Source organism: Aurantimonas sp. 22II-16-19i (genome assembly GCF_002088275.1).
In the GTDB taxonomy this organism is placed as follows: Bacteria; Pseudomonadota; Alphaproteobacteria; order Rhizobiales; family Rhizobiaceae; genus Jiella.
Window position 1 is genome coordinate 171483 of sequence record NZ_AQQS01000003.1, and the last position, 46402, is coordinate 217884.

At 68.3% G+C, this 46402-nt stretch carries 43 protein-coding genes (1 of these 43 running past the window's edge); 24 read left to right on the plus strand and 19 right to left on the minus strand.

Annotated elements, in window-relative coordinates:
* On the plus strand, positions 1-490 hold the 3' portion of the coding sequence (locus ATO4_RS05055; protein WP_083590319.1) for an ATP-binding protein. Its footprint begins 443 nt before the window's first position; only the last 490 of its 933 coding nucleotides appear in the window; its start codon lies off the left edge, out of view; its stop codon occupies positions 488-490.
* Between the two features lie 1392 nt (positions 491-1882).
* On the opposite strand, the gene ATO4_RS05060 is transcribed toward ATO4_RS05055, so the two are convergent.
* Positions 1883-2515 carry a DsbA family protein gene (locus tag ATO4_RS05060; protein WP_083590320.1) on the minus strand — a complete coding sequence of 211 codons (633 nt, stop codon included), beginning with the start codon at positions 2513-2515 and terminating at the stop codon, positions 1883-1885.
* A gap of 248 nt (positions 2516-2763) precedes the next feature.
* Between ATO4_RS05060 and ATO4_RS05065 the strand changes: the two genes are divergently transcribed.
* Entirely contained in the window at positions 2764-3219 is a 456-nt protein-coding gene (locus tag ATO4_RS05065) for a BA14K family protein (protein ID WP_083590321.1), read from the plus strand.
* Between the two features lie 80 nt (positions 3220-3299).
* Here the strand turns inward: ATO4_RS05065 and ATO4_RS05070 are convergent, their stop codons facing one another.
* On the minus strand, positions 3300-5120 hold the full coding sequence (locus tag ATO4_RS05070; RefSeq protein ID WP_083590322.1) for an aminopeptidase P family protein: 1821 nt from the start codon (positions 5118-5120) through the stop codon (positions 3300-3302).
* Between the two features lie 281 nt (positions 5121-5401).
* Between ATO4_RS05070 and ATO4_RS05075 the strand changes: the two genes are divergently transcribed.
* A complete protein-coding gene (locus ATO4_RS05075) occupies positions 5402-5605 on the plus strand; it encodes a hypothetical protein (RefSeq protein ID WP_083590323.1) in 204 nt (67 codons plus the stop codon).
* 157 nt (positions 5606-5762) lie between these two features.
* Here the strand turns inward: ATO4_RS05075 and ATO4_RS05080 are convergent, their stop codons facing one another.
* Entirely contained in the window at positions 5763-6641 is an 879-nt protein-coding gene (locus ATO4_RS05080) for a 50S ribosomal protein L11 methyltransferase (RefSeq protein WP_083590324.1), read from the minus strand.
* Between the two features lie 2 nt (positions 6642-6643).
* Positions 6644-8557: a sodium:proton antiporter gene (locus ATO4_RS05085; RefSeq protein WP_083590325.1), complete on the minus strand. Its 1914-nt coding sequence runs from the start codon at positions 8555-8557 to the stop codon at positions 6644-6646.
* Between the two features lie 427 nt (positions 8558-8984).
* Between ATO4_RS05085 and ATO4_RS05090 the strand changes: the two genes are divergently transcribed.
* A complete protein-coding gene (locus ATO4_RS05090) occupies positions 8985-10268 on the plus strand; it encodes an MFS transporter (RefSeq protein ID WP_083590326.1) in 1284 nt (427 codons plus the stop codon).
* A 150-nt stretch (positions 10269-10418) separates the two neighbouring features.
* On the opposite strand, the gene ATO4_RS05095 is transcribed toward ATO4_RS05090, so the two are convergent.
* From ATO4_RS05095 to ATO4_RS27620, 4 genes are all read right to left on the minus strand, one after another.
* The gene (locus tag ATO4_RS05095; protein WP_083590327.1) at positions 10419-11048 is read right to left on the minus strand and encodes a Shedu anti-phage system protein SduA domain-containing protein; all 630 of its coding nucleotides are present in this window, start codon (positions 11046-11048) and stop codon (positions 10419-10421) included.
* Positions 11048-11326 (minus strand): hypothetical protein, encoded by a 279-nt coding sequence (locus ATO4_RS05100; RefSeq protein ID WP_139802261.1) that lies wholly within the window; start codon positions 11324-11326, stop codon positions 11048-11050. The genes ATO4_RS05095 and ATO4_RS05100 overlap by 1 nt, the downstream gene beginning before the upstream one ends.
* Before the next feature lie 284 nt (positions 11327-11610).
* The gene (locus ATO4_RS05105) at positions 11611-12201 is read right to left on the minus strand and encodes an SCO family protein (protein WP_083590329.1); all 591 of its coding nucleotides are present in this window, start codon (positions 12199-12201) and stop codon (positions 11611-11613) included.
* A 93-nt stretch (positions 12202-12294) separates the two neighbouring features.
* Entirely contained in the window at positions 12295-12477 is a 183-nt protein-coding gene (locus tag ATO4_RS27620; RefSeq protein ID WP_083590330.1) for a hypothetical protein, read from the minus strand.
* A gap of 118 nt (positions 12478-12595) precedes the next feature.
* Here ATO4_RS27620 and opgC point away from each other — a divergent pair, with 118 nt between their 5' ends.
* On the plus strand, positions 12596-13828 hold the full coding sequence (opgC, locus tag ATO4_RS05115) for an OpgC domain-containing protein (protein WP_176222863.1): 1233 nt from the start codon (positions 12596-12598) through the stop codon (positions 13826-13828).
* Complete coding sequence (locus ATO4_RS05120; RefSeq protein WP_083590331.1) at positions 13803-14486, plus strand: DapH/DapD/GlmU-related protein; 684 nt, start codon at positions 13803-13805, stop codon at positions 14484-14486. Before opgC ends, ATO4_RS05120 begins: the two co-directional genes overlap by 26 nt.
* Here the strand turns inward: ATO4_RS05120 and ATO4_RS05125 are convergent.
* Positions 14453-15655 (minus strand): MFS transporter, encoded by a 1203-nt coding sequence (locus tag ATO4_RS05125; RefSeq protein ID WP_083590332.1) that lies wholly within the window; start codon positions 15653-15655, stop codon positions 14453-14455. The genes ATO4_RS05120 and ATO4_RS05125 overlap by 34 nt on opposite strands.
* 348 nt (positions 15656-16003) lie before the next feature.
* On the opposite strand from ATO4_RS05125, the gene ATO4_RS05130 reads away from it, so the two are divergent.
* The 3 genes from ATO4_RS05130 to ATO4_RS05140 are packed head-to-tail and all read left to right on the plus strand — an operon-like array spanning position 16004 to position 17778.
* Complete coding sequence (locus ATO4_RS05130) at positions 16004-16840, plus strand: MoxR family ATPase (RefSeq protein WP_083590333.1); 837 nt, start codon at positions 16004-16006, stop codon at positions 16838-16840.
* A gap of 5 nt (positions 16841-16845) precedes the next feature.
* Positions 16846-17292: an NUDIX domain-containing protein gene (locus ATO4_RS05135; RefSeq protein WP_245308578.1), complete on the plus strand. Its 447-nt coding sequence runs from the start codon at positions 16846-16848 to the stop codon at positions 17290-17292.
* 27 nt (positions 17293-17319) lie between these two features.
* Positions 17320-17778, plus strand: a complete 459-nt coding sequence (locus ATO4_RS05140; protein WP_083590334.1) for a GNAT family N-acetyltransferase — start codon at positions 17320-17322, stop codon at positions 17776-17778.
* A 650-nt stretch (positions 17779-18428) separates the two neighbouring features.
* Here ATO4_RS05140 and ATO4_RS05145 read toward each other — a convergent pair.
* The 4 genes from ATO4_RS05145 to ATO4_RS05160 form a co-directional block, all read right to left on the minus strand.
* Entirely contained in the window at positions 18429-19433 is a 1005-nt protein-coding gene (locus ATO4_RS05145; protein ID WP_176222865.1) for a DUF4424 domain-containing protein, read from the minus strand.
* Positions 19434-19592: 159 nt separating this feature from the next.
* Entirely contained in the window at positions 19593-20552 is a 960-nt protein-coding gene (locus ATO4_RS05150) for an SH3 domain-containing protein (RefSeq protein WP_083590336.1), read from the minus strand.
* Positions 20553-20789: 237 nt separating this feature from the next.
* The gene (locus ATO4_RS05155; protein ID WP_083590337.1) at positions 20790-21140 is read right to left on the minus strand and encodes a hypothetical protein; all 351 of its coding nucleotides are present in this window, start codon (positions 21138-21140) and stop codon (positions 20790-20792) included.
* Between the two features lie 328 nt (positions 21141-21468).
* Positions 21469-21915 (minus strand): host attachment family protein, encoded by a 447-nt coding sequence (locus ATO4_RS05160; RefSeq protein WP_083590338.1) that lies wholly within the window; start codon positions 21913-21915, stop codon positions 21469-21471.
* 342 nt (positions 21916-22257) lie between these two features.
* Here ATO4_RS05160 and ATO4_RS05165 point away from each other — a divergent pair, with 342 nt between their 5' ends.
* A complete protein-coding gene (locus tag ATO4_RS05165; RefSeq protein WP_139802267.1) occupies positions 22258-22929 on the plus strand; it encodes a cell wall hydrolase in 672 nt (223 codons plus the stop codon).
* 57 nt (positions 22930-22986) lie between these two features.
* Here ATO4_RS05165 and ATO4_RS05170 read toward each other — a convergent pair whose 3' ends face one another.
* Positions 22987-23889 carry a LysR substrate-binding domain-containing protein gene (locus ATO4_RS05170; RefSeq protein ID WP_083590340.1) on the minus strand — a complete coding sequence of 301 codons (903 nt, stop codon included), beginning with the start codon at positions 23887-23889 and terminating at the stop codon, positions 22987-22989.
* A 142-nt stretch (positions 23890-24031) separates the two neighbouring features.
* Between ATO4_RS05170 and ATO4_RS05175 the strand changes: the two genes are divergently transcribed.
* The 4 genes from ATO4_RS05175 (at position 24032) to ATO4_RS05190 (ending at position 29247) form a co-directional block, all read left to right on the plus strand.
* Complete coding sequence (locus ATO4_RS05175; protein WP_083590341.1) at positions 24032-24370, plus strand: hypothetical protein; 339 nt, start codon at positions 24032-24034, stop codon at positions 24368-24370.
* A 616-nt stretch (positions 24371-24986) separates the two neighbouring features.
* Positions 24987-26777: a PAS domain-containing methyl-accepting chemotaxis protein gene (locus ATO4_RS05180; protein ID WP_083590386.1), complete on the plus strand. Its 1791-nt coding sequence runs from the start codon at positions 24987-24989 to the stop codon at positions 26775-26777.
* Positions 26777-27259: a chemotaxis protein CheW gene (locus tag ATO4_RS05185; protein ID WP_083590342.1), complete on the plus strand. Its 483-nt coding sequence runs from the start codon at positions 26777-26779 to the stop codon at positions 27257-27259. The genes ATO4_RS05180 and ATO4_RS05185 overlap by 1 nt, the downstream gene beginning before the upstream one ends.
* A gap of 206 nt (positions 27260-27465) precedes the next feature.
* A complete protein-coding gene (locus ATO4_RS05190) occupies positions 27466-29247 on the plus strand; it encodes an SLC13 family permease (protein ID WP_083590343.1) in 1782 nt (593 codons plus the stop codon).
* 44 nt (positions 29248-29291) lie between these two features.
* On the opposite strand, the gene ppdK is transcribed toward ATO4_RS05190, so the two are convergent.
* On the minus strand, positions 29292-31952 hold the full coding sequence (gene ppdK / locus ATO4_RS05195) for a pyruvate, phosphate dikinase (RefSeq protein ID WP_083590344.1): 2661 nt from the start codon (positions 31950-31952) through the stop codon (positions 29292-29294).
* Between the two features lie 404 nt (positions 31953-32356).
* Between ppdK and ATO4_RS05200 the strand changes: the two genes are divergently transcribed.
* From ATO4_RS05200 to ATO4_RS05210, 3 genes are all read left to right on the plus strand, one after another.
* A complete protein-coding gene (locus tag ATO4_RS05200) occupies positions 32357-32650 on the plus strand; it encodes a DUF433 domain-containing protein (RefSeq protein WP_083590345.1) in 294 nt (97 codons plus the stop codon).
* Between the two features lie 147 nt (positions 32651-32797).
* On the plus strand, positions 32798-33118 hold the full coding sequence (locus tag ATO4_RS05205) for a PIN domain-containing protein (RefSeq protein ID WP_210191024.1): 321 nt from the start codon (positions 32798-32800) through the stop codon (positions 33116-33118).
* Positions 33115-33384 (plus strand): hypothetical protein, encoded by a 270-nt coding sequence (locus tag ATO4_RS05210; protein ID WP_083590346.1) that lies wholly within the window; start codon positions 33115-33117, stop codon positions 33382-33384. The genes ATO4_RS05205 and ATO4_RS05210 overlap by 4 nt, the downstream gene beginning before the upstream one ends.
* Positions 33385-33724: 340 nt before the next feature.
* Here the strand turns inward: ATO4_RS05210 and ATO4_RS05215 are convergent, their stop codons facing one another.
* Together ATO4_RS05215 and ATO4_RS05220 are read right to left on the minus strand one after the other, a co-directional pair.
* Positions 33725-34516 carry a DsbA family protein gene (locus tag ATO4_RS05215; protein ID WP_083590347.1) on the minus strand — a complete coding sequence of 264 codons (792 nt, stop codon included), beginning with the start codon at positions 34514-34516 and terminating at the stop codon, positions 33725-33727.
* A gap of 163 nt (positions 34517-34679) precedes the next feature.
* Entirely contained in the window at positions 34680-35216 is a 537-nt protein-coding gene (locus ATO4_RS05220) for a DciA family protein (protein WP_083590348.1), read from the minus strand.
* A gap of 233 nt (positions 35217-35449) precedes the next feature.
* Here ATO4_RS05220 and mutY point away from each other — a divergent pair, with 233 nt between their 5' ends.
* Together mutY and ATO4_RS05230 are read left to right on the plus strand one after the other, a co-directional pair.
* Entirely contained in the window at positions 35450-36562 is a 1113-nt protein-coding gene (gene mutY / locus ATO4_RS05225) for an A/G-specific adenine glycosylase (protein ID WP_083590349.1), read from the plus strand.
* Entirely contained in the window at positions 36559-37179 is a 621-nt protein-coding gene (locus ATO4_RS05230) for an HAD family phosphatase (RefSeq protein WP_083590350.1), read from the plus strand. The genes mutY and ATO4_RS05230 overlap by 4 nt, the downstream gene beginning before the upstream one ends.
* 53 nt (positions 37180-37232) lie before the next feature.
* Here ATO4_RS05230 and ATO4_RS05235 read toward each other — a convergent pair whose 3' ends face one another.
* Positions 37233-38759, minus strand: a complete 1527-nt coding sequence (locus tag ATO4_RS05235; RefSeq protein WP_176222866.1) for a GAF domain-containing protein — start codon at positions 38757-38759, stop codon at positions 37233-37235.
* 248 nt (positions 38760-39007) lie between these two features.
* On the opposite strand from ATO4_RS05235, the gene ATO4_RS05240 reads away from it, so the two are divergent.
* The 4 genes from ATO4_RS05240 to ATO4_RS05255 all read left to right on the plus strand — a co-directional run bounded on the left by ATO4_RS05240 (position 39008) and on the right by ATO4_RS05255 (position 43557).
* Positions 39008-40501, plus strand: coding sequence for an ATPase domain-containing protein (locus tag ATO4_RS05240; protein WP_083590352.1), 1494 nt, complete (start codon positions 39008-39010; stop codon positions 40499-40501).
* Entirely contained in the window at positions 40501-40884 is a 384-nt protein-coding gene (locus ATO4_RS05245; protein WP_083590353.1) for a response regulator, read from the plus strand. Before ATO4_RS05240 ends, ATO4_RS05245 begins: the two co-directional genes overlap by 1 nt.
* A 316-nt stretch (positions 40885-41200) precedes the next feature.
* Complete coding sequence (locus tag ATO4_RS05250) at positions 41201-43108, plus strand: propionyl-CoA synthetase (protein ID WP_083590354.1); 1908 nt, start codon at positions 41201-41203, stop codon at positions 43106-43108.
* A 95-nt stretch (positions 43109-43203) separates the two neighbouring features.
* Complete coding sequence (locus ATO4_RS05255) at positions 43204-43557, plus strand: hypothetical protein (RefSeq protein ID WP_083590355.1); 354 nt, start codon at positions 43204-43206, stop codon at positions 43555-43557.
* A gap of 44 nt (positions 43558-43601) precedes the next feature.
* Here the strand turns inward: ATO4_RS05255 and ATO4_RS05260 are convergent, their stop codons facing one another.
* The gene (locus ATO4_RS05260; RefSeq protein WP_210191025.1) at positions 43602-44177 is read right to left on the minus strand and encodes a histidine phosphatase family protein; all 576 of its coding nucleotides are present in this window, start codon (positions 44175-44177) and stop codon (positions 43602-43604) included.
* A gap of 260 nt (positions 44178-44437) precedes the next feature.
* On the opposite strand from ATO4_RS05260, the gene argB reads away from it, so the two are divergent.
* Entirely contained in the window at positions 44438-45331 is an 894-nt protein-coding gene (gene argB, locus ATO4_RS05265; RefSeq protein WP_083590356.1) for an acetylglutamate kinase, read from the plus strand.
* Positions 45332-46402 lie beyond the last annotated feature (1071 nt).

The window sequence follows — 46402 nt, forward strand, 5'->3', positions numbered from 1 at the left end:
CCTGGTGACGGCGCCGGCGCCGATTCTGCTGTTCTGCGACGACCTCTCCTTCGATCACGACGACACGGCCTACAAGTCGCTGAAGGCGGCGCTGGAGGGCGGCGTCGAGGGGCGGCCGGCCAATGTCCTGTTCTACGCCACCTCAAACCGGCGCCATCTCCTGCCCCGCGACATGATCGAGAACGAGCGTTCGACGGCGATCAATCCCGGCGAGGCGGTGGAGGAGAAGGTGTCGCTGTCGGACCGGTTCGGCCTGTGGCTCGGCTTCCACAATTGCAGCCAGGATCAATTTCTCGCGATGATCGAAGGCTATGTGGAGGCCTACGGCCTCGCCGGCCTCGTGGCGCCCGAGGAGATCCGGCGGGAGGCGCTGGAATGGGCGACGACGCGGGGCAGCCGCTCCGGCCGCGTCGCCCACCAGTTCATCATGGACCTCGCCGGCCGCCTCGGCCGTCCCCTCGAGATCGTGGCGAACGCCGGGAAAGGCTGACCCGCCGCAGCGTTGCCCTGCGGCCCCATCCAGAGACGGGCCGCACCGCGCGGCGCTCCGACGCCCCGGGCCATTCGCGCTAATCCCTCCGAGCCGGTCGGCTCGCCGCGCCACCGTCTCGCCGGTCCGGCCAAACCGACGCGACTCACCAGAGTCTGATCCCGAAAAGTTCGAACCGGATTCCGGAAAAGATGACGCGGCAACAGGAGGACGGAGCGGGATAGCACCTCCCGATCCAGCCCGGCGAGCCACTCCCGGCAACCCGCGCCACCTTCCGAAACCACTGTCCGGCAAGCCCTCACCGCGCGGCAAGAATCGTGCCCCGGCCGCGGCGGTGCATTTCGAGCCGGCGCCCATACGCGCCCCGATCTGCACACCGGAAGGTATGGCCGGCGGGCGCCCCTTCCCGCCGGCTCACACCCTTCGGCTCACCGGAGATACGCCTCCGGCGCGTCGACCGAGTTGCCTCTGGCTCTCGGCATGCCCTGTTTGGCCGTCTTTCGGCGCGCTGATCCGGCGCGCGCGCCGCTCCACATGCCGCCTGATATGCCGGAGCCGGCGACGTCGCGCCGCCTCGCCCGCCCGATCGGCCGGGCGGTCCGCGACCCGGACCGTCCGTTGCCTGCGTGCCGTTGCCTGCGTGCCCGCAGACGCCACCGCCCGCATGGACCGCCTTTGTCACAACGCATCCCCGCCGATTTGGCTCCCGACCGTCGCCTTCCGGATCGTCGCGTTCCGGACCGTCGCCTGCCGGGTCCTTCCGGTCCCACGCCCTTCCGGCCGATGTCCTTCAGCCCCGCCTTCCGGCCGCCGACACGCGGTCCACGCCTTCCGTCTCCTCACGCTCTCGGAGGCGCGGTCCCGCGACTCCGGCACCCTCCGGCACCCCGACCACGCGATCCGCAGGTTCCCGAGCTTCGGCCACGGACGTCGATCGCCGAAAGGACAGGCTCGCACGGCATGCCGACCGGCGTGATCGGCTGACCTGAGGCTATGCCTGTGTGATTTGCCTGCCTGTGTGATTTGCCTGCCTGCATGATCTGGCAGCCTGCGTGATCTGGCTGCGACGGCCCGCAGAAAGCGCGGAGACCGGCACGCTCTGCCCCGCGGGCCGCAGGCTTCGACCCTGCCGGCCCGGCGGCGCGCCCGAGGATGCGCCCAGAGATCCGGTTGCTTCGATGGGGCTCGCAACGGCTCGAATCCGGCAGAAGCCGAAACTCAAGTCATGCGGACCAGAAGTCATTCTGAGAAAAACTCATTCGGGCCAACGGTAAAATGCTTGAGCTCTTCCGTAAGGAAAGCATGCTTCACCGGCGCTGTCGAGACGTATTTTCACCTGAAGCCGCATTTTGTGATTGCATGCCCGCAAGCTCGAAAACCGCAGATGTCCGCTCAGACCTCCGCGAGAAACCCATCGACGCGCGCAAGCACCTGATCGACCGGCAGAAAACCCATTGCGATGGCCTCGTAGCGCCCGCCGTGCCGATCGACGGGCCCGGCGACCAGCGTCGGAAAGCCGGTCACGCCCGACGCCTTCGAGACGGCGAAATCCGCCAGCGTCTCCTCGCGGGTCGCGGCATCTTCGAAGACCGCCGCAAATCGCTCGGCGTCGAGACCCTCCTCCTGCGCCAGAGCGGTCAGGACGGCGGCGTCGGTGACGTCGCGGTTCTCGGCGTAGAAGGCGTGGGCGATGCGCCGGTTGAGCGCGAAGGTGCGGCCGGGATCCAGCCGCCGCGCCGCCACCACGGCCCGCGCCGCCGGCTCGGTGTCGTAGACGAAGCCGGTGCGCTCGAAGAAGCCATAATCGAAGGGCTGGCCGCTCGCCGCCGCCACATGCTCCCAGTGCCGCCGGATCTCGGCCTTGGCCGCGGCGTCCATCGGCTTGTCGTTGAACGGGCGGAGCCCGCCGAGGACGAGCCGGATCGGCAGGTCGGGATGGCGCGTGGCGATCGCGTCGATGGCCGGGGCGAACCCCCAGCACCACGAGCACATGGGATCGGCGAAATAGACGAGATGCGGGATCATGGGTGGCCTCCAGCCTTCTTGTCGCATCGCCGCCCGGCCGTCGCAAGCCGCCGGCGGGCCACCGGCAGTTGCAATGGCGCGGAAGATGGGTAACACTACGTCAACACGCTCGTTTATAGTTGGTTCTTCAAGCTCTTGGGAATGCTGCTCCGCAAGTGCGACGGGCGATTCGAGGGGTAGAGGACGTTCGGGTCCCTGCCCTCCGGCAAGCTGTCATGCTCGTTCGCCATCCTGGGAGGAAAACACCGATGCCATTCGCCCCGAAGCCACGTTTTTCCCTGACACCCGTATGGGGCCGCCTGTCGCTGACGGCGGTGGTCCTCGTCGCCGCGCTGGCGGCGGCGCCGGTGACGCTGCCGGCCGGCATGCCGATCCTCGGCGTCACGCCCGCCGAGGCCGGCCACCGGCACCACCGCCGCTGGCATCGTCACCACCACGACGGCATCGGCATCGGCGCCGCAGCGGTGATCGGCGGCATTCTGGGCCTTGGCCTCGGCATCGCGATCGCCGAGCCGCGCTACTATCACGATCCCTATTACCACGGCCCGCGGCCGCTCTACCGCGTCTCCCCCAGGGCCTATCGCCACGGGCCGCGGCCGTGGTCCAGAGCCTGGTATCGATACTGCCACGCGCGCTACCGCTCCTTCGATGCCCGCTCCGGCACCTTCCAGCCCTATCACGGGCCACGCCAGATGTGCCGCTGAGCGGTTCGCGGCGAGACCCTGCGTGCCCAAGATAGCGGCGCGCGACGGGTGAAGCGGGTGAATGGAGGTGGCAGGGCCGGTCAGACCGGCCGCGTCGCCGCCTCCAGCCAGGTGGCATCCTCCGCCGCGAGGTCGGCCGCCAGGGTGTCGCGCACCCGGGCGTGATAGGCGTTCAGCCAGCCCAGTTCCTCGTCTGTCAGAAGCGTCCGGTCGATCAGCCGGCGGTCGATCGGCGCCAGCGTCAGCGTCTCGAAGCCGTGCATCGGCAGGTCGCCCCCCGCGATCGCCTCGGCCTCGGTGACGACGACGAGATTCTCGATGCGGATGCCGAAGGCGCCTTCCTTGTAGTAGCCGGGCTCATTGGAGACGATCATGCCCGGCTGCAGCACCGCCATGCCGCGCCGCGAGATCGACTGCGGGCCCTCATGCACGGCGAGGAACGCGCCGACGCCGTGGCCGGTGCCGTGGGCGTAGTCGCAGCCGGCCTTCCAGAGGGCAATCCGGGCGAGGACGTCGATGTCGACGCCGCGCGTCCCCTTCGGAAACCGGGCCAGCGAGATGCCGATCATCCCTTTCAGCACCTGGGTGAACCGCGTCTTCGCCAAAGGATCGGGCTCGCCGATCGGCACCGTGCGGGTGATGTCCGTCGTCCCGTCGAGATATTGCGCGCCGGAATCGATCAGGAAGAGTTCGCCCGCCCCGAGCCGCCGGTTGGTCTCACGATTCACCCGGTAGTGGACGATGGCGCCGTTCGGGCCGCTTCCCGAGATGGTGTCGAAGGAAATGTCCGCCAGAGCCACGCCGGCCGCCTCGCCGGCCTCGGCCCGGAACGCCTCGAGGCGCTCGGCGGCGGCGATCTCGTCCAGCGAGCCCGGCGCCTGCCGGTCGAGCCAGGCGAGGAAGCGCACCATGGCGAGGCCGTCGCGCCGGTGGGCGGCCCGGCTGCCGGCGAGTTCGCCGTCGTTCTTGATCGCCCGCGGCAGCCGCGCCGGGTCGGTCAGCTCGACCACCCTTCCGCCCGCCGCCTCGACGATCGTGGCGAGCCAGGATGCCGCCAGATGCGGGTCGAGCCCCGCCGCGTGCCCCTTCGCATGTTCGCCGAGCTCGCCTTCGAAGGCCTCCGGCGGCCGGATCTCGGCGAGCGACGACAGCTGCCCCGAAACGCCGTCGTCGAGCTTGTCCGGATCGACATAGAGGCGCGGGCGGCCCGTCGCCGGAACGATGGCGAAGGCCAGCATCAGCGGCGTGTGGGCGACGTCGGCGCCGCGGATGTTGAAGGTCCAGGCGATCGAGGACGGATCGGTGAGGACGGTCAGATCGGCCTTGGCCGCGGCGATCGCCGCCTGCACGTCGCCGATCTTTGCCGCGGCGCTCTTGCCGGCGAGATTGTCGCCATGCAGGAACGCCCGCCCCTTCGGCGGCGCCGGGCGATCCGTCCAGATGCGATCGACCGGGTTGGCCTCGAGCGCCACCAGCGCGCCGCCGGTCGCGGCCATGATCCGGCCCAGCGTCTCGACCTCAGAGATCGTGTGCAGCCAGGGATCGTAAGCGATCCTCAGCCCCGCCGCCTCGCTCTCCAGATAGGCCGGCAGCGGCGTCTCGATGGAGGAGAGCGGCGTCACCGCGCCGAGGTCGATCTGGTCGCGCACCTGCAGCGTATAGCGCCCGTCGACGAGGATCGCCGCCCGGTCGGAAAGGACGACCGCCACGCCGGCCGAGCCGGAAAACCCGGTCAGCCATTCCAGCCGCGCCGCCGAGGGCGGGATGTATTCGCCCTGGTGCTCGTCGGCCCGCGGCACGATGAAGCCGTCGACGCCGGCCTCCTTCAGCACCCCGCGCAACGCGTCGATCCGCGCCGCGCTCTGGGAAAAATCGCCGGGATTGTCGAAACTCTGGAACATGTCGGCCCTTTCGCTGCGCCTCGTCGCTGTGTCCGGCATTTTGCCGGCTGCCGCAAGAGTTCCCCGTCCTCCGATGCACGTCCGGCGACCCCTTCCCGGCTGCCGGAAACCGCGCATGCTGCCGCTCATCTGCCGCTTGTCTGCCCCTCATGCCGCCCCTCATGCTGCATTGCAGCAGGCGGGATGGACCTATGCGGCCGGCCGGCTACCGGCGCCCCGCGATCACGCGCATATTGCAATGCAACGGGAGGCCGGAACCAGTTTTCTCAAGGAGACGCACCATGGCCAACAACGAGACCACCACCGCACGTCCGCGCCAGCAGACCGCCGGCATCATGCGGACGGTCCTCAACCGGATGATGGAAGCCCGCGAGCGCGAAGCCCGCCGCTACATCGCCACCCATTACGGCAAGCGCTTTTCGCCGGACGTCTTCGGCGGCGAGACCACCTCGCATTTCGACGGCCGCGCCCCGCACCGCGGCTGAGCGGCCCGCCGGGCTCCGCCCGGCAGCTGAAGACCCCGTCGGGCTCCGCCCGGCAGCTTTGGACGCAGCCCCCATTCGATGATCAGGGCCCCGTCACCTCGCCCGAGGTGGCGGGGCCTTCCTTGTTCAGGCCGCCCTGCGGCGCAGGCTTTTGCGTTCAGGCCGCCATGCGCCGCAGATGCAGCGCCACCCATTCGCCCCTGACCAGCGTCCGGCAGTGGACGAAGCCCTGGGCCCGGAACGCCGCCCGCACCGCGGCCGCCTGACCGGTGAGGATGCCCGACAGGATGACGTCGGCGCGCGGCGCGGCATGGCGGCGAAACTCTCCCGACAGGCTGATCAGCGGCCCGGCGAGGATATTGGCGACGATGAGGTCGTAGGGTGCCCGCCGGCGCACCTGCGGCGAGGCAAAGCCCGTCGCCTGCGCCGTCTCGACCCTCGCCGCGACACCGTTGGCGCGCACGTTCTCCGCCGCGACCTTGACCGCCACCGGATCGATGTCGGTCGCCAGCACGTCGAGCCGGGCGAGCTTGGCCACCGCGATCGCCAGCACCGCGCTGCCGGTGCCGAGATCGAGCACCTGGCGGGGGCGGCGCAGCCGCACGACGTCGTCGATCAGCGTCAGGCAGCCGGCCGTCGTGCCGTGGTGGCCGGTGCCGAAGGCCATTCCCGCCTCGATCTCGATCGCCAGCTCGTGCGCCCCGACATTTGCCCGGTCATGGGCGCCGTGGACGACGAAGCGCCCGGCCCGCACGGGCTTCAGCCCGGCGAGCACCGAGGCCATCCAGTCCTGGTCCGGCAGGTCCTCGCGCCCGATCGCGACGTCGGGGCCGAGGCCGGCCGCCGCGGCATATTCGGCGGAGCGGTCTTCGCCGTCGCCGGCGTCGACATAGGCGCTGACCTCCCAGATCCCCTTCGCCTCGTCGATCTCGACGAGGGAGAGCGGCGCGCCCTCCTCCTCGAAGGCCGCCTCGATGCGGGCATAGGCGCTGTCGGCGGCGTGGCGCGGCGCGCTGAGGAAATATCGGACCTGCACTGTCAGTTCGTCCCCTCGGTCTGGCGGGTGACCTCTTCGGAGGTCTTGCGGGCCTTTTCCCTGCGCGCCTCGCGTTCGGTCAAGGTGCCGCGGACGATCTTTTCCTGGTCGCGCTCGGCGCGCGGCGGGCCGAAGGAGACGATGACGTCCCCGATGGCGGGCTCGCCCGCCCCTTCCGCGGACGTAAAGATGATCTCCTGCGACGGCTTGATCCAGAGGATCGGCAGCGTGCCGTCGGGCCGCGTCTCGTGGAACTGCCGGATGCCGAACTCCTCCGACAGCCGCGTCGCCTGAAAGGCCCAGCCGTCGATGATGTGGTCGCGCAGCTGGTTGTAGGTCCGCGGCGGCTTGAACAGCGGGATGCCGCCGAGGGAGACGTGCATCGAATGGCGGGCGGCGCCGCCGTTGTCCTGGGTGCCGGTGGTCGAGCCGATCTGGAACACCTCGGAGCGGCCGATCTCGGCGCCGAAGTCGGTGCAGACGAGGGCGTTGTAGGCGTCGTTGTCGGTGGCCGCGATCATGTGGTCGAAGCGCGACAGGTCGAGGGAGTGATGCGCCTCCTCCGACAGGATCTCGCCGAACCACACCTCCACCTCGGCGAGCCGCGCCTCGGAGATGTGCGACCAGTTCGAATCGGCGATCAGCACCGGCACGTTCTGGGCCTTCAGCCGCTGCGCCAGCGCGATCGAGAAGCGCGAGGCGCCGACGATGAGGATGCCCGGCCGGTTGGTGACGCGCAGGTCGAGGAAGCGGGCGAGCGGCTGCAGGGTGAAGCCGTGGAAGAGGATCGTCGCGGCGACCACGGCGAAGGTGTAGGCGACCATCCGGTCGGCGTCCGGCATCCCGAGCCGCGACAGCGTCGCGCCGAACAGCCCGGCCACCGCCACCGCCACGATGCCGCGCGGCGCGATCCAGGAGACCAGCAGCCGTTCCTTGACGCCCAGCCCCGCCCCGATGGTCGAGGTGAAGATCGCGATCGGGCGGATGACGAGGAGGACCAGCACCAGGAAGGCGACGACCCGCCATTCGAGGCTCAGGATGACCGAGCGCTGCAGCGAGGCGGTCAGGATGATGAACAGGCCGGAGACCAGGAGGACGGTGATCGTCTCCTTGAACTTCTGCAATTCGGCGAGGCTCGCAAGCCGCGCATTCGCCATGGTGACGCCCATGACGGTGACGGTCAGGAGCCCGGCCTCCTCGAGCAGGAGGTTGGTCAGGGCGTTCATGCCGACGACGACGGCGAAGAGGATCGGCGCCTTCAGATATTCCGGCGCGTGGCCCCGCGCGAAGAACCGGATCAGCCCCCGGCCGACGAGGATGCCGCCGGCGACCGCGACGACCAGCGCGGCGATGGTGGTCAGGATCAGGTGCTCGGCGTCGTGGGCGCCGCGCAGGACGAGATAGGCCTCGAAGGAGATCACCGCGAAGAGCGCGCCGACCGGATCGTTGAGGATCGCCTCCCAGCGCAGGATCGATGCCGGCCGCGCGCGCAGCCGGGCGTGGCGCAGCAGCGGCATGATGACGGTCGGGCCGGTGACGACGAGCAGCGCGCCGAGGATGATGGCTATCGGCCAGTCCATGCCGCCGACATAATGGGCGGCCAGCGCCGTCATCACCCAGACCATCGGGCCCGAGAACAAGACGACGCGGCGCACCGCCGTCGAGGTCTCGCGGATTTCCCTGAGATTCAGCGTCAGCCCGCCCTCGAAGAGGATGATGGCGACGGCGGTCGAGACCAGCGGGGTGTACAGCTCGCCGAAATCCTCGCGCGGGTTCATCAACCCGGTGACCGGGCCGAACAGCAACCCGACGCCCAGCAGCATGACGATGGCGGGGATCTGCAGCCGCCAGGCCACCCACTGCGAGGCGATGCCCGCGACACCGATCACGGCGAGTTGCATGGCGAGATCGTGCATCGGCAAGAATCCTGTCGGTTCGGGGCGCAAGAAACGCTCGCCCGGCAGCGTCGATGGGGAGCTTCGCTGGCTGGGACGTCGGTGGCTGTGACGAAGATATGGCGCGGCGCGGCAAGGCCCATGGGCCCGGAGGCGAGCCCGCCCAAAGATGGGGCGTTCGTCCGCCGGAACCGCGTCCGCGACGCCATAGCGCAGAGACCGGCGAGAGGTTCCCTCCCCGGCCGAAAGGGACAGGCCCGTCGGCATCGGCGCGAATGCCAGGATCGGCAGAGCGGCGGAAGATCCGGCGGGCGCGCCGGTCGCAGATCGGGCGGCGTCGCGTTTAGGTCACGCCCGTTTCGCAAACGGGATACCGAAAGGCCGTGCCGGTCCCTACTATCCTGCGGACGCCTGGCGTCGGGAGTCGGATCGGCGCTGGAGGCGGCCCATGTTCAAAGTCTTCTCCGGCATCTGGGCGCTCCTGCTCGGCATCGTCCTGATCATGCTCGGCAACGGCATGCACTTCACCCTCATCGGCCTGCGCGGCGGGCTGGAGGGCTTCTCGGCGACGGAACTCGCCATCGTGACCTCCGGCTATTTCGTCGGATTTCTCTCCGGCGCGCGGCTGACGCCGTCGCTGATCCGCAATGTCGGCCATGTGCGGGTCTTCGCCGCCCTCGGCAGCTTCATGTCGGCGGGCCTGATCGCCTTCCCCCTCCTCGTCGAGCCCTGGGCGTGGACGCTTTTGCGGGTGCTCGTCGGCTTCTGCATGTCGGGCGTCTACGTCACTGCGGAAAGCTGGCTCAACGACGCCTCCACCAACGCGACGCGCGGCAAGGTCCTGTCGGCCTACATGATCGCCCAGACGCTCGGCATCATCGGGGCGCAGGGGCTGCTGACGCTCGGCGACGCCCAGACCTCGGTCTTGTTCATCGGCGCCTCGATCCTCGTCTCGATCTCCTTCGCCCCGATCCTGTTGACCGTCGCGCCGGCCCCTAAGACGGAGGTCACGCGGCCGATGCCGCTGCGCGACCTGTTCGTCCGCTCGCCCCTCGGCACGGCCGGCATCTTCCTCCTCGGCACCGTCTATGCGACGCAGTCGGGCATGGGCCCGGTCTTCGGCACGCTGATCGGGATGACGGCGTCCCAGATTTCCCTGTTCATCGCCATGCTGTTCGCCGGCGCCCTCGTCTTCCAGTATCCGATCGGCTGGATCTCCGATCGCGTCGATCGCCGCCACCTGATCCTCGCGGCGTCCCTGATCGCCGGCGCCTCATGCCTCGGCGGCTTCATGGCGGGGGACGCGCTGTGGCCGCTGATGGCCTCGGCCTTCGTCGCCGGCGGCATGACGACGCCGCTCTACGCGCTGTTCCTCGCCCATACGAACGACTTCCTCGCCCCGGAAGACATGCCGGCCGCCTCCGGCGGCCTCGTCTTCACCTTCGGGCTCGGCGCGATCATCGGCCCGCTCGTCACCGGCTGGACGATGGAGGCGGCCGGCCCCTTCACCTTCTGGCTGGTCCTCGCCGTCACCTTCGGCGCGATCGCCCTCTACGCCCTCTACCGCATGACCCAGCGCCCCGGCGTTCCCGCCAGCCAGACCGACAGCTATCTCGGCGTCATCCCGACGGCCTCGCCGGTCGCCATCGAGGCCGCGAGCGCCTGGGCCGTCGAACAGGCCGAGACCGACCGCGAAGGCGAGCCTGCGCCGTCGGCACAGGCCGGGACGTGATGTCCGGAATGAGACCGGAATTCAACCGATGCCCCATCTGGCGTTCGGCGTCTGGTGCCGCCAGCAACGTCGAGCGGATGTCGGGTCACTGCTCTTTTGGTTCATGCTGAGATGACAGCTTCGGCTCCTTAGGCACATCCGCGCTCTTCATCACGGAGTTTTCCTCAGGCCGATCCACATCTCGAAGTCTCGGTAAAGCTCGTCGAACGTCACGAGAGTCAGCGTAAAGCTATCGGCCCTGACCTTGTTCCGCCGCCACTCCCATCGATCCATCCGGACTTTCGTCGAAAGTGAGGTGGAGCGCCCGATAGCAAGTACACCGACGATGTTGGGTCGCTCGCTGCCGAAGGCGTCCACGTAGTCGCCGGTCTTGCGGTAGTGATCGAGCGCCCAGGTCCAGTCGACGACCTGACTGAACCCCTTTTCGAACGGGCGGGCCCACCTGTCGACGCCGCGGTTGCTGTCTTCGAAAATATGCCTTTCGGACGCGCCCTCGAACTCGATCAGGCAGAGATTGTCCGTTCCATCACGCCGGACGGTGAGATCGGTTCTGAAATGGGGAAGAACCCGAAACTCCCGTTTGATCAAATCGCCAATGCCCAAGCGACTGTTATACTGCCCCATCATTGCGCAGAGATTGGGCCAATTGTCGAAGTTCTTCAGCACCTGATCGCGTTCATCAAGGTCGGCATTTGTGTCGAGGAGGGCCTTGAATTGGGCTAATTCGCCTTCCGCATGCCGCAAACTAAAAACGTGCGCATCGAAATAGGATTTCGCCATCAGTCCTTCGCGACCACCGACGTGATGACGATCGCTTCATCCTTTTTCGTGAAGACGACACGCAACTTGCCGGCGCGCGCGACGAAGGCATTATCGACGCCGACGATTTTGTTGATTTTCCCGGGGTCGAGAACGCTCGATTTGACCCTCTTCTCCACAGCGAGGGTTTTCGTTTTGTTGAATGGGTGCAGCGACGAGATCATGTTGGCAGCCGTACTGCTGATCAGCACTTGCCGATCATTAGGATCATCGTCTTTTACTTGCAGCGTGACCATCATTTGCTCTCCTGCCGCGCGACGGTGAATCCAATGTAAGAGGCGCCGTCATCACAGTCCATCATGCATGAGGGATGGCGCGAAACCGATGTCGTTGAGGGGATGCATGAATAGCTGCTTGCAACCCATCCCTCGCGCTCCGTGCTAACGCAATCTCATCGTCCTCTGCTCCACCGTTCGCCTCCTGCCTCACGCTCCGCCGCCGAGACCCGGCGCGCTCTCCTTGAGAAATCCGTCGGACTATCGCCGGGCCCTGCCCGCCCAGTTGTCAGCGCTGGAGCCCGCCCTCACGCCCCCGCCAGCCTCTCGAGCTTGGCGGTGACCGTCTTCGGATCCTCGCCATAGGCGATGGTGCCGGCGAGCCGGCCGTCGGCGTCGATGAGGAAGGTGGTGGCGGTGTGGTCCATCAAATAGTCCGCGCCCTCGCCCTGCCGGGCGAAATAGGCGCCCCAGCCCTTGGCCATCGCGGCGACGTCCTGCCTGTCTCCCGTCAGCGCGACGATCTTCGGCGACACCGCCTCGACATACTCCTTCAGCACCCCCGGCGTGTCCCGCTCCGGATCGACGGTAACGAAGACCACCTGGAAGTCGTGGCCCGCCTTCTCGATCGCGTCCTGGTGCGAGGCGAGTTCGTAGAGCGTCGTCGGGCAGACGTCGGGACAGTGGGTGTAGCCGAAGAACAGGGCATAGGGCTCGCCCGCAAGCTTGTCCGAGCTGAAGCTCTCGCCGTTCTGGTCGACGAGGGTGAAGGGCGTGCCATAGGGCGCGTCGCCGGCCGGGCCCTGGCGGGAGAGATTGAAATAGGTGAAGACGAGGGCGCCCGCGACGAGGGCGACGACGGCCCAAAGCCCCGTCTGGATGATCGTGCGCGTCTGCATGTTGGATACTCCGAGAAAAATCGCCGGCCGCGTGATCGCCGGATCGCCCTGACGGTCGCCTCGACGAGACGGTCTGCCGTTCTGCCACCGCCGTCAGAAGCAACTCGCCCAGGCGCTCGCCGCCAGCCTGACGAACAGCGCTTCGCCCTGATCGAGCCAGAGCGCAAGGCCCAGCCCCGCAACTCCGAGGATGGTCGCGATGCCCGCGAGCGCGAGGCGGAGGACGCCGTCGGCATTGCGAGGTTCCGTCGGCAGGGGTTCGGTCGGTGCGCTCATCGGCTGCTTCCTAGCCCATCGGCCCCGGCGGGGCGACGGCTTCGTTAATCCTGTCGCGAAAATTTGTCGCCGGCCCCATCCCCTCGGGCGAATTCTGCGCCGATCATGGTGGTATCTGATGGCGAAGATCAGGCGCTTCTTCCTGACGGAAACCACTCCCATGTCGCGCATCCGCGAAAACCGCATCGACCTCGTACGCGGCCTGTCGCTCCTCCTGATCTTCATCGACCACGCCAACGTCTCCTTCTCCGAGGCCCTGCAGCAGAGCCGGGGATTTTCGGACGCGGCGGAACTCTTCGTCATGATGGCCGGCATGTCGGCCGCCCTCGCCTATCATCCGCCCACCGGCAGGGCCGACCTGCGGTCCGTCGCCCGCCGCACGCTGCGCCGCTCGCTCGAGCTCTACCGCGTCCACCTGATGCTGTTCGCCGGCGTCGTTTCGGCGCTCGTCCTCCTGCCGCTGCCCCGCCACGAGACGATCCTCGCCTACTGGTCGCTGGATCTGATCGCCGCCGAACCGCTGCGTTATGCCGGCGAGGCGCTGCTGTTGCGCTATCTGCCGGCCGAGCTGGACATCCTGCCGCTCTACATCGTCCTCATCGCCGCCATCCCGCTGTTCTTCGCGGTGATCGACCGTTCGCTGCGGCTCGCCCTTGCCGCCTCCGCCGCGCTGTGGCTGGCGGCCGGGCTCCTGCATCTCAACCTCACCGACCTCGCGGCCCGGAAGGACGTCTGGTACTTCGGCCCCTTCTCCTGGCAGCTGGTCTTCGTCATCGGCCTCGTCGCCGGCTTGAGGGTCCGGCAGGGCCAGGCGGCGTTCCCCTATGTGCGGCCGCTGTTCCTCGCGGCGCTGACCGTCTGCGTCCTGGCGGTGCCGGCCAATCTCGTCGTCCATTTCACCTGGCTGAAGGACCAGCCGCTGCTGCATCTCCTCATGTCGAAGACCAGCGAGGGGCCGCTGCGCCTGATCAACGTGCTCGCCATCGTCTATGTCGTCTTCAACCTCGACGCCCTGAAGCGCCTGTCGCCGGAGGGCTGGCTGCGCCCGGTCTTCGCCGCCGGCCGCAACAGCCTGCCGATCTTCGTCCTCGGCGCGGTCCTCTCCGACGCGATCACCGTCCTCGTCATCGGCACCGGCGGCCTGCCGCTCTCCCTCGATCTCCTGGTCATCGGCGTCGGCGTCGCCCTCCAGCTCGCCTTCGCGCTTCACCGCGACCGGGCGAGGCGCGGTCCCTCCGGCCAGCCGAAGCGCTCGCTGCTGGTGGCGTCCGAGGCCGATCGCGACTACGGATACCGCAATGACACCGCAACGCCTGCGATCGACGATGCCGCCAGAAAGCCCGCGACCTGAGAATTTCGACGAGCTGCGCTTCCGCCCGAGCGAGCCGAGGATTTCGACGACGGCGGAGCTGAAGCGTTCCAAGCTCGGCCGCTACGCCGAGATCGGCCCGCGCGTCGTCCTGCGCGACGTCGAGGTCGGCGACTTCTCCTATTTCGAGCGCGGCGGCGAGGCGATCCACGCCACCATCGGCAGGTTCTGCTCGATCGCCGCCAATGTCCGCATCAACGCCCTCGCCCATCCGATGGAGCGCCTGACCACCCACAAGGTCAGCTACCGGCCGAACGAGTATTTCCGCTGGCTCGCCGTCGACCAGACCGTCGCCGAGGCCCGCAAGGCGCAGCGCGTCGTGATCGGCCACGACGTGTGGATCGGCCACGGCGCGATCCTCATGCCGGGGGTCGCGATCGGCGACGGCGCGGTGATCGGCGGCGGCGCGGTGGTGACGCGGGACGTCGCGCCCTACGCGGTCGTTGCCGGCGTGCCGGCCCGGCCGATCCGGATGCGCTTCGAGGCGCCCGTCGCCGCGCGCATCGCCGCGCTCGGCTGGTGGGACTGGCCGCTGGAAACCCTGTTCGACGCCATCCCGGACATGCAGGCCCTGCCGATCGAGGCCTTCCTCGACAAGTGGGAGGCTCAGTCCCCCGCGCCGTCGGCGACGGCGAAGTAGAGAAGCGCCGCCGCCGGCATGCCCATGCCGAGGACGCAGACGCCGATCCAGCCGAAGCCCTCCAGCACCGGGCTCGCCAGCGCCGAGCCGATCGCCCCGCCGACGAAGAAGGTGGTCATGTAGACGGCGTTGAGCCGGTTGCGGATGTTCGGCGCCAGCCGGTAGATCTCCCGCTGGCCGAAGACGAGGTTGGCCTGCACCCCGAGATCGACGACCACCGCGGCGAAGACCAGCGCGGCGAGCGACGCCGTGCCGAAGGTGGCGACGAGGAAGGCGGCAATCACCATCGACAGCGCCGCCACCGTGCCGATGCGCGAGAAGCCGCGGTCGGCGAGACGTCCGGCGACGGGCGCTGCGAACACGCCGAGGACGCCGGCGAGGGCGAACAGCGCGACGCCGCTCGGCGAGAAGCCGAACGGCTCGCGCATCAGGATGATCGGCGCCGCCGTCCAGAACAGCGAGAAGGCGGCGAACATCGCGGCATGGTAGAGGCCCCGGCGCCGCAGCACCGGCTCGCTCGCGAAGAGCTGCCCGAGCGAGCGGATGAGGCTCCAGTAGCCGCGTTCCCCGCCCGGCTCGCGCCGCGGCAGAAGCGCCAGCGAGGCGAGGCCGAGCAGCGTGATCGCCACGGCCGAGACGCCGAAGACGCCGCGCCAGCCGAGATAGTCGGCCAGGAAGCTCGACACCGGCCGCGCCAGAAGGATGCCGCCGAGAAGCCCGCTCATGACGTTGCCGACGACGGCGCCCCGTTCGGCCTCCGGCGCCAGATTGGCGGCGAGCGGCACCAGCATCTGCGCCGCGCAGGAGGTCGCGCCGACGAACAGCATGCCGGCGAACAGCGCGCCGAGCCCCGGCGCCAGTGCGAGACCCGCGAGGCCGACGACGTTCGCCGCCATGGTGACGAGGATGAGGCGGCGGTTTTCCAGGAGGTCGCCGAGCGGCACCAGGAAGACCAGGCCGATGGCATAGCCGATCTGGGCCACCGTCACGATCGAGCTCTCCGCCGCGACCGGCAGGCCGAGATCGGTGCCCATCAGCGAGACCAGCGGCTGGGCGTAATAGAGGTTGGCCGCCAGGGCGCCGCAGGACAGGGCGAAGAGGAAGGTCAGGGTCGGGCCGAGACCGGCACTGTCGCCGGCCGAAGCGGGCGTCGTCGCAGTGTGGCGCATGGCGGGTGCTTCTCGTTTTCGTGCCGGGGCTGGCTCATGGGGGTCGGTCCGCTCTCAGCCATGCCGTGGCGGAGCGGCAAGGCAGCGCCGGATCGGCGCCGGAACGAGCGAGACGAATCGATGGACTGCGGATGGCTTCGGCGGCTGCCGACCGGCCGCCGCTGCAGCTCTAGCTATTCGCAGCTGCGAAAGAATCCAGCCACCCGGGGCGCCAAAATCGGCGAACGCACAGTTCCCGCTTCGCAGACGCAGCGCTTGCAAGCCCGGCCGGGCCGCCTATGGTTGCGCCGACGCTTGTGGTGCGGGGCGATCCCTGCCGCCCGGCGGCGATGCCAGACGAGGACGACGATGCGCTTTTCCGGAACCACCACCTATGTCGCGGGCAAGGACCTGATGGTTGCCGTCAATGCGGCGATCACCCTGCAGCGGCCGCTGCTGGTCAAGGGCGAGCCCGGCACCGGCAAGACCGAGCTGGCCTTCCAGATCGCGCAGTCCCTGGGGCTGCGGCTGATCCAGTGGACGGTGAAGTCGACCACGCGGGCGGCGCAGGGCCTCTACGAATACGACGCCGTCTCGCGCCTGCGCGACAGCCAGCTCGGCGACGAGCGGGTCCGCGACATCCGCAACTACATCCGCCCCGGCAAGCTCTGGAATGCCTTTGCCTCGGACGAGCGCGTCGTCCTCCTGATCGACGAGATCGACAAGGCCGACATCGAGTTCCCCAACGATCTCCTGCAGGAGCTCGACAAGATGAGCTTCGACGTCACCGAGACCGGCGACACGATCGAGGCGAGGCACCGGCCGATCGTCGTCATCACCTCCAACAACGAGAAGGAGCTGCCGGACGCCTTCCTGCGCCGCTGCTTCTTCCACTACATCCAGTTTCCCGACGCCGAGACGCTGCAGAAGATCGTCGACGTGCATTATCCCGGCATCAAGCAGGATCTGGTGCGCGCCGCCCTCACCCAGTTCTACGAGATCCGCGAGCAGCCCGGCCTGAAGAAGAAGCCTTCCACCTCCGAGGCCCTCGACTGGATCCGGCTGCTCGTCGCCGAGGACGTCGAGGCGAGGGATTTGCGCGAAAGCCCGGCGAAGGTGCTGCCGAAGCTCCACGGCGCGCTGCTCAAGAACGAGCAGGACGTGCACCTGTTCGAGCGGCTGGCCTTCCTGGCGCGGCGCGGCTGAAGCCGATGATGCAGCTGCATTTCGACGAGACGAAAGTCCTCGTCTATGCCCGTCGCGGCGAGATGCTCCTCGTCTTCGACGAGCCCGACTGTCCGCAGGTATTGACGCAGGTTCCGGGCGGGACCGTCGAGCCCGGCGAGACGCCGCGCGAGGCGGCCTTCCGCGAGTTCGCCGAAGAGACCGGCTTTGCGATCGCCCCGCCGCTCCACGAACTCGGTGTGCAGCAGCATCGCTACGAGCATGACGGCCGCCTCATCCGCCATGAGCGGCATTGCTACGCCTTCGACGCGCCGGACGAGCTGCCGGCCGAATGGCACCATGTCGAGGGCCAGCCGAGCCAGGGCGAACCGGTCCTCTTCCGGCTGTTCTGGATCCCGCTCGCCGAAGCCCGCTTGCGGCTCGGCTACGCCATGAGCGAGATGCTGTCCGCCCCGTTCTTCCATCCGCGCTGACCTGCGCTTCTCGCGAGATCCCACCCGATGTCCCAGACCGACCTTCTCATCCGCCCCATCGTCGCCGGCGACGAGCCGGAATGGCGCAGGCTCTGGACCGGCTATCTCGAATTCTACAAGTCGCAGGTGCCGGAGGCGGTCTACGCCTCGACCTTCGCCCGGCTGCTCGGCGAGGCGCCCTACGATCCGAGCGGCTTCCTCGCCGTCGTCGACGGGCGGCCGGTCGGCCTCGTCCACTACTTCTTCCATCGCCACTGCTGGCGGGTGGAAAATGTCTGCTACCTGCAGGACCTCTTCGCCGACCCCGCCATCCGCGGCAAGGGCATCGGCCGCGCGCTGATCGAAGCCGTCTACGCCGCGGCCGACGCGGCGGGCTGCCCGAGCGTCTACTGGACGACCCAGGAATTCAACTATGCCGGCCGCATGCTCTACGACCGCATCGGCGAGAAGACGCCCTTCATCAAGTACCAGCGGCCGGAGGGGTGAGGCTGGTCTTCGTCGGCAGAGCGGGACTCGTCGAACCCGCCTTCTCCGGCCGGGTATCCCTCAGGAAACGCCAGCGCTGCACACCCACAGCCCACCCCCGACGCTTCGTCATCCCGGGCTTGACCCGGGACCCATTCCTCTGCCCGCGAAGTCGCCCAATCGCGTCAGAACATTCAACGACTTCAGATGGACTTCGATTGGATCCGTGGCGGCGGCTTGGATGATTTGGAATGGATCCCGGGTCAAGCCCGGGATGACGACGCGGTGAGGCTTCCGCCCCTTCGTGGACATCGCGGCCGGCAACATCGAGCCGCCCCCATGCTCAGGGACTCGCCCGCGCTCCAATGGCCGAGGCCCCGGTGGCCGAGCAGCAGACCGGCCTTCTCGGGTCGGGCATGCCTCAGGAAACGCCAGCGCTGCAGACCCACAGCCACCTCCGACGCTTCGTCATCCCGGGCTTGACCCGGGACCCATTCCTCCGCCCTCGAAGCACGCCAACCGTATCAGAAGATTCAACGACTTCGGATGGATCCGTGGCGGGGGCTGGGATGATTTGAGTGGATCCCGGGTCAAGCCCGGGATGACGAAGCGGTGAGGTTTTCGCCCCCTCGTCGCCCTCTCGCCCGGCCGGCAAGGGCCTGTCGGGGCCATCACCCCCCGGTCGGCACCAGGATCAAAACGTTCAGATCCTCCGTCGGCGTGAAATCCGTCTTGCGCATCTCGAACGTCGTCGGCCCGGTCTTCGTCACCCCCTCGGCGCAGAAGCTGACGAGGTGCTTCGGCGAGCCCTTGTCCACCGTCAGCCTGAAGTCGCCGATGGGCCTCGCCCAGTTGGCGCCGGTGACGAGCACGTAGTCGACGTGACGCTCGGCATAGGGGATCTGGCCGAACTCCGTCGTCTTCGTCGCCTTCGCCAGCGTCGCCATCAGCGCGTCGTCGATGCAGTAGGTCTTGCGCAGGGCGGCGGTCTCGGCCGCGAAATCCGCGTCGCCGAGCATCGTGCCGAGATTGGAATAGACCGAGGGCTCGTAGCGATGCTCGACCCTCACCTCCCGGCCTGCGGGAAAGGTCTGCGTCCAGTGATAGGTCGCCCGGAAGGTCCAGTGCGGGATGAGCGGCTGGTCCCAGGCGTCGCCCTCCTGGCCCTCCTCCGTCACCGCGAGCCCGGACCGCAGCGCGTCCTTCCTGGCCTCGACGCCGAGGGCGTTGAGCCTGGCATCAGCCGCCTCGCCGAACGGCTCCAGCGGCAGGCCGAGCGCGGTCAGCTTTTCGGTGACATCGATGTCGCCGACCACGGCCCGCTTCTCCCGGGCCATCTCGACGGGCTTGCCATCCACCAGGGTCGTGAAGGCGATCGGATCGTTGATGTCGCCCGACGGCACCGACCGGTCGCCCTCGTAGGGTTCGATCGTCACGTCGGGCATCGGGAACGCGACCGTCGAGGTCACGTCCGCCTCCGAGATGTTCCGGAAGACGTAGCGCACGACGATCTCCTTCTGCGAGATCGCCAGATCCTCGCTCACCATCGCGACGGCGTCGGTCGTCTCGAAGACGAGGCCGCCCGATGCCGTGTTGGCCATCGTGTCGTTGGCGAGCGCGGTGGCCTCGCCTGCGGCGAGGAAGAGGCCGGCTGCTGCCAGAATGCGAAGTGTCACGTGGCCTCTCCCGCTGGCGGCTTGTGGGCTCGGCGGCCGCTGTCGCCTCGTAATCATCTGGTCGGCCTGCGGCCCGGATCGCCCCGAGCCCGCGTGCGCGGTCCTGCCGCCCCGGGCCCGCTTGGGCGCCCCTGGCGGCCCGGGCCCGATTGCGCGGCCCTAGCCGCAGCGCAGCGAGCCGAGCGAGGGGCCCTGCCCCGGGGCCTCGATGTCGGAGACGAGCCAGTAGCCGGACGATCCGACGAGGGTCCAGACGACGTCCGTCCGCTGGCCGAAATTGCGGAACGTTGCCTCGACGAGCATCTGGCCGTTGGCGGCCCGCGATGCCCTCAGATCCAGCGTCCGGTCGATCTCGGCGCTGTCGTAGTCCTGGGCGGCGACGATCGGGCTGACGTCGATGCAGGAGCCGCCCGGCCGGTTGTTGGCGCGGATCGTCCGGACGGCGGGCTCCGTGAAGAAGCCCTCGTTCTCGGGGGACAGCGCGTCCGAGAGGAACGGCTCGGTGTAGAAGGCCCGCACGTAGCTCTCGGCATCGGCGGTCTCGTCGCCGGCCGGCGGGGGGCCGGCATCGGCGGGCATCGGGCCGCCTCCCGCGTCCGATGCGCAGCTCTGGAACACGCCCTCCGCCGCCTTGCCCTCGGTGCAGAAGATCCCGCCCCAGTGGTAGCCGACGCCCAGCGGCGTATCCACCTTGTACCACTTGTAGTCGTTGAACCAGACGCCGGTGTCCTCGAGGAGGTTGATGTCGTCGTCGGGCTGCAGGCTGCCGAGCTTGGAGAACTCCATGCCCGGGCCGGCCCTGAGGATGCCGCCATAGGATCGGCCCCGCTGGATCCCGCCGTCCGCGTCCGCTGCCTGGCGGCGGGACTGATTGTCCTCGGCCTGCTGCTCCAGCGCCTCGCGCTCCATCTCGATCATCGTCTGGATGTCGCCGGTGCAGCGGGGGCTGACGGAGTTCCACAGGCTCTCGTCCTGGAAGCATCGGCCGACGGAGATGCGCCCGCAGAGGTCCTTGACCTCCCTCTCGCAGGCCGGGGCGAACCCCTGGGCCGAAGCCGGAGCGAGCGAACCGGCCGCAATCGACAGCCCTGCCGCCGCAAGCATTCGCAACATCAGCATGCGTCACTCCATATGGATGGTTCGGCGCGGATGGCTGCGCCCATTGGTTTTCGCTTCGAAGGATGGGTTTTCGCTTCGAGAAAGGCCGGAAGGGGTTCGTCGGGAGCGCCGGGCGAAGATCGAGCGGGCGCGGAGGCAAGGCGAGGATTTCGACCGAGGAGGCTCAACCGGCCGCCGCCCCGCACCCGGTCCTTCCATCCGCGCCGGCAAGGACACCGCGCAGGGGTCGGGCGAGGATCATTCGGTGGTCATCGCCCGGCCGGTCACGCGGACGATCGCGATGCCGCAATAGTCGATCTCGCGGTCGTAGAAGGAGCCGTCGGTGAACTTGACATAGGTGCGCACCTTGCAGCGCGTGTCGCCCTTGTCCTTGAAGCTCAGCGTCAGGCCGGTGCCGCGGTCCATCGGCTCGCGGAGCCAGTTGCGGCTCCATTCGCCGTCGCGCCGGATCGTGTTGATCTGCGTGACGGTCTGGCGCGAGTCGTTGAAGAAGTTGAAGCTCCAGTCGTCCTTGTGGAGATCGTCGGCGCGCACCGCGCCGCTGCACGAAATGACCAGGGCGAGAGCGAGAAAGAAGAGACGATACATGCCGTTACTGGTCCATCGTTGCGGTCGATGTTCCGTAAGGCGAGGCGCCCCGATCGGCAATGCGGCGACGGGGGCGGCGGCGGGAAATGGATGCTGCGGACAGAAATCCGGACGCCGGGACAAGCACGGCGCTGCTCCGGCGCAAACACGGGGCAGAGACGGAAATGTCGTCCCGTTCCCCCATGCGACGCAAGCGACCGGATGGCGGCCGTCCGCGCCGGCCATCCCGCGACCGCGACGGGCGGTGAAATCGAGGGTGGCCCGGGCGGCCGGAGCCGGCGGCCTCGACCGGGGAAGCCGCCGCCTCCCCGGTCGGTAGCGCAGACCGTCAGGCCGCCAGCATCTTCTCGATCTGGTCCACCGGATGATTGGTGAAGTCCTTGGCGAGCTCGCCGACGATGCGGTCCTGCACCTCCTTGTGGAACTTGAGGCGCATCTCGCCGAGGATCTTCGGCGGCGCGACGACGACGAGTTTCTCGTAGCGGCCGCGATGGGCCATCTTGTAGAGCATCTCGGCGATCTCGGCCGCGAAGCGCTCCTTGCCGAGCTGGTGCCAGTCGGTGTCCGCCACCGCGGACTGATGGCCGGAGCCCCGGTCGGTCAGCCGGCCGGGCCGGTGGGCGCCCTGTTCGCGGCTCGGCGGATTGTCCTGCTCCTCGACCCGGCGGATCTCGAAGTTCGGCAGCTCGCCGTCACCGATGTTTTCCAGGAACAGCGCCTTCTCCCCGTCGGCGACGAGGATCCAGGTCTTGTAGGCGATCGGCTTGTCCAACATGGCATTGCCTTTCTCGTTTTTGGCGGCCGGTCCACGCCGGCCTGTCACCACCAACGATCGAACGCCCGTCCCGTTTCAGGCGCCTCGCCGTCGCCGGCCCAAAATCCTTAAACTTCTCCAAAAATCTTAACCATATCCAGCAATTATCCGGGAATCATGGCCGTTTGGCACCACCCGTTAAGGCGCCATGGGCAATATCGCGAACTCGACACGCCCGAATCGCCATCGGCCATCCGAGTTCTGATCATGCTGCAAACGAAATCCGCCCTCAGGGCCGCCAGCCTCGTCCTCCTCGCCGTCGGCCTGTCCGGCTGCGCCTCGTCGCTGTTCGGGCGGCGGGTGATGAGCGAGCACGAGTGCATGACCCGCGTGATGTATTTCGAATCGAACCGTTCGAGCCCCGAAGGCATGCTCGCCGTCGGCACGGTGGTGATGAACCGGGTCGAGGCGAAGGAATATCCCAACACGGTCTGCGCCGTCGTCGGCCAGAAGAACCAGTTCGCCCCCGGCGTCCTCAGCCGCCAGATGGGCAAGGGCAGCAGGCTCGCGGCGCAGATGGCGACCAAGGTCCTCAAGGGCGGCCGGCATCGCTACGTCCACGGCGCCAAGTTCTTCCACACCGCCGGGATGACGTTCCCCTACACCAACATGCACTATCTGGTGGAAGCCGGCGGCAACGTCTTCTACGAGAAGCGCAAGAACGCCCGGCGCAAGAGCGACCCCGCCTTCATCAACCCGCCGGGCCTCGAGGCCGCCAACCGCGCGGCCCGCGCCATGCTCACCGGCTACCAGGCGACGGCGCCCCAGACGACCTACGCCTACCCCTCGCCCGAGACGATCCGGGCGCAGCCCGAGATTCAAGCGGCGCCCCAGAGCCAGCCCCAGGCCGTGCCGATGCCGGCAGCGCCGCCTCAGGCCGCGGCGACCTTCGCGCCCGCACCCGCGAGCGCCGGCAGCGCCATGCTGGCGCCGATCAGCATCGACGACGTCATCGCCACGAACGGCGGCACCTGACGCGGCAACAGGCGGGATCGCGGCACCTGACGCCGCGCGACGGCCCGCCGCAGACGCTCAGGCGAAGATGCGGGCGCCCTGCCCGCTCCGCTCGCGAAAACTCGCCATGACATGGTCGCTCAGCGCCTCGGCGACGGGGCCCGCCCCTTCGCGGGTCATCAGATAGACGTGGTAGTTGCCGAGCGGCGGCAGGTCCCGCGTCCTGTCGAGGCGCACGAGCCTCTGGGACACGACGCTGATCGGCAGCGGCGCGATCGCGAGGTCCGCCTCCACCGCGGCGATCTGCGCCTGGCAGTTCCGGCTGGTATAGGCGACGCGGTAGGGCCGCCCCGCCTTGTCGAGGGCATCGAGCGCCGCCGACCGCCAGATGCACCCGTGGTTGGCCAAAGCGAGCGGCAGCGGATCGCGCGTCGGGGCGCAGCCGTTGCGCAGGCCGACCCACACCAGCGGCTCGCAATGCGCCTCGACGGCGCGGTAGCCCGGGTGCTCCTCCGTCGCCATCAGCGCGACGTCGATCTCCCCCTCGATGGCCAGGCGGCGCAGGTCCGCGCTGGATTCCAGCCGCACGTCGACGTCGACATGCGGGTGGGTCGAGGCGAACATCTTCAGGATCAGCGGGATCGCGAAGATCCCCGCGTCATAGGGCGCGCCGAGCGAGACCCGACCCTCGATCGACGGGCGGCGGAAATATCCGAGCACTTCGTCGTTGAGCTTGAGCATCTTGCGGGCGAAGCCGAGCAGGTACTCGCCGTCGACGGTCAGCTCGACGACCCGCGTCTCGCGCCGGAACAGCGGCCGCCCCACCATCTCCTCCAGCTTCTTCACCTGCAGGCTGACGGCCGAGGGCGAGCGGAACACCCGCTCCGCCGCCCTCGTGAAATTGCCGGTCTCGCAGATCGCCACGAAGGTGCGGGCGAGATCGATGTCGAGATTGGTGACGACGGGCGTCATCTGGTTCATCGCAGCGACCTTCCTGTCTCTGTGGGCCCACATCCATGCGCCCGTATCAATGAGCTTCTCTCATCCCTCATATTAGAACGTTTCGTTGGACTCATCAATCCCGAAGGACCACTCTCCACTCAACCCAACGAAGGAGAGTGACATGCTTCAGTGGATCTATGCGCCGCGCATCGAGGAAGCCGCCGCAGCGCATCTCGGCAATCGCGGCGCCGGCGGCTGGCTGCGCTCCTGGACCGTCGAGCGGCGGCGCCAGAAATTGCGCCGCGACGCCATCGCGACGCTGCTGCGGGTCGACGACGACGTCCTGCGCGACATCACCGGCCTTGAGCGGCATCAGGTCGAGGCGGCGGCCCGGCTGCCGCTGGAGGTGGACGCGCTGGACCGCCTGCGCCGGATGCGTGCCGTCGAGGTCGGCCCCGCCGGTCACGCCACGGCCGGCTCACGCCGCAGACCGGGCGAGCCGGCTTCCAGGCCTCGATGACGCCTCCGCCGGGCGCGGCCTTTTGCCCCGCCCGGCGCGACGCGCAGAAGCGGAGACGCCGCATCGACCGTCTGCGGCGCTGAAACTGCCTGCGAGAACGACCTGCGCCCGGGCTCCGCCACGTCGCCGACCGAAATGGCGCAGCCGGTCGATTTCCGATCACGAAAACTTTTACCAACGGCACCCTGACTTATCGAACGGGTGCCTATGTATGCGCTGGCTGTTGACTGACTGCAATCTCCAGCCATGCAAGCAAAGACGTTTCGATCACAAGGCGTATTGTAAACGAAAATTAGCGACATCATGCGACTGACTACCTGTTTTGTTTATGTAAATAGTCAGCCATTAAGCTCCCCGCATATTTCAACACGTGCGCGATCTATAGAAAGGTCATCAACTTAAATAAGAACACGGAATTCGTATTCGGCAATTCTTAATGTGTTCCGCCTAACTCTTGGCATCGCAAAATCACTCGCAATGAATAAAAAACCCGGATTATCGTTCGTCTCGGTGGGAACACCTCACCCGACAGACGCACGACGAATCCGGGTCGGCTCGCGGTTCCGAATGTTCCGACCGCGGATCATGGGTGGATCTGTTCCTGGAGGAGGAGCGCATGTTCGGTTCTAAACGTCGGTCTGGTTCGTCTGCTGCCGCGATTCTGGAGGCGCTCGACAAGTCGCTGGCGATCATCGAGTTCAAGCCCGACGGCACCATCCTGACCGCCAACAGGAATTTCTGCGACGCGCTCGGCTACGATCTCAGCGAGATCGCCGGCAAGCATCATTCGATCTTCGTCGATCCGGCGGAGGTAGCCACGGCGCAGTACCGCGAATTCTGGGCCAAGCTCGCCCGCGGGCAATTCGACGCCACCCAGTACAAGCGCCTCGGCAAGGGCGGCAAGGAAGTCTGGATCGAGGCGTCCTACAACCCCGTCCTGTCCGGCAGCAAGGTCGTCAAGGTGGTCAAGGTCGCCACCGACATCACCGCCGTCCGCCTGCAGAACGCCGAGAACGCCGGCAAGCTCGAGGCCCTGTCGCGGGCCCAGGCGGTCATCGAGTTCAAGCCCGACGGCACCATCCTGACCGCCAACGAGAACTTCTGCAACGCCCTCGGCTATGGTCTGGAGGAGATCCGCGGCCGGCATCACTCGATGTTCGTGGAACCGGCCGAAGCGGCCAGCGCCGCCTATAAGGAATTCTGGCCGAAGCTCGCCCGTGGCACATTCGTCTCCGACGAGTTCAAGCGCATCGGCAAGGGCGGCAAGGCGACCTACATCCAGGCCTCCTACAACCCGATCCTCGACATGAACGGCAATGTAATGAAGGTGGTGAAGTTCGCCACCGACGTCACCGGCCGCGTCCAAGCCGTCAACACCATCGCCGACGGCCTCGGCCGCCTTGCCGAGGGCGACGTGTCGCAGGAGCTGGCGGAAGCCTTCATCCCCTCCCTCGACAAGCTCCGCCAGGACTTCAACGCCTCGGTCGCGGTGCTGCGCGAGACGCTGACCTCCGTCGGCAACACCGCCTCGCAGATCAGCAGCGCGACGGAGGAGATCCGCGTCGCCTCCGACGATCTCGCCCGCCGCACCGAGCAGCAGGCCGCCTCTGTCGAGGAGACCTCCGCCGCGCTCGGCGAGCTGACCGACACAGTGCGCGCCTCCGCCGCCCGCGCCGAGGAGGCGGGAACCCTCGTCGCCCGTACCAAGGCCGGGGCGGAGAGTTCCGGCGAGGTCGTCGCCAAGGCCGTCTCCGCCATGGGCGAAATCGAGAATTCCTCGACCCAGATCTCCCAGATCATCGGGGTGATCGACGAGATCGCCTTCCAGACCAACCTTCTCGCCCTCAACGCCGGCGTCGAGGCGGCTCGGGCGGGCGAGGCCGGCAAGGGCTTCGCCGTCGTCGCCCAGGAGGTCCGCGCGCTCGCCCAGCGTTCGGCGGAAGCCGCCAAGGAGATCAAGGGCCTCATCCAGAAGTCCACCACCCAGGTCGGCGCCGGCGTCATGCTCGTCGGCGAGACCGGCAAGGCGTTGCGCACCATCGTCTCCGAGGTCCAGGCCATCGACCAGAACGTGCGTGCCATCGTCGAGGCGGCCCGCAACCAGGCGGTCGGCCTCGCCGAGATCAACAAGGCGGTCGGCTCGATCGACGAGGGCACCCAGCAGAACGCCACCATGGTCGAGGAATCGACGGCCGCCTGCCACAATCTCGCCGGCCAGACCCAGGAACTCGACGAGCTTCTCGCGAAGTTCTCCATATCGCGGGGCGGCCGCTCGAGACCGCGCGCGGCGACGCGCAACGCCAACCCGGCACAATCTCCGGCGCGTAAACTTCAAGGCAACCTCGATCGGGCATATTCGACCAACGGCAACGCTGCTCTGAAGCAGGACACCTGGAAAGACTTCTGATGCTCGCTCAGACTTTTGACACCGCCGACCTCCACGAGGCGGCCATCGAGATCATCGCCTTCGAGATCGGCGGCCAGCAGTTCTGCGTTCGCACGACGGCGGTCCGCGAGATCCGCGGCTGGAGCAAGTCGACGCCGCTCCCGGGCTCCCCCCACGAGGTGATGGGCATGATGAACCTGCGCGGTTCGATCATCCCCATCGTCAACATGGCGTCCAAGCTCGGCATGGCCCCCTCCGAACCCGATGCCCGCAGCGCGGTCATCGTCGCCGAGGTCCAGAGCGCGGTGATCGGTCTCCTGGTCGACCGCGTCGCCGACATCCTCACCGTCGAGGCGAAGGTGGTCCAGCCGACCCCGGAAATGCGCGGCAGCTTCACCGGCGGCTACGTCACCGGCGTCCTCGCCACCGCCCAGGGGATGATCTGCTTCCTCGACCTCGATCGCATGTTCGCCGGCTTCACGCTGGACGAAGAAGCCGCCTGACACGCGGCGAGACTGTCTGCCTCCTGTCCTCGACGGCGCTTCACGGCTCCCCCGTGTCGCGCCGCTTTTTTTCGTGACGCTGCAGCCGCCCGGCGCAGAGGCGCCGCAAACGCGCCTTCGACCGTGAAATCTTTTCGGCAAATCAGCACCTTGCCGAAACGGCTGACGACGACAGCTTTGTGCCGTCTCGTCTCGCACGGTTGGCCATGGCCGAATTCTTCGCGCAACACTCCGCCCTCATCGGGCTCCTCCTCATCACGCTCGTCTTCGTCGCCTTCGTCCTGGAGCGCTACCCGCCCGAGGTCGTCGCCTGCGGCGGCGCCGTGGCCTTCCTCCTGTGCGGCTATCTGAAGGCGGAGCAGATCACCGCCGTCTTCTCCAATCCGGCGCCGATCACCATCGCGGCGATGTTCGTGCTCTCGGGCACGCTGATCCGCACCGGCGTCCTCGACGCGGCCGCCAGCCTGTTGCTGAGCCACGCCACCCGGCGCCCCGTCGCGACGCTTCTGGTGACGTCGGCCGGGATCATCCTCGCCTCGGCCTTCATCAACAACACGCCGGTCGTCATCGTCTTGATCCCGATCTCCATCGAGATCGCCCGCGCGCTGAAGATCGCCGAGACCAAGCTGATGATGCCGCTGTCCTTCGTCGCGATCCTCGGCGGCACCTGCTCGATGATCGGCACCTCGACCAACCTCCTGGTCGACGGCGTCGCCCGCGGCCAGGGCCTCGAGCCGTTCTCGATCTTCGAGATCACGCCGATCGGTCTCGTCGCGGCGGCGGTCGGCCTCGGCTATCTGGCGCTCGTCGGCTGGCGGCTGCTGCCGAACCGCGAGGGCGTCGGCTCGAAGCTCTCGGAAAACGACGAGGATTCCTATCTCACCGAGATCGTCGTGCGCGACGGCGCCAGCGCGATCGGCAAGCCGCTCGGCGAGGTCGGCGCCCTGTCGTCGCGCGGCATCCGGCCGGTGGCGCTGCGCCGCGGCACCGAGACCCTGCGCCGGGACATCGCCGCCATCGTCCTCCAGAAGGCCGACCGGATCGTGATGTTCGCGAGCCCCGAGGAGATCCTCACCCTCCACGCCAGCGACGGCTTCCGGATCGCCCGCGGCCGGCCGGCCCGGGCCGGCGAGGACCGCATGGTGGTCGAGGCCACCGTCGCCCCGCACCGGCGCGGCATCGGCCGCGGCGTGATGGAGCTGAGCGGCCTGTCGGGTTCGGGCAGTTCGGTGCTGGGCGTCCGGCGCCACCGCCACGTGCCGGGCCCGAGCCTCCAGGCGATCCGCCTTCGGCCCGCCGACCGGCTGCTGCTCGAAGGCCCGCCCGACGCCATCGCCCGCATCACCGAGGAGAACGACCTCGTCGGCGTGAATGTCAGCCAGGCCCGGCGCTTTCGCCGCGAGAAGGCGCCGCTCGCCATCGCCGCGCTGCTGGCGGTGGTCGTCGTCTCGGCCTTCGGGCTGGTGACCATCCAGACCGCGGCCTTCGTCGCCATCGCGGTGATCCTGCTTCTCAGGGTGATCGACGCCGACGAGGCGTGGCGCACGATCCGCGGCGACCTGCTCATCCTGATCTTCGCCATGCTGGCGATCGGCATCGGCATGGAACAGGCCGGCACGGCGCAAATGATCGTCGATGCCGTCACGCCGCTGATCGAGGGCGCGCCGCATATCGTCGTGCTGCTGGTCGTCTACGGCCTGTCGTCGATGCTGACCGAGATCGTCACCAACAACGCCGTCGCGGTCATCGTGACGCCGATCGCCGTCGCCCTCGGCGTCAATCTCGGCATCGACCCGCGCAGCCTGGTCGTCGCCGTCATGTTCGGCGCCTCGGCCTCCTTCGCGACCCCGATCGGCTACCAGACCAACACGCTGGTCTATGCCGCCGGCAACTACCGCTTCATGGACTTCGTCAAGGTCGGCCTGCCGATGAACATCATCGTCGGCATCGCCACGACGATCGCCATCTACTTCTACTATCCGGCCTGACGGCTTCGACTATCCGGCCTGACGGCCGCGCTTGTCAAAACCCGTCAGCGCCGGCCCCTCGCCCGGCCGGCGCGGCTGAGCCGGATCGCCGACTGGGCGGCCGCGAGGCGGGCGATCGGCACGCGGAAGGGCGAACAGGAGACGTAGTCGAGCCCGGTCTCCTCGAAGAAGGCGATCGAGGCCGGGTCGCCCCCCTGCTCGCCGCAGACGCCGAGCGAGATGTCGGGCCGAGTGCGCCGCGCCTTCTCGCAGGCCAGCGCCACCAGTTCGCCGACGCCCTCGACGTCGATGGTCTGGAACGGATCGCGCTCCAGGATACCCTCGCGCATGTAGGTCGACAGGAACGTCCCGGCGTCGTCGCGGGAGATGCCGTAGACGGTCTGGGTCAGGTCGTTGGTGCCGAAGGAGAAGAAGTCCGCCACCTCGGCGATGGTGTCGGCGCGCACGATCGCCCGCGGCAGTTCGATCATCGTGCCGACGAGGTAGTCGATCCGCCGGTCGCGTTCCTCCATGACGCGGGCCGCCACCGCGTCGATGCGGGCCTTGAGGAAGTCGAGCTCGCGGCGAAGGCTGACCAGCGGCACCATGATCTCCGGCACCACCGCCGCGCCGGCCCGCTCGCCGGCCTCGATCGCCGCCTCGAAGATCGCCCGCGCCTGCATCTCGGCGATCTCCGGATAGGAGATGGCGAGCCGGCAGCCGCGATGGCCGAGCATCGGGTTGAACTCCTCGAGCCCGGCGATGCGCTGGCGCACCACGGAAGCGTCGACGTCGAGCTGCAGCGCCGTCTCGGCGATCTCGCTCTCGCTCTTCGGCAGGAATTCGTGCAGCGGCGGGTCGAGCAGACGGATCGTCACCGGCATCCCGGCCATGATCTCGAACAATTCGATGAAGTCCGAGCGCTGGATCGGCAGCAGCTTGTCGAGCGCCCGCCGCCGGCCGATCTCGTCGCTGGCCAGCACCATCTCGCGCATCGCCTGGATGCGGTCGCCCTCGAAGAACATGTGCTCGGTGCGGCAGAGGCCGATGCCCTCGGCGCCGAAGTTGCGCGCCGCGCGCGCCTCGGGCGGCGTGTCGGCATTCGCCCGCACCCGCATCCGGCGGGCGGAGTCGGCAAATTCCATCAGCGTCGCGAAGTCGCCGGACAGGCTCGGCCGGATCAGCCGCACGGCGCCGAGGATCACCTCGCCCGACGCGCCGTCGATGGTGATCCGGTCGCCTTCCTTCAGCACCCGGTCGCCGGCATGCAGCGTGCCGGCCGCGGCATTGATGCGCAGCGAGCCGGCGCCGGTGACGCAGGGCTTGCCGATGCCGCGCGCGACGACCGCCGCGTGGCTGGTGGTGCCGCCGCGGATCGTCAGGACGCCCTCGGCGACATGCATGCCGTGGATGTCCTCCGGATGGGTCTCGTTGCGCACCAGGATCACCGGCCGCTCGTCGACGGCGAAGGCCTGGGCCCGCTCGGAGGTGAAGGCGATCACGCCGGTGGCGGCGCCCGGCGAGGCGCCCATGCCCCGCGCCAGCACCGTCGTCTCGCCGTCCCGGTCGATGGTCGGATGCAGCAACAGGTCGAGGGACGCCGGATCGATCCGCAGGATCGCGTCCTGCTCTTCGATGATGCCGTCGCTGACCAGCTCGACCGCGACGCGCACCGCCTCTCCGGCATTGCGCCGGGCCGGGCGGTACTGCATCAGGAACAGCGCCCCGTCGCCGACCATGAAGTCGACCTCGACCGCATCGCCCACATGCGCCTCGATGCGCGTCACATGGCCGGCGAGTTCGGCAAACACCGCCGGAAACGGCGCCGCGCCGTCGGCGACGAGGCTGGCGAGGTCGATCGTCTCCGGCGCCTCGTCGAAGGCCTCGATCCGCCCGCCGAGCGCGAATTCCCCCGTCAGCCGCGCCTCGCCGGTCGCAAGATCGCGGGAGATCGCCCGGCCGCGGCCGGATTTCTGGTTGCGCTCGTTGAAGATCATGCCGTGGACGGTGATGGCGAGCCCGGCATTCTCGGGGATCGCGTGGAGCATGCGATGGGACGCGGCGAGCGGGCTGCGCCAGCTGGCGAAGCTCGCCTGGATCACCTCGACCAGCTGCTGCAGCGGCGTCTGCGGCACCACGGCGCCGAGCTCGCGCTCCAGGAAGTCATGGTATCGGGCGATCAGCATGCGCCATTCGCTGACGTTGCGCGGCTCCGAAATCCAGCCGGCCCGCTCGCGCTCGCGGTCGCCGAGATCCTCGAATTCGGCGAGATCGGCGTCGAAGACCAGCGCCGCATAGCTCTCGATGAAGCGGCGGTAGCTGCGATAGGCGAAGTCGCTGTCGCTGAGTTCGGCGGCGAGGATGTCGACGGTGCGGTCGGTCAGCCCGACGTCGAGGACGCTTTCGGCCAGCCCCGGCATGTGGGTGGCGGCGCTGGTGCGCACGGCCAGCAGCAGCGGTCGCTGGTCGCCGCCGAAGCGCCGATCCGCGACGGCCTCCAGCCATTCGACGGAGGATCTGAGATCGGCCTTGAGCGCCTGGGGCAGATCGCCGCCCGCCCCCTTGGTCTCGCGCCAGGCGTGAGTCGCAATGGTGAAGCCCGCCGGCACGGGTGCGTCGAGCGAGGCGAGCAGCGCGAGATTCGCACCTTTCAGCCCGAGGGCCGCGACGGCATCGGCGGTTTTCTCGGCATCGCCCTGCCTGAAGGTGAAGATCCGCTTGGGCATCCCCTGCTGGTCCGTCAGTCCCGTTGTCCCGGCCGCGTCGCGACCATTCCCAACGGTCTAGAGCAAAATTCCCCCCGCGCCAATTGCTGCAATGCAAAAACGCCCCCGCCTGCACAATCGGTGTGCGCTGCCGTCATTGTCGCCGCAACGGCGCGCTGGCGCGGAGCGCTCGACTGGGCACTCCCGCCATCCGCCGCGCGCCAGCCGGGAGGAAGTCGCCGCAGATGTCTGGCGGCACCTGCGTGACGTGTCGCTGCCAGTCCTCGAACGGCAGACTGCCAGCAAGTGGCCCACGCCCTGACCAACCCACTGTCACGGCCTGAACTCCTTCTCGGCCACTCCGTGTGCCATATGATTGCGCCACGGGGAGGCTCGCGAACCACCTCCTCAAAAGGAACTGCCCGATGGTCGATCTCGCCAGAAAGCCGAAAATCGCTTCCCGGGTCATCCGCGATCCCTCGATCATGAGCGGGGCCCCCGTGGTTCGCGGCACCCGCGTCCCGGCGCTGACCATCGTGGCCCACCTGCGGGCGGGCCACTCGGATCAGGAGGTCTTCGAGGACTATCCGACTCTCCCTGTCGACGGGATCGACGCGGTGCGCCAATGGGCGGAAGTCGAACTGGGCGAGAGCTTCGAGGCGGTCCGCAACCCGTCGGCGCGGGCCGGTCGCCAGTCTGAGCGTGGTCGACATGCTTGACTGATGTCGCGGGCGACATCATGTTCGATCCATGATCGTCGCCGACGCCAACGTCATGGTCCGCGCCCTGCGCTCGAGGAACGGAGCATCGAACCGCATCCTGCGCGGGATGCTGGTCGGTGAGATCACTTCGCGCTCTCCCCCGCGGTGGTCATCGAGTACGAGGACGTGCTGCTGCGTCCTGGACCCCTGGGATCGAACCCGTGGATCGCGCCAGATCAGATCGGCAAGCTGCTGGACACTCTGTGCAAGGTCTGCGTCCCGGCCCTGCCGCGGTTTCGCTTCCGGCCATTCCTGGGAGATCCGAAGGATGACCTCTACGTCGAATGCGCCTTGGCGGCCGGAGCCCAGCTCGTCGTGTCCGACGATCGACATTTCCGCAATCCGGACCTGAGGGCCTTCGGCCTCGACGTCAGGACGGCCGTCGAGTTCGAAGCGGATTGGCAGAACAGGAGAACACCGACATGAGCACCTACCCCTTGCGCCTTCCCGACCATATCATGGAGCAGGCCCGCGCTGCCGCCGCCGAGGACGGAATCTCCATCAACCAGATGATCGCCTCACTCGTGGCGGAGGGGCTGGGTCACAGGCGGGGGCTGGCGATGATGCGTCGGCGCGCCGCGAGGGGCGATGTGGATGCAGCCCTCGCCATCCTCGATCAGGCACCCGACGTTCCGCCCGACGAAGGCGACGAGCCGCTCGACACGCAGGGAACGTCCCCGGGTCTCCGCTAGTCCCGCAAGGCCGCGCCGGATCCGGGGAGACGCTGTCGCCAGACGCCTGCAAGGATCTCCCATCGGCTGGCGCGCGGCGCATGCGTTCTCGATCGCCGTCTTGGTAGTTGAAACAGGTTTTTCGTGATCGATTGAAACGACACTGTCGCATTCCGACCGACATCCGCCGAAAGCCTAATCGATCGACAGCACGAAGAGTATCGTCGCGAAGCCGGATTACGCAGCTCCTCGCGATCGATCACATTCAAAGTAGACCCCGAACGCACGAACGGCCGGAGCGCCTGCCCCGGCCGTCCCCATGCAGCGTCTGCGATCCGCCGATGCCGGCGGACCGCTCGGATCACATGTGCTTCTGGATGATCGCCGCCATCTGGGGCGCGCCGACGGCGCCGGCATATTTGTCGCCATTGACGAAGAAGGTCGGCGTCGCGCTGACGCCGAACTCGGTCTCGCCGCGCTGCTGCACGGCGACGACGTTCTTCTGCAGATCCTTGTCGCTCAGGCAGGCCTTGAACTGCTCCTCGCTCATGCCGGCGAGGCGCGAGATCTTCAGGAGCTCGGCCGAGGCCTGGTTGGAATAGGCCCATTGCGGCTGCTGGTCGAACAGGACGTCGACCATGGCGGTGCGCTTGGCGTCGTCGCCGGCGCAGCGGGCCAGCATGAAGGCCGCCAGCGCGCGCGGGTCGAACGGGAACTCGCGGATGATCAGCTTGGCCTTGCCGGTGTCGATGAAGTCCTTCTTGATCGTCGGATAGCTGGTCTCGTGGAAGTCCCGGCAATGCGAGCAGGTCAGCGAGGCGTATTCGACGATGGTGACCGGGGCGTTCTCGTCGCCGATCACCACGTCCGGCAGCGCCTGGGCGGACATCAGCTTCTCGACGTCGACCTTGCCCTCGGGCTCGGGCGCCTTCACGGCACCGGCAGCGGCCTCACCGGTGGCAGCCCCTGAGGTCTCGGCCTGGGCGAGAAGCACCGGCCGCTCGGCCGAGCCGGCGCCGGCTTCGTCGGCGGCCAGGGCGACGCTCGACCAGGTGCCGAGCGCCATGACGCCCGCAAGGGCCGCCGATGCGGCCAGAACGGTACGGCGCGCGGCGCGGCCGTCGGCGGTGATCTTCCCGGATGAAACTCTCATGGACGCACTCTCTCCTGATTGCCGTCGCCGGCTTCCCGTCGCGGTGTACGGGAGGCCGGTGGATTTTTAAAGGCAGGAAGCCGCCGTTGTCAGCGCCGCTGACGGCCTTGTGTTCGAAGATCCCATTACGATTCGTTCACCTTGCCGCCCGCACTTGCCCCCCTCACTTGCCGGGCAGCCGGCTGAGCGTCGACAGGGCGAAGGCCTCCAGCGCCGCCTTCAGCTTCGGATCCTCGATCCGCGCGATCATCGCCGCGACCTTGTCCTTCTCGTCGGCCCCGAGCGCCCGGGTCTTCGGGCGCAGGTCCCGTTTCGGCACGGCGACCGGCTTCTGGACGAAGCGGATCTTGGCGACCGCATGAAAGCCGAAGAAGCCGTTCACCCGGGCGAGGATCTCGGTGGTCTGATGCTGCAGCCGCAGCGCCGCCCGCGGCTCGGCCGCGACGACCAGCGTCGCCGGCTCGAACGGCTCGCCGCTGGCCCGGTCCCTCGGCCATTGCAGCTTTTCCGGCCGCGTCGTCTCGGCGAGGCGCGCGCCGACGATGCCGGCCCAGGCCGCGACGAGGCCCGTGGTCATGCCCGCCTTGCGCCTGAGGATCGGGTCGATCACCTCGCCGGAGATTTCGGCGAGCGGCTGCGCGCCGCGCCGCCAGCGCTTGGCCGCCTCCGGGCGCTTGTGGTACGAATTGGCGTCCGTCATGACATCTCGCACCGCTCCTGCCGGGACATCGGCAACGCATAGCGCGGCCCGCCCGCCCGCCGCAACCGGCGCGCCGGATCGCGACCGCGACGGGACGGCCGCGGCGCCCGCCGAACCCTCGCGGCGGTTGCCAATCCGGCGGCCCCATGCCACCAGATCCTCCCGAACGGGCGCCCCGCCTGACTGAGCCCCGCCCTCGCCCCGCCCGCTGCCGCCGGATACCGCCACAGCCCATGACGACCATCGATCCGCAGGCGTTCTCGGCAGCCCTGCTCGGCTGGTACGACACCCATCACCGCACGCTGCCCTGGCGGGTCTCGCCGGCCGATCGCGCCGCCGGGATGCGGCCCGACCCCTACCGGGTCTGGCTGTCGGAGATCATGCTGCAGCAGACCACCGTCGCCGCAGTGAAGGCCTATTTCGCAAAGTTCACCGCCCGCTGGCCACGGGTCGAGGACATTGCCGCAGCGCCCGAGGCCGCCGTCCTCGCCGAATGGGCGGGCCTTGGCTACTACGCCCGGGCCCGCAACCTCCATGCCTGCGCCATCGCGGTCCATGAGACCCATGGCGGCAGGTTCCCCGAGACCGCCGCAGCGCTGAAGGCCCTGCCGGGGATCGGCGACTACACCTCTGCCGCCATCGCCGCCATCGCCTTCGACGAGCCGGCGGCCGTCGTCGACGGCAATGTCGAGCGGGTGGTGACGCGGCTTGCGGCGATCGACACGCCCCTGCCCCGCGCCAGGCCGCAGATCCGCGCCGTCGTCGCCTCGCTGACGCCGGACCGCCGGCCCGGCGACTTCGCGCAAGGGATGATGGATCTCGGCGCGACCATCTGCACGCCGACCAGGCCCGCCTGCGTCCTCTGCCCCGTGCGCCCTTTCTGCACCGCGACGAAGACCGCCGACGCCGAGCGCTTTCCGGTCAAGCCGAAGAAGGCGGCGGTGCTGGAGCGGCGCGGCGCGGCCTTCGTGGCGCTGCGCCCCGACGGCGCCGTCTTCCTGCGCAAGCGTCCGGGCAGCGGCATGCTCGGCGGCATGAGCGAGCCGCCGTCGAGCGACTGGTCGGCCCGCGGCGACGGCGCGCTCGGCCCGGATGCTGCCCCCTTTCCGGCCGACTGGCGGCGCGTCGGCGAGGTCGAGCACGGCTTCACCCATTTCCGCCTGACCCTCGAGGTCTGGCGCGCCGACCATGTCGGCGACCCGCCGATCGAGGGCTGGTGGTCGGCCCCCGGCGAGATCGCCGGCGAGGCCCTGCCGACCCTCATGCGCAAGGTGCTCCGGGCCGCCGGCATCGGCCCGGCCGGCGCCACGAAACCCGCCAGACGAACGAGGAAACCCGCATCATGACCCCCGACACGCCGCAACACGTCGTCTTCGACATCGGCAAGGTGCTGATCCACTACGACCCGCACATCCCGTTCCGCGACCTCATCCCCGACGAGGCGGAGCGGAGCTTCTTCCTCACCCATGTCTGCTCCCACGAATGGAACCTCGAACAGGATCGCGGCCGCTCCTGGCCCGAGGCGGAGGCCGAGGCGATCGCCCGCCATCCGGACCGCGCCGAGCACATCCGGGCGTTCCGCCGCAACTGGCACCGCATGGTGCCCCATGCCTATGACGGCAGCGTCGCCCTGATGCTGGGCCTGATCGAGGCGGGCGTTGACGTCACGATGCTGACCAACTTCGCCTCCGACACGTTCCGCGAGGCCCAGGGCATCTTTCCCTTCCTGACCGGGACCCGCGGCGTCACGGTCTCCGGCGACATCGGCCGGATCAAGCCCGACCGGGCGATCTACGACGCCCATGTGGCAAGCTTTGGCCTCGATCCGGCGAGGACGCTGTTCATCGACGATTCGCTCCCCAACGTCGAAGGCGCCCGCGCCGCCGGCTGGCAGGCGGTGCATTTCGCCTCGCCCGAGGCGCTTGCGGCGGACCTTGCCCGCCACGGCCTCCTACCGGCCTGATCGGGAAGCAAGGCTGGCGCCCCCGCCCGGCGCCCACCCCCGCCCGGCGCCGACTACCGCGCGATCGACCCCATCGGAATGCGCGCCTTGAGGCGCATGCCGGAGGCCGGCCAGTCGAGGGCCATCTCGCCCTCCAGCTGCGTCTTGATGCAGAGCTGGATCAGCTTCGAGCCGAAGCCGATCTCGGCCGGCGGATCGGTCGGTTCGGGACCGCCGGTCTCGATCCAGCGGAAGTCCAGCGCGTCGCCATCGAGGGCCCAGGAGACCGACAGCCGGCCGCCCGGCTGCGACAGGGCGCCGTATTTGTTGGCGTTGGTCGTCAGCTCGTGGATGAGCAGCGCCACATGGGTCGTCGAGTTGATGCCCAGCCGCAGCTCCGGTCCCTCGATCGACAGGCTCTCGAGCCCCGGCTTGCGGTAGGGCTCGACGAGGATGCGGACGACGTCGGCGAGATAGATGTCCTGGTAGTTGGCGTCGTCGTCGTCGGAGATCGCCGGCCGGATCAGGTCGTGGGCGCGGGCGAGCGAGATCAGCCGCCCCTGCAGGGCCTGCGACATCACCAGCGGGTCGCTGGAGCCCCGCGCGGTCATGGTGATCATGCCGCGCACGATCGAAAACAGGTTCTTCATCCGGTGATGCAGCTCGCGCACCAGCAGCTTGCGCGATTCCAGCGCCTTCTGGCGCACGGTCACGTCCCGGAAGAACAGCGTCAGCTCGGCTCCGCTGGGCGCCGCCCGCGCTTCGATCCAGCGCTCCGTCTCCAGGATCTTCACCACCGTTTCCGACGGATCAGCCTCATCGCCCGTCAGGAGCGCGTTGGTCACCATGGCGACGAAGGCATCCGCCTCGCCGCGCGGAAACACGTCGAAGAGCCGCCTGCCCGTCGGCTCGCCCTGCGCGTCGAGGATCCGGCGCGCCGAGCGGTTGGCGTAGATCACCGTCATCTCGCGATCGATGCTGAGAACCCCGTCCGCCATGCTCTCCAGCACCAGGGCCAGCCGCTGCCGGTCCTCGTCCGCCGCCTGCTGCAGCACCCGCCGACGGGCGACCTCGACCCGCAGCCGGATCTCGCTCTCGACGCCTTTGGCGATGGCGCGCAGCGTCTCGATCTCCTCGCTCGTCCATTGCCGCGGCTCGCTCTGGATGACGCAGAACGAGCCGAACACGTGGCCGTCCGTCCCGACGACGGGCACGCCGAGATAGGCGATCACACCGAGGTCCGCGATCGCCAGGTTGTCGCGCACCAGAGGATGGATGCGCGCATCCTCGACCGCCAGCATCTCCCCGGACGTCACCACGTGCTGGCAGAAGGAATGGCTGAGCGGTGTCTCCCGGGTCCAGGAATAGGGCGTTGGAAGCCCCTCCTGCGCCTTGAAGAACTGTCGCGTGTCGTCGACCAGCGAGAGCAGCGAGACCGGCGTCCCGAGGAGCCGCGTCGCCAGTTTCACCGCCCGGTCGAAGACCTCCTCGGTCTGCGTGTCGAGGAGGTTGCTGCCTGCCAGGGCATCCAGCCGCTCCCGGTCTCCGATCCGATCGACCGGTCGTTGCTCGGTCTCGATCGGCGGAAAGCTGTCTGGCATGGGCGGCGAACCTTCACGGGTGGCGGGCGGGCACGGGGGCCGGCATTGGCAGCCCCGTCCGTGCCCGTCAGGCACGGACTTCGGGCGGACTCGACGGCCGGGGACGATGTGCCTTGCAGATGGGCACCATCTGCCCCTATTACGACCGTGTGACATCCGGCGGACGTGCTAGCCGGAGTTAGGGAGCTATCACGGGGCGGCAACGGCCGCCGGAACGAATTGACGCACCGGGTGAACGATCGCGGCCGATGAATTCTCCGACAGACCAGAGAGCTTCCGCGCGGCTTGCGCGCTTTGAGAGCGGGCTGCCCGAGCTCGACGACATTCTCGGCGGCGGCTTCGCCGCGGGCGCGACCTATGTCGCCCAGGGCTCGCCCGGCACCGGCAAGACCATCCTCGCCAACCAGATCTGCTTCGCCCAGGCCGCACGGGGGCGCAAGTCGCTCTATCTGACGCTGATGTCCGAGAGCTTCTCGCAGATGTTCGCGTTTCTCGGCTCGCACGATTTCTTCGACCTGACGCGGATCCCCGACTACATCTACTATGCCAGCGCCTATCCGACCCTTCGCGACGAAGGCATCGACGCGCTTCTCCACCTGATCGTCCAGGAGATCCGCGAGCGCCGGCCGAGCCTCCTGGTCTTCGACGGCTTCCTGGCGATCGGCGAGTTCCTCGATCCGAAGCGCCGCGACAACGAGTTCCGGCGCTTCCTCAACGAGCTCGGCGCGCTCGCGGCACAGAACCGCATCACCATGCTGCTGCTCACCAATTCCGATCGCAGTCCGTCGTCGCCGGAATACACCATGATCGATGGCTGGATCGAGTTGATCGACGATCTTTCGCCGCACCAGCCGCGCCGCGAGCTCGTCGTCCACAAGCATCGCGGCAGCGCGATCCTCCGGGGCCGGCACGACTACCGGATCGCCTCGCCCGGTCTCGTCGTCCATCCGCGGATCGAGGCGGGCGCGCCGGCGCGCGAGCCGGCCGCGGTCTCCGCCTCCGCTCGCCTCGCCAGCGGCATTGCGGGCCTCGACGCGATGATGGGCGGCGGCATCCCCGCCGGCTCGACCACCGCAGTCGTCGGGCCGACCGGCAGCGGCAAGACGACGGTCGGGCTGCATTTTGCGGCCGGCGCGACGCCCGCCGAGCCGGCGCTCTTCGTCGGCTTCCTCGACTCTGCGGCAAGGCTCGTGGCGAAGGCCGCCGGCCTCGGCCTCGACCTCGCCCCTAAGGTCGAGGCCGGCACGACGCAGATATTGCGGATCCCGCCGGTCGGCCCGCAGATCGACGAGATCGGCTGGCGCATCGTCGCGGCTGTCGAGGCCTCCGGCGCCCGCCGGGTGGTGATCGACGGCCTCGCCGAAACCTGCCGCTCGCTCGCCGACGAGGCCCGGCTGCGGTGCTTCCTCAGCGCCCTCGACGATCGCCTCGTCGCCCTCGGGGCGACCATCCTCCACACCTGCGAGGTGCCGGACCTCCTGTTTCCGACGTCGCTCTCGACCGGCCAGTTCTTCCCGGTTGTAGACAATACTCTGCTCTTGCACTATGCGCTGTCGGGGTACGCGGTCGAGCGAAGAGCTACACTTTTGAAAGTCCGCGACAGCGACTTCGATCATCACGGCAGGGCCTTCAGGATCACCGGCAACGGCCTGGTGCTGGACGCGGCTGCGGGCGACGAGGAGGCGGGGGCTGCCGACGTGTCCACCGCCGCGAGGCGACCGGGTTCTGGAGTCGGCAGCTGATGGCGCGCATCCTGGTGGTCGAAGACGAGGCGATGCTCCTCATGCTCGCCTCGATCGTGCTCGAGGATCACGGGTTCGAGGTCCTGTCCGCGGCCAACGGTCGCAAGGGCCTGGAGCTCGCCCGGCGCGAACATGTCGACGTCATCGTCACCGACTTCATGATGCCGGAGATGGACGGCATCGCCATGCTGTCGGCGCTTCGCGAGGAGGGCCATTCGGCGCCCGCGATCATGACCACCGCCATTCCACGGAGCCAGCTGCCGCGCGGTGACGAGGCGCTCTTCGACCTCTACATGCCCAAGCCCTACAACGAGGAAATCCTCGCCCAGTCGATCGGCGAGATGCTGGCCCGCAACCAGGCCAGGGGCGACGACGCGGGCTGAGCCGCCTCGCTCGCGCGGGGCGCGAACGCGCCTTCTCCGGTTCCGCCTCCGCTGAGGGGACACCGCCGGCAGCGGCCTCGGTTGGCTGGCTTTCGCTCGCGCTCCGCCTCGATCATGCCGCCCGGCCCCCGCCATGGTTCCAGCGGGCACGGACGCAGGTGCGTCCGCCCGTCGAAGGGAGCCGCCGTCTTCGGCGCCGGGCCACGGCTTGCCGAAGATCGCGCCGGGAAACCAATCGCGCCGGGGAACCAGAAGCCATTTTCCTTGCCTGCTGGTATAAGGGCCGTTCGGGAGAGGTCGGACCGGGGAGGACGCGATGACCAGCCGCTATTTCGAAGTTCACGATGCCTGGCGCCGGGATCCGGCCGGCTTCTGGCTGGAGGCCGCCAGGGGGCTCGACTGGGCGACGCCGCCGACGACCGCCTTCGACCCTGCCGCCGGGGTCTACGGCCGGTGGTTTCCGGATGGCGAGCTCAACACCTGCCAGAACGCCGTTGACCGCCATGTCGCGGCCGGCCACGGCGAACGCACCGCGATCGTCTACGATTCGCCCGTTACCGGCGCCAAGCGCCGCATCGCCTATGGCGAGCTCCTCGCCGAGGTGAAGGCGCTCGCCTTGACGCTGACCGAACTCGGCGCCGGCAGGGGCGACCGCGTCATCATCTACATGCCGATGATCCCCGAGGCGGTCTTCGCCATGCTGGCCTGCGCCCGGATCGGCGCCATCCACTCCGTCGTCTTCGGCGGCTTCGCGGCCAGGGAACTCGCCGCCCGCATCGACGACGCGGCGCCGAAGCTGATCCTGTCGGCGAGTTGCGGCATCGAGCCGACCCGCAAGGTCGAGTACAAGCCGCTGCTCGACCGGGCGATCGAGCTTGCCGCCCACAAGCCCGCCGCCGTCGTCCTGAAGCAGCGGCCGGAGCTCGAGGCGAGCCTCGTCGAAGGCCGCGACCACGACTGGGACACGCGCCGCGCCGCCGCCATGGACAGGCTCGCCGCCGGGGCCGAGAGCCCCTGCGTCCCCGTCAAGGCCACCGATCCGCTCTACGTCCTCTACACGTCCGGCACCACCGGCCGGCCCAAGGGCGTCGTGCGCGACAATGGCGGACACGCCGTCGCCCTGCACTGGTCGCTGAAGAACATCTTCGACACCGATGCCGGCGACACCTTTTTCTGCGCCTCCGACGTCGGCTGGGTCGTCGGCCACTGCTACATCGTCTACGCCCCGCTGATCCGCGGCGCGACGTCGATCCTGTTCGAGGGCAAGCCGATCGGCACCCCCGACGCCGGCACCTACTGGCGCGTCGTCGCCGAGCACGGCGCCAAGGTGCTGTTCACCGCCCCCACCGCCATCCGCGGCATCCGCAAGGAGGATCCCGACGGCGAACTGCCGAAACGTTACGACCTGTCGAAGTTCGAGGCGCTCTTCCTCGCCGGCGAGCGGGCCGATCCGGAAACCCTGATCTGGGCCGAGAAGGCCCTCGATCGCCCGGTCATCGACCACTGGTGGCAGACCGAATCCGGCTGGCCGATGGTCGCCAACCCCCTCGGTCTCGGCCTCCTGCCGGTCAAGCGCGGCAGCCCGACGGTGGCGATGCCGGGCTTCGACATCCAGGTCCTCGATCCCTATGGCAAGGCGGTCGCGGCCAACGAGATGGGCGCCATCGCGGTCAAGCTGCCGCTGCCGCCCGGCGCGCTGCCGACCCTGTGGAACGCCGACGAGCGGTTCCGCGAGAGCTATCTTGCAGCCTTTCCCGGCTACTACTCCACCTCCGACGCCGGCTTCCTCGACGATGACGGCTATCTCTATGTCATGGGCCGCACCGACGACGTCATCAACGTCGCCGGCCACCGACTGTCCACCGGCGAGATGGAGGAGGCCGTCGGCACCCACCCCGCCGTCGCCGAATGCGCCGTCATCGGCATGCACGATGCGGTGAAGGGCGAGATCCCCTGCGGCTTCGTCGTCCTGAAGAAGGGCGCCGGGATCGACCGCGCCCAGATCGAGGCGGAGCTGATCAAGATCGTCCGCGAGGCGATCGGCCCGGTCGCCGCCTTCCGCAAGGTGCTGGTGGTCGACCGCCTGCCGAAGACCCGCTCCGGCAAGATCCTGCGCCGCACCATGAAGGCGATCGTCGACGATACCCCCTTCGAAACGCCGGCGACCATCGAGGACGCGGCGGCGCTGGACGAGATCCGGGCGATCGTCGCGGGGCGATTGTGAAGCCTGGATTGACCAATCAGTTGGATCGGGATGAACGGATTGACAGCGCCTCTTTTGGTTGTATGAGATAAAAATACACCCAATGGAGGCGTTGAATGGGAGCGGGCGACGACAAGATCCACCGGATCAACCTGCTCTTGGCGGACCTGCGGGCTCACCATCCCGGAGCCTATGAAAAAGTTCTGGAGTCCCACTCGCCTCTGTTGCGCATCACGACCGGAAAGAAAATTCCCAGTCCCAATCAGCTTGCCGATGCAATCGGCTGGGCGTTGACCCACGACAAGCCGGCAGCCCCGAAGATCAACCAGCTCCGTCAGCTTCTATACGATCTCAAGGCGACCGACGTCGACATGGCGAAGATCGTCGTCGAAGTCGCGAGCGCCCCGGTCGACAAGAACGGGGCCTTCATTCTCTTCACCGAGAAAATCCTGAGATATTTCAATCGCTGACGGGATCACTGGCGACGGCTCCAAGGCGATCGAAAGCCGAGCCGCTACTCCGTCTCGAGCCGGCCCTCGACGCTGACTTCGCCGTCCGCGCCGAGCCTGATCACCACGATCTCGCCCGACGCCGGATAGACGCCGGTGAGCGCGGTGACGTTGACCTGGTGGGAGACCAGCACGGCCTTCTTGCCGGCGGCGTCGAGTTCCGCAATCCGCGCTTTCAGCGCTTCGGTCTGCTCTGCCCTGTCGCCGCGCCCGGCGAAGAACGAGTTCAGCGCCGGCTCGTCCTCGACCGGCCGGATGCCCAGCCGCTCGGCCGTATCGCGCGACCGGCACCACTGGCTGGTCAGGACGACGGCGATCGCGACGTCGTTCTCCCGCAGACTGCGGCCGATCCGCTCCGCCTGCGTGCGCCCGGCATCCGAGAGGTTGCGCTGGGTGGCGCAGTCACTGAGGCTGAAATTGCCCGGATCGCCGGTGCCCGGCGCGATGGCATGGCGCATCAGGAGATGCGTTCCCGCCGCCCGCGCGGCGTCCCAGGCGTCCTGCGCTTTCGCCGGCAGCAAGAGGGCGAGGCCGAGCACCGCCGCCACCGATCCCGTCGTCCACCACCGTGCCACCCGCATCTCCCGTTTCGCTTGGCCGGCGCGATCGCTGCCGCCGCGCTGCCCCGCCTGAACTCGCGCGCCGCGCACCGCCGGCCAGACGCGTGCCGCCAACGATTGCGTGAGCGGCCGCGTGATCGGCCTCGCGGTCGGCCCCGGCGGGCCCGCCGTCGCCCTCGACGCCGTCCTCGACGCCGGATGCGTCAAGCCGGTTTCCGTCCTCGCCGTTTCACGCTAGAAGCCACGCCGACGAGAGACCTGCGAGCCCTTCGGAGCCGGCGATGAGCGACAACATTGACAATGGCGAGACCCGGGCCCGGGTGCTGGCCGAGGCCCTGCCCTACATGCAGGCCTATGAGAACAAGACCGTCGTGGTGAAATATGGCGGCCATGCCATGGGCGACGCCGCCCTCGGCCAGGCCTTCGCCCGCGACATCGCGCTGCTCAAACAGTCCGGCGTCAATCCGATCGTCGTCCATGGCGGCGGCCCGCAGATCGGCCGGATGCTCACCCAGATGGGCATCGAATCGCGCTTCGAGGGCGGGCTGCGGGTCACCGACGCCGAGACGGTGAAGATCGTCGAGATGGTGCTGGCCGGCTCGATCAACAAGGAGATCGTCGCCCTGATCAACGCCGAGGGCGAATGGGCGATCGGCCTCTGCGGCAAGGACGGCAACATGGTCTTCGCCGAAAAGGCCAAGAAGACCGTCATCGATCCGGACAGCAACATCGAGCGCGTCCTCGATCTCGGCTTCGTCGGCGAGCCCGTCGAGGTCGACCGCACCCTCCTCGACCTCCTCGCCCGCTCCGAGATGATCCCGGTGCTCGCCCCCGTCGCCCCCGGCCGCGACGGCGCCACCTACAACATCAACGCCGACACGTTCGCCGGGGCAATAGCAGGAGCACTCGAAGCCTCGCGCCTCCTGTTCCTCACCGACGTTCCCGGCGTCCTCGACAGGTCCGGCACGCTGATCAAGGAACTCTCGGTCTCGGAAGCCAAGAACCTCATCCGCAACGGCACCATCTCCGGCGGCATGATCCCCAAGGTCGAAACCTGCATCGAAGCCATCGACCGCGGCGTCGAGGGTGTCGTCATCCTCAACGGCAAGACCGAACACGCGGTCCTGCTGGAACTGCTCACCGAACACGGGGCAGGCACGCTGATCGTGAAGTGAGGCGAAAGGCGCGGCAGCGAGGACGGGCGGGGCGACACTCGGCGCGTCGTCCGTCTCGGGCCCTGTCCCGAGACTCCAGGTACGGCGTCCACTGCGTTCGCCCATCCGGATCCGGCGCCACCCCCTCTCTTGCGATTTCAATCGCTTGGCTTCGCCAAGACGATGAAATCGCTTTCTCTCCCTCAAGGGGAGAGAGGGCGCCCGGTCTGTGACGTCGCCCCATTCGATCGGCGAGGAAGCAACGGCGAGGACCTGCGCAACGACGGCGTCGAAATCCCGGCGACGATCACTTGGCCGAAACGCAGACGAAGCGGGCGCCCTCTCTCCCCTTGAGGGAGAGAAAGTCATTCCAAGGAATTGGGCCTCGGCTTGCCGAGGTCCAAGCCGCAGAAAAGGCAAGAGAGGGGGAACCACCGCCTCACCCGCCGCTACCGGTGCCGAGGGTCGCGGCGTCTGCTGCGTTCGCCCGTCCGGACAGGGTGCCACCCCTCTCTTGCGATTTCAATCGCTTGGCTTCGCCAAGACGATGAAATCGCTTTCTCTCCCTCAAGGGGAGAGAGGGCGCACGGTCTGCGACGTCGCGCCTTTGTTGCCGCAAGCGAGTGACGGCGAGGACCTTCGCAAGCACGGTATCGAGATCCCCGACGAGGGTCCTTTTTCCTCAACGTCGGGGGCATCGCCGGCGCAGACGAAGCGGGCGCCCTCTCTCCCCGTGAGGGAGAGAAAGTCATTCCAAGGAATTGGGCCTCGGCTCGCCGAGGTCCAAACCTTGAGAATGACAAGAGAGGGGTGCTCCCCGCTTCCCCCGCCGCCGCCGGTGCCGAGAACCGCGGCGTCTGCTCCGTTCGCCCGTCCTGATCCGGTGCCACCCCTCTCTTGCAATTTCACTCGCTTGGCTTCGCCAAGACGATGAAATCGCTTTCTCTCCCTCAAGGGGAGAGAGGGCGCCCCATCCTGTCCCCCGCCAATATCTTTCCCCCCATCGCCCCCCAACCCCCTGATTCCCCTCACCCGGCAAATATTCTCATCCCCGCCCCACACCCCCTCGCCATACTCCCCCCCATCGCCGGT

Coding starts and splice junctions, on each gene's coding strand:
- ATO4_RS05060 (WP_083590320.1), bottom strand. CDS start 2,515: ATGATCCCGCATCTCGTCTATTTCGCCGATCCCATGTGCTCGTGGTGC.
- ATO4_RS05065 (WP_083590321.1), top strand. CDS start 2,764: ATGCCATTCGCCCCGAAGCCACGTTTTTCCCTGACACCCGTATGGGGC.
- ATO4_RS05070 (WP_083590322.1), bottom strand. CDS start 5,120: ATGTTCCAGAGTTTCGACAATCCCGGCGATTTTTCCCAGAGCGCGGCG.
- ATO4_RS05075 (WP_083590323.1), top strand. CDS start 5,402: ATGGCCAACAACGAGACCACCACCGCACGTCCGCGCCAGCAGACCGCC.
- ATO4_RS05085 (WP_083590325.1), bottom strand. CDS start 8,557: ATGCACGATCTCGCCATGCAACTCGCCGTGATCGGTGTCGCGGGCATC.
- ATO4_RS05090 (WP_083590326.1), top strand. CDS start 8,985: ATGTTCAAAGTCTTCTCCGGCATCTGGGCGCTCCTGCTCGGCATCGTC.
- ATO4_RS05095 (WP_083590327.1), bottom strand. CDS start 11,048: ATGGCGAAATCCTATTTCGATGCGCACGTTTTTAGTTTGCGGCATGCG.
- ATO4_RS05100 (WP_139802261.1), bottom strand. CDS start 11,326: ATGATGGTCACGCTGCAAGTAAAAGACGATGATCCTAATGATCGGCAA.
- ATO4_RS05105 (WP_083590329.1), bottom strand. CDS start 12,201: ATGCAGACGCGCACGATCATCCAGACGGGGCTTTGGGCCGTCGTCGCC.
- ATO4_RS27620 (WP_083590330.1), bottom strand. CDS start 12,477: ATGAGCGCACCGACCGAACCCCTGCCGACGGAACCTCGCAATGCCGAC.
- opgC (WP_176222863.1), top strand. CDS start 12,596: ATGGCGAAGATCAGGCGCTTCTTCCTGACGGAAACCACTCCCATGTCG.
- ATO4_RS05120 (WP_083590331.1), top strand. CDS start 13,803: ATGCCGCCAGAAAGCCCGCGACCTGAGAATTTCGACGAGCTGCGCTTC.
- ATO4_RS05125 (WP_083590332.1), bottom strand. CDS start 15,655: ATGCGCCACACTGCGACGACGCCCGCTTCGGCCGGCGACAGTGCCGGT.
- ATO4_RS05130 (WP_083590333.1), top strand. CDS start 16,004: ATGCGCTTTTCCGGAACCACCACCTATGTCGCGGGCAAGGACCTGATG.
- ATO4_RS05135 (WP_245308578.1), top strand. CDS start 16,846: ATGATGCAGCTGCATTTCGACGAGACGAAAGTCCTCGTCTATGCCCGT.
- ATO4_RS05140 (WP_083590334.1), top strand. CDS start 17,320: ATGTCCCAGACCGACCTTCTCATCCGCCCCATCGTCGCCGGCGACGAG.
- ATO4_RS05150 (WP_083590336.1), bottom strand. CDS start 20,552: ATGCTGATGTTGCGAATGCTTGCGGCGGCAGGGCTGTCGATTGCGGCC.
- ATO4_RS05155 (WP_083590337.1), bottom strand. CDS start 21,140: ATGTATCGTCTCTTCTTTCTCGCTCTCGCCCTGGTCATTTCGTGCAGC.
- ATO4_RS05160 (WP_083590338.1), bottom strand. CDS start 21,915: ATGTTGGACAAGCCGATCGCCTACAAGACCTGGATCCTCGTCGCCGAC.
- ATO4_RS05165 (WP_139802267.1), top strand. CDS start 22,258: ATGAGCGAGCACGAGTGCATGACCCGCGTGATGTATTTCGAATCGAAC.
- ATO4_RS05170 (WP_083590340.1), bottom strand. CDS start 23,889: ATGAACCAGATGACGCCCGTCGTCACCAATCTCGACATCGATCTCGCC.
- ATO4_RS05175 (WP_083590341.1), top strand. CDS start 24,032: ATGCTTCAGTGGATCTATGCGCCGCGCATCGAGGAAGCCGCCGCAGCG.
- ATO4_RS05180 (WP_083590386.1), top strand. CDS start 24,987: ATGTTCGGTTCTAAACGTCGGTCTGGTTCGTCTGCTGCCGCGATTCTG.
- ATO4_RS05185 (WP_083590342.1), top strand. CDS start 26,777: ATGCTCGCTCAGACTTTTGACACCGCCGACCTCCACGAGGCGGCCATC.
- ATO4_RS05190 (WP_083590343.1), top strand. CDS start 27,466: ATGGCCGAATTCTTCGCGCAACACTCCGCCCTCATCGGGCTCCTCCTC.
- ppdK (WP_083590344.1), bottom strand. CDS start 31,952: ATGCCCAAGCGGATCTTCACCTTCAGGCAGGGCGATGCCGAGAAAACC.
- ATO4_RS05200 (WP_083590345.1), top strand. CDS start 32,357: ATGGTCGATCTCGCCAGAAAGCCGAAAATCGCTTCCCGGGTCATCCGC.
- ATO4_RS05210 (WP_083590346.1), top strand. CDS start 33,115: ATGAGCACCTACCCCTTGCGCCTTCCCGACCATATCATGGAGCAGGCC.
- ATO4_RS05215 (WP_083590347.1), bottom strand. CDS start 34,516: ATGAGAGTTTCATCCGGGAAGATCACCGCCGACGGCCGCGCCGCGCGC.
- ATO4_RS05220 (WP_083590348.1), bottom strand. CDS start 35,216: ATGACGGACGCCAATTCGTACCACAAGCGCCCGGAGGCGGCCAAGCGC.
- mutY (WP_083590349.1), top strand. CDS start 35,450: ATGACGACCATCGATCCGCAGGCGTTCTCGGCAGCCCTGCTCGGCTGG.
- ATO4_RS05230 (WP_083590350.1), top strand. CDS start 36,559: ATGACCCCCGACACGCCGCAACACGTCGTCTTCGACATCGGCAAGGTG.
- ATO4_RS05235 (WP_176222866.1), bottom strand. CDS start 38,759: ATGCCAGACAGCTTTCCGCCGATCGAGACCGAGCAACGACCGGTCGAT.
- ATO4_RS05240 (WP_083590352.1), top strand. CDS start 39,008: ATGAATTCTCCGACAGACCAGAGAGCTTCCGCGCGGCTTGCGCGCTTT.
- ATO4_RS05245 (WP_083590353.1), top strand. CDS start 40,501: ATGGCGCGCATCCTGGTGGTCGAAGACGAGGCGATGCTCCTCATGCTC.
- ATO4_RS05250 (WP_083590354.1), top strand. CDS start 41,201: ATGACCAGCCGCTATTTCGAAGTTCACGATGCCTGGCGCCGGGATCCG.
- ATO4_RS05255 (WP_083590355.1), top strand. CDS start 43,204: ATGGGAGCGGGCGACGACAAGATCCACCGGATCAACCTGCTCTTGGCG.
- ATO4_RS05260 (WP_210191025.1), bottom strand. CDS start 44,177: ATGCGGGTGGCACGGTGGTGGACGACGGGATCGGTGGCGGCGGTGCTC.
- argB (WP_083590356.1), top strand. CDS start 44,438: ATGAGCGACAACATTGACAATGGCGAGACCCGGGCCCGGGTGCTGGCC.